This window comes from Methanohalophilus euhalobius (assembly GCF_900215215.1).
Classification (GTDB): Archaea; Halobacteriota; Methanosarcinia; order Methanosarcinales; family Methanosarcinaceae; genus Methanohalophilus; species Methanohalophilus euhalobius.
On record NZ_OBDR01000003.1, the window covers coordinates 1 to 57671 of the forward strand.

A 57671-nucleotide genomic window follows, 5' to 3' on the forward strand; every position below is an offset into this window, starting at 1 on the left:
CTTGCTTTTTTATCTCCATTTTTGTGAATTCCAAAAAACAATTTATAATTGGCATCTAATTTACGCAAAACCATCTGACATGTTTTAGAATAAAGAATATTTATATCAGGATTTCCTTCTTTAATTTGTGGTAAATCATTCTGCTGTTTTGTATATGAAATGGATTTTTTATCATTTTTCCATGTGTCTTTTCTTTCAGATAATGCAATATTATAAAGATATGTACATGCATTGGATAACTCCCAAAGCATATCTTTTTGTAATTCAGTTGGATGAACTTTGTATTTCTTTGTTAATTGCATTATTTCCCCTGATTATCAACATATCTTTTCAAAACATCCAGCGTAACCTGTCCTGTCGTAGCCAAGAAATATGATCTTGACCAGAATGCATCTTTCCCCAACTTCTCTTTTACTTCTGGAAATTTCCTTCTAATCTCTCTTGATGAAATTGTTTTGATCGCATTGATATATTTGGGTATGTCCAATGTTTGTTTTGATTTGAATATCATATGAAAATGGTCTTTATCGCACTCAATGTTAAGAACATCTACTTCAAAGTTTGCACTTATATTGTATATAGTTTTTTCAAACAATCAACTACGAGAGGATTCACCAAAGCATCTCTTCTATATTTTACACATTGCACAAAATGATATCGCAGTGAATATACAGAATGGCTACCTGTATCCAGTTTGTTGTTCATAGTTACATATATAAGCTTATAACTACAAATAACTTATACAATTATATTATTATAGCACGGCTTTCATCCCCTACCATACGGAAGGGGACTTCCCGCCTGTTGAGTCAAATTTTCGCAAAACATGACAGGGGATGAAGCCAGAAGTGACTTCATCTATAAATCTTTTCATAGGCAAGTTTTCCTGAAAAAGGCAACCTGAACTTTGCACCCCTCCATGCCATAATTACAAGAATAAGGGTCAGGAAGAGGGAAAAGAATCCTGCAAATTCAGCAAGTATCCAGCCTACATAGGGAATCCAGCCAATAAGGTAGATACCTATAGAAAGAGGTAAAAAGGTCAGTATAGACTGCAATGCATGGAATTGTACAAACCTGTTCTCCCTTTCTATGAGAAGGAAGATAAGACCTGTGATCCAGAAACCCACATAGCAAAGCACGGCTTCAACATTTTCATCCAATCCGGTAACTGTTGAATAACCAAGACGACTCATCAAATCACCTCATTTCAATACAGCCCTGTGGGCATTTTTCCACGCACTTACCACAGGATATACATTTTTCCTGATCGATCTCTGCAAGGAATTTGGTTACATGTACTGCATCCACAGGACATGCCTTCTCACAAAGTTTGCAACCAATGCAACCGTTTTCACATACCGCTTTTACAGTCTTTCCTTTGTCATGGGACATGCAAACTACATGTACCTTTTCTGATTCCTTTGCAAATACAAGGATATCGTTGGGACAGGATTCAATACAAAGACCACAGCTTGTACACAAATTCTTGTTAATTTTGGGCAAACGTTCATCACCAATATAGATAGCATCGAATGGACAAGCCCGTACACAGGTTCCACGGCCCATACATCCGTAGTTGCAACCTTTTTCACCTTCAGAAAGCATCATTACGGCTTTACAATCTTCAATACCTTCATAATTGAATCGGTCCACACAGTGCACACCGCCATTGCATCTAACATAAGGGTATTCAGCTTCACCTTCAGAAACTTCCTGACCCAGAATACCTCCTATTTCCTTTGCCACATCAAAACCACCAACCGGGCATCCGGTAAGTGGGGCATTGTCTTCCACCACATGTTCAGCAAAGTCAGCACATCCGGCATAACCACATGCACCACAATTTACGCCTGGCAAAATTTCAGTTACTTCTTCTACAAGAGGGTTTACATCCACTTTGAATTTCTTGGAAGCAACAATCAACATAACACCGATTGCAAGGGCAAGGCCTCCAAGAGTGGCCATGGACTGGATAAGCAGGGTTGGCATGCTCATAAGGGTATCACCTTGAAGTAATTAACAAAAGCCATTGAAAGCATTGCAGCAATCAGGAATGCCTGGGGAAGGCCCCTCATTGCAGAAGGAACTGGCAGGATGGTGGTTTTTTCCCTGATACTTGACATCATCACCATAACGATTGTATAACCCATGCCTGCCGATATACCAAATACAAGACTCTGCAGGAATGAATATTCATTCATAACGTTCAGCAAAACCACACCTAGCACGGCACAGTTAGTGGTAATAAGGGGAAGGTAGATACCAAGCGACCTGTAAAGGGAAGGAATATTTTTCCGCACTACGAATTCTACAAGCTGCACAAGAGCAGCAATTACCACAATGAAACTGATAAGTCTCAAAAACTGAAGATCCAGTGGAATGAGGACGAAGGTATAAATTACATATGAAACAATCGAAGCCATTGTCATTACAAAAATAACAGCGCCGGACATACCTGCTGCACTCTTGGTATCTTTGGTTACACCAAGGAATGAACACAGTCCAAGAAACTGTATTATAAGGAAGTTCTTTATGAAAAGACCTTCCATGAAAATGGCAAATAAAGCTTTTTCTACCATTTTATTCACCTCTTGCAAGTTTTTTTGCACGCCTGTGATTGATAATAGCCATAAGGATACCTATTGTAAGGAAAGCTCCCGGAGGCAATATCATATAAGAAGCTGGAGACATCATTGGAATGCTCACTATCATCTGGCCAAACACTACAATCTGACCTGTACCCAGAAGTTCACGGATACCACCTATTGTAACCAGAGCCAGCAGGAATCCTGCAGAAATTCCCAATGCATCTATCAGGGAATAAAACATGTTATTCTTATTAGCATAAGCCTCTGCACGTCCAATAATTATACAATTTACTACAATCAAGGGAATAAAAACACCCAGTGCTGCGTATAAAGGAGGTGTATAGGCCTCCATAACCATATCCACGATGGACACAAATGTAGCAATAATGAGGATAAATATTGGAAGTCTTACAGTGGATGGAATATAATTTCTCAAAGCAGAAACCATTAGGTTTGCTCCAACCAATACAAAAGCTGTACCAGCAGACATTCCTATCGCATTATCAACCGATGTAGTTACCGCCAGAGCAGGACATAAACCCAGTACAAGGGCAAATATGGGATTGTCTTTTGTAATTCCACGAATGAATTCGTTGAATGCTTTACTCATAAAATCACCTGTTTTACGTTTCTTGCTCCTCTATTTCATCGATCTTTGCGTTTAATCCGTCCACTACAGCCTGGGAGGATATCGTAGCACCGGTTATGGCGTCAATTGAACCGCCGGCACTAGAGATCTGAAGGTCACCTATGGGGAGTTGACGGAACTGGCCCTTAAAATCCTCTTCCGTAATTTTAGAACCAAGACCCGGGGTTTCAGAATGCTTCATTACTTCCATTCCTGTAACTTTATTGAAAGAAGCATCTACCCCACCGGCCAATTGAATCACATCCTGAGCACCGGATTGAGTCGTGAAGAAAGCATAACCTACCACATTACCCGATGAATCCAGTGCTTTGTAATAAAGAATCTTGCGATCTCCGTCTTCATTTACCTCATTACCATACACTGGCTCAAAATCAGAAGCAGAAGGGACTACCTGGGACAGGGCTTCTTTTTTGGCTTCTTTTTCATTTTTCTCAAGCTGCTCCTGCGTAGGTACATAAGTCAGGCCTAGCAGTAGAGCTGCAACCAAACTAACAAGAACCAGCTTTCCTATGATTACTGCAATGTCTTTACGGGACTCAGTCATCAATTTTCACCCCCAGTTTTTCAAGGGGTATTTTATTCATCATTAAGCGGTATTTACGCTGAAGAAAGGATTCTTCCCCGAATGAGCGAGGCAAAGTGTTATTATCAATAAATGATGCTACACAGTTTGCCAGGAATATACCATAGAAAACCGCAAATACATAGTTTGCAAAGTGACCATATATCACAGTCAACAGACCACAGAGAATACCATAAATTATTCTTCCGTTCTTTGTCACGGGAGATGAAGGAGAATCAGTTGCAAGGAATAACACACCAAATATAAATGCACCAGTTACCACATGACCGATCTTATCCCCAATCAACAGGGCAAGCACAAGGGTTGTCAACGCATAAAAAAGCGGGATCTTCCATTCTACATATCTTTTAAAAATCAAATATAATCCGCCAACTAAAGCAATCGGGGATACACCGACAAGCATACCTGCTCCATTTTCCAGAAACAGATCGGATATGCCACCCAATTCGGGGAAAGATACAGGATACATAGCAGACCAGTAAGCCAGTTGCAGGAAAACCCAGGCAGCAAGCACAGGATTGAAAATGTATGAACCTATATCGCCAAAGGCGTGTTTTCCGATAGCCACTGCAAAAAAGGCGCCTACTATCGGAATCCATATAGGAGCTTCACCTGGCACCAGCAGGGCAACCATTAGCCCGATCAATGGGGCATGGCCATTAGCTACTGTAACTTCCTTTTTGAAGGCTTTCTGTATTACCACTTCCGTAACTACCGCCATACCAATTCCTGCAAGAATAAGGGCAAGGGCATATAGTCCGAAAAAGTAAACTGATACAAGACTTACCGGCAGAAGGGTCAAAAATTTAATCCAGGTTATTTTTCTGAATGTAGTGTCTTGCTTGATATGAGGGGGAGCTGATATTGTAAGAGTCATGTTATTCACTTCCGCATGCACATCCTAATTTAAGATTCGATGATTCCTTTTCAAACATATCTTCATATGCTTTTGCAATCGCTTCCTTGGAATATTGCAGCAACTGCATTATGTGTATTTTGCTGGGACAGACCGAGGAACATCTACCACATTCTATACAATTTTCCACATGCATCTGCTTGCATTCATCAAAACGACCCTGATTTGCAAGAGCTGCTATCCTGTTTGGGATCAGGTCGACGGGGCATACATCGACACAACGGGCACAATGGATACATTCCTTTGAAATATCCTTTAGTACTTCATCTTTACCCTGAACTATAATAGAGGTAGTCATTTTGGTAACCGGGACCTCTTCCTCATACTGTGCCACTCCTGTGATTACGCCATTTGAAATCAGTTTCGCAGGTTCACCACTATAACCACCACAGGCTTCGATGACATCTCTGAAAGTAGTACCTATTTTTACCAGTAGATGTTGAGGATTATTCACCTGACCGGATACAGTAACCACCGTTTCTATATATGGCATTCCGGTATTGACCAGGTCATGAATGGCTTTTGTGGATTTCACTCCACATATAGCAACCCCTGCGCTGGCCGGTGTGCAACGGAAAGGTACTTTCCTGCCTGTCACATTATAAGTGAAATATTCAAAAATATTTTTGCCGTATATCTTGTCCTGTGAAACTACGATAATATCAGTATTCTGGTCATTGAAATAATAATCAACCCTTCTTTTACCGATAAGAGGGGACACCATTATAGTTTTACCTTCATAATCCAGCCCATCAAAGGCATCGATTGAATCCTTATCATCATTTCTCAAAACAATGACCCCCCGGCTGGCACCGGCAGCTTTCATCAACAATCGGAGCGAATCAAGCATCTGTGATGCGTATTCCAGAGGAGTTTCATAATTATGACCAACCCATTCCGATGCGGTGGCATTGATCAAGACTGTATCTATATCACAATCCGGAGGATTCAATACCAGGTGAGTGGGAGTACCGTAATTTTCCACGATACCTGCCTCTTTGATAGCCGAGATTAATTGTTCCTTACCGGAATCTTTGAAGGGAGTGAAATCTTCACATTCTGTTTCTTCTATGGGCTGTATAACTACGCTGTTTATCCTGTTGCCGGATGGATGTGAACTTTCCTCAACTGAAACCACTTCCCCGCAGACGCTGGAATGGATTGCAGCACATTTATCAGAAGGACACTCACCGATCTTCTGGCCAACCTTAACAACTTCCCCTTTACTTACAAGAGGTTCACAAATGTCTCCTTTGTGCTGCTTGAGAGGAATAATCATTTTTTCAGGGATTGTTTCCATTACATTAATTTCTGCCATTTGGTACCAGCTCCTTAGAATGCAGGCTCCCTTTCTACCTCAGGTGGCTTTGCCCCGGGTATTGTAATATCTATGGTCTTTGCAGAGAAATTGGTAGGAGGATCTGTTTCTGCGGGATCACTGTCATATCCAAGAGCCGCCCAGTCAATTACAGGCTGCACTTCATGACAGGTCAGGCAATCCGGCCTTTCCTCAAAGTGGACTTGCTGAAGGGTTTCCGAAGCAGAGACCCCATGACAGTCGTCACACATAAGGGGCTCTGCCATTCCGGTTTCAGACCCTGCAATGTTGTGTCCCAGCTTATAGTGAAGATCAACCTGCCTCAGGACAGCATTCGGATAATCCGGTGTACCGTCACTGTCACCATCATAAGCCTGCATTTCTTCAGAAGTTACCGTCCCATCACCATTTGAATCAGCTGCCTTTACCTCAGGTGTCGGTATCGGATCTCCTTTAGAAGCACTAGTATTAGGATTGTTAATGACCTCAGGATCCTGGCCTGCGTCCCACCAGCTGCCTGTCACTACATTGAAAGGAGCAAGTTTTACATCACTGTCATTCTTGCTGTCAGGTACCTTGACCTCACTTTCCTGCACACCATCGGACCAGGCAAGTTGTGGAGTAAAGTTTTCCATTCTGTAAGAATCCACACGTTCGCCCGAAGACCAGTTAAAAGACTTAAGGGGAGTTGTCCCGGGCAATTCACCCCCGGGCAGGGCCGGGATATGACACGACTGGCATTCCAGGAATTCCAGGTGTGCATCTGCAATTGGGCCGTGGGAGATTCCCTCATGACAATCTGCATCCTCACAGCTCTTCATGGTCACCGATTCACCATGCACCGACTCCTCTTGTCCACTGCTAATCTGATTATCTTCGGTTTCCGATTCAGGTATTTCACTACCGGCAATGATGTGCTCCTTTGCAGTGTGACATTCCACACAATTGACTTCAGCGTGAACATCATATTCTTCATAATCCTCTGAAGCCCACATCACAGCAGTTGTCGGTACATCCTTTGCATGGCAACTGTCTATACAGGAGGTTTTGGCAGGAGCTGCGTTCACAGCATCATGGAAAGCTACAAGCATTGGCAGAGGTGTTACCACATCCAGAGTATAAGTGGCCACATGTATGGGATCCTGCTGGACCACAGGAATGGCGTCTTCCATAGCAGCATCGTTAGCAGCGGAGAAATTACCTGATTCAAAAGCCATTGCTCTCTTTTCAGCATCATATAAGCCATATTGTTCATGGCAGCTCATACAATCGATATCAACACCATATTCTTCCAGTTCACCCCCGCCCGGATGATAGCGACCATATTCTTTGACCCACTGTGTTTCTCCCTGTACATCAACATTATAATTGGTTAGGGGTTCCCACTGGGCGATGTCCCTCTGTACATGAGAGGATTCGGCAACTTCTTCATACACACCCATATGACAGCCACCACAACTTGAGTTTGTCCATTCACCATCTGTCATATAGTGCTGTGCAAGAAGATCGTTTCCACTGTATCCCAAATACAGGTTTATCCCTGCTAATACAAGGATGATAAATGAAATCGCAACGAGACTTGCTTTTAAATTTGCCATAAAGATCACACATTATAATTTTGCAACTTCTTCAGATACTGGTCATAATACCAATCGAGCCATTCAGGCAACAATATATTCCTTCTATATAACCTGCTTTCATATTAGGCATCCGCCATTGTGGCGAGTATATAGCCATAAAGCAGGAATGATGACATAATCATGATTCGTTATTATTAAGGCAGAACTGACCAATTGAATATATTTATAGATTTCGAATTAAGCTTAAGATAAAACACCTCATTTCCCTTCGCATGAACCCGAAATACCTGTTAATTCTTACATTAATAATCATTATAACTGCTGGGTTTGCATACGTGCAATCCACCTCAGAAGATAATTCTGAAGAATACCGTACATATAGCCAGACAAGAATGCTGATGGACACAGATGTCACAATAACTGTTGTGGATAACAGTGAAGTACATGCATACAAGAGCATTGAAGATGCTTTCATGAAAATGGAAAGAGCATCCAATTTGCTTGATTCCTATAACAGCAGCAGTGAGATTTACAGACTCAACGAGCACAAGGAAATCCAAAATGCCAGTGATGATTTAATATACGTAATTGAACGCGGAATTTATTATTCACAGATCAGCGACGGGGCATTTGACATAACTGTAAAGCCTGTACTGGACCTGTGGGCAAGCAAATTCGGACCCAATAAACCTAATATTCCCCCTACAGAAAAAGAGATAAACAACACCCTTTCCCTCGTAAATTCCTCGAATATTACCATAAATGACAACACAATAATTATTGGAAAGAATATGGGAATCGTTCTTGGAGGAATTGCCAAGGGATATGCTGTAGACAGAGCAATAGTGAGCCTGCAGGAAAACGGAATTGACAACGGATTTGTCAATGCCGGCGGAGACGGACGATATATAGGAGAAAAACCCGATGGACAGGAGTGGTCTATCGGGCTTCAGGACCCCGATAAGAAAGGAAAACCAATAACAATAATCAATGCCCGCAATGTAGCTGTTGCGACCAGCGGCAACTACGAACGCTACTACAACAAATCCGCCAGCGTATCACACATCGCAGATCCCCGCACAGGCTACCCGGCTTCACACCTGATCAGTGCAACTATTATAGCTCCTACAGCCATGGAGGCAGATGCACTTGCAACTACTGTTTTTGTGATGAAAGAAGAAAAGGGGCTTGAAATGATAGAAAAACTGGAAGGTGTGGAATGCCTCCTTATAAATAGTGAAAAAGAGATTAGCAGGTCAAGCGGATTTGCTAAATACGAACAACTTAAAGATTGAACTGCCGGAGGGTTTCATATACAGGCCCTTCTGGAGTCAATATACTTTTTTTTAGCCTGAAATTGTCAACCGTAAATTTCCCGAATTCGACATCCTCCATTTCCTTAACTGTACTGGTAAACTGGTTCATATTGGAGCGAGGAATGTGTCTTATTCGTGCAATGGTTGCATGAGCGGTAAATTCACGCGAATCGGGTTCAAAACCTTCTTTTTCAAGGTAGTATTCAACCTGCTTATGCAAAGGGTCAAAATTACCTTCGGTACCAAGCCATAATACACGCGGTTTTCTGACATTGGGGAACACCCCTGCCCCTTTTATAAGGCATTGGAAAGGCTCACAAGAAATATTTTCAAGTGATTGTTCTATATCTGCAATTTTGCCTTCATCAACTTCGCCCAGGAATTTCAAGGTAACATGGACAAGTTCCGCAGGGACAATTTTCATTTTTCCCAGTTCCCTGAAATTTTCCTGCACCTCTTTTACTATGTGCGTAAAATCCACCGGGAACTCCACAGCAACAAATGTTCTTACCAAACCAAATCACCATAGTCAAATTAATGGTATTCTTTAATAGAATAACGACACAGGATACTAAACCTTATTTTATTATATAGACAAAAATTAATAGTAGCAAAAATATAATCTAAATAAAAGAAAACGGGGATGAAATGGACACCGCTGACATACTTGTAAAATCCGCACTTGAAACTGCAACACAAATTAAAGCCTCTGCAATAATAGTATCAGGAGAAGTTGACAGGAATTTATTTTGTTGTGACATACCCGTCTACTTTGCTGCAAACCCATCGAGAAGTGCCGTTGAAAGCCTGATACCTCTTGACGAAGAAGAAGGAAGGTTAAAACAAATTGTCAACCAGATCCAGAGAGATGCCGCGGTTTCCATAGAAGATGTAGAAAATGCAGCAGCTATTGAAGAGGCAATCGGGAATATCAAAAAAGGAAAGGTTGTAGGACTGGTAATTACAGATGATTCAGGTGCTGTAATTGTCCACAATATTTCAGGGAATCCACTCTTAAAAACCCTGGAAAAATTTGAACAGAGAGTCTCCCCTGAAGTAATAAGAGCAGTTCTTAAAATTGCCCTGGAAATTGCTTCCACAGGCAGGGAAGGCAGCCCAGTAGGTACAGCTTTTATAATCGGTGATCTTGAAGAAGTGATGCAGCGCTCCCACCAGATGATCCTTAACCCTTATTCAGGCCATCCTGAAGATGAAAGGAATATCTTAAAGAAAAACAACCGGGAATCCATTAAAGAATTTGCTCTGCTTGATGGGGTATTTATAGTATCTAAAGAAGGAATAGTGCATGCCGCAGGTCGTTATCTGGATGTTGATGCAAAGGACATAGGGATAAATAAGGGATTGGGAGGCAGGCATGTATCAGCAGCTGCTATAACCAGGGACACCGTGGCAGTTGCAATAACTGTCTCAGAAAGTGGTGGCACAATCCGGATGTTCATGGACGGCAAGGAAATGGCTTTTATAGAATGCAGCGACAGGGCCATTCGCAAACACTGATCAAACCTTAAATCTCAGGAGTGCGGCAATTCCACCAAGCGCTTCCAGTTTTTGACCTGGTTCAAACTCTGTACTGAAAACCACAAGCTTACCCTGGGAATATTCTACATTCCTTATGAAAGAATCAATTCCTCCACCTTCGCCTTTTTCCCGTTCATGCAGCAGGAATTCATCGGAAATGAGAAGCGTTTCAATTGCACCGTAATTGTTGGCCCGTTTAACTTCCTCCACTCCATAAACAACCTTGCCGTCCATAGCTATTTCCTTTAGCAGGGAATCCATGAGGGATGCTTCCCGTGCTATACGGGATTGTTCCATAATCCTGTCAACCGCCCCTCTGCGCAGCACTTCCTGAAAACCAGATGTGCCTATCGAGGAAGTATCCTCCACGATAATCCCTGCTGCAAGCTCAGGCTCATTTGCTTCAACATATTTGAGAAAATCATCCTTGGTAAAGCCGGGTCCTGCAACCACGACAGACTGAGAATCTGAAACTACATATTTGAGCTTGTTAAGAATCTCATTGAAAAAGACTTCTCTTAAAGTGCCTTCCCCTTTACCCGAAGACTGGCAGATGTGGGCATAGGATTCCACACCATAATGGCGCACAAGCCCGATGTCGGCATCCCCCTCCTCGACTGCAACAATTATTACTCCCGGTTTTTTTGAGGATGCCTCTGCCTCATTGATCCTTTCAATCTGGTCTTTTTTCCAGCGCTTTATTATGGAAATATCAACGCCGTCCTCGACATTCAGGGTATGATAAGAACCGGCATCCATTCCGTGCTCAATGGGACCATGGATCCTGAGACGGTTGGAAAATTTATGGAATTCCAGGTTTTCGACCCTGATCCCAAGTCGCACAGTCTTCTTCTCAGTCTTTTCAGGGCGGATCTTATCATTTGCAGAATCAGATTTGCGTTTGGTCAAGGCGAATACAAGGTCTCCTTTCTCGATTATGTACTTAAGGTGCCAGAGGTCATCCAGTGTCTCCGGTACGACGGTGATCTCCCCTTCATTTCCTTTCAGGTTTTTTTTGGTAACTCTCATACAATCACGATTCACTCTTTGATATCTGATTCACCCGGAGGCAGTACGTTGGCGATCTTGTCAGGGGATGCTATCTGTTTTACAAAATGCACATCCTTTATACGGTCCACATATATACGATAGATCTTCTTTGCTATATCGTTCTGGTTGAATTTGCCGGGTGTCAGTTCAACAACATGTTCACCCCTGGACCTCACAGAAGCCACGGGACCTCCGATTACCCGGGTCTCAGGTTTGAGTTCCAGACCCACCGCAGCCCTGACTGGTACATCCCTGTAATAATTTCGCTCACCCCGGATAATAAAGGAGCCTTTCTTAAGGTACTCCCCGGCTTCCGGTGTCTTTGTGACCTGTTCGGGATAGATCCAGTAGCAATCCCCGCTAAACTGTCCTCCCTTCCAGATACTTGAGAATGAAACCACGAATTCGGATGCTTCCTGCAAAGTTGTGTCGGGAATGTCCTTTCCCCCTGTCTTGACAACCGTAATCGGGGCTCCTGGTGCCTGAGTATGGAATACGATATCCCGTTTTTCCATGTACTTCTTTACAAGTTCCTCATTGGTTGTGGCATCCCTGCCACCTACCACAAGGAAACCATCTGAAGAATAGAACCAGCGGAAACGTTCATACCAGTGTTTCTTATGCACTACCTTGAAATGCTTTTTAGGTGCAGCTTTTTTCTTTTGCATTGCCTTTTTCGTATCTTCGATTGCAGCAAGGGCCCCTTTACGCTTCTTTTCCAGTTTCTTGGCTTTCTCATAATAGCGCATGGCATTCTGGGGAACTGTCAGCCGTACATCAATATTCACCTTCTTGCCGTCAAGGTCCAGCAGTACAAGACCCTGTGAACCATCGATATTTATTATCTTTTTAGCCGCAGGCAGTCCATCCTTTGCATCCGAGATAATTGACTGGATTTCCTTCCAGGAATAATCTTTTTCACGGGCATCAAGCAGGGTTTGCAGTAATAGCTCTATGTCCTGATAGTGTTCATATATCTTCTCAGCAATGGAGGTATTTTTCTCTATATCCGTCTCAAATTTCTTGATGGCACTCTCTTGTTGTTTGAGCCTGCGCTGGAATACGTCTTCTGTTTTTTCTTTCACAGAGGCTTCCTTTTTTTGTTCCAGGGATTTTGCAGCTCTTTTGCCAAAGAAATCATCCAGTGCCTTATTGAATGAATCATAGTAATTCTTTTCAAAGGCTGTGTATTTTTCAAGATCAAAGGGTACTACATCAAAGGTTTCTTTTGAACCCGGTTTGCTGACAGTACAGGGTTTTAACTGCCCTTTTTCCAGAGGGGAGAAAAGGACACCCATTGCTTCAATCAATTTAGAGGCGACCTGCGGATTAACTTCCGAAGCAGGAAGGGTTTTGTCGATACCACTTCGCAGACAGACTTCTTCTGAGAGGATGCCTCCCAGATTAAAACGCGTTGCCAGGGTTCGTACTACATCAGAATCGGAATGTGAAAACACTTCACACAATTGGTCCTCATTCACATCAAGAGGTGTCAACTGCGCTTCAGGGTACTGATAGATCTCACCACTCCTGATACGCCTGCCCTTAAAAGTAACAGGGTTCATAGGCAGAATGATTTTTCTATCGCAGTCAAGCAATATTATATTGCCCTGTCCAAATATCTCTATGACAAGAACGGTCTCATCGTCCCCTCTTTTTATACCAATCTCAATAATACGGTCAAAATCATATTGCCTGAAATAAGTTATACGCCCTCCCATTATATGTTTACGTAAAAGCATAGGAAAAGATTGCGGATTTTTAGGGCTGGGAGGAATATATTCACTAAGGTGCAATCTGCTTCCGGCCTCAATTAAAAGATTGGCCTTACCTTTCTTAAAAATATAGAGGTGGATACGCAGCAGGTTCTCACCGGGCTGATAAATCTTGCCGATCTTGGAATCGACCAGGGAATCCTCCCCTGTACCAAGTTCCGTTGCCAGTGCTGCCACATCCGCACTTGTCATCTCTTCTTTCATAAACTGTACTAATTGAGGAAGGGGCTATAAAGTTTTGTGCAATAGATTAATATCCCCGATAAAAATTAGAGATGGAGAAAGATGAACACATCAACAAAACGCTATCTCAAATCAAGGTTCCATGATTATTACAGGGAAGCAAAGATACATGTTCCCCATTCCCTGACCAAACGTGAATGGGGATTCATATCGTATGATTCCATGCCTGAAACCATGATGTACAGGCATAAGGCATTCGGTACGGGAGGAGAACTCAGAGACTATCTTGTATCAATGCAACCGGCCCATGTGTATCACTCGGTTGCCTTTTATGATTATCCCGATGCACCCACAATGAAAGAGAAAAAATGGAAGGGCGCAGACCTTATTTTTGATCTGGATGCTGATCACTTGCAGGATGCACCTACTTCCTATGCAGCAATGCTGGAAATGGTAAAGAAAGAATCATTGAGACTGCTGGATTTTCTGGTAGATGATTTTGGTTTTGACGAAGATTATATAAAAGCCGTCTTTTCCGGTGGAAGGGGGTACCACTTCCATATAACTGACCCTCATATATGGAATCTGGAAAGTTCCCAGAGAAGGGAAATTGTGGATTACGTGGGAGGAAAGGGGATTAAATCTGAATATTTCTACCAGAAAGAATTCATGATCGGAGACCATGGAACCGGCACACGAACCTTCAACGATCGAACGGAGATACTTTCCAAGTATGTCATCAAAAATCCCGATACAGGATGGGGAAAAAGACTTGCTGAGTATATTGCCTCATATCTTGAAGAAGAAGGACAAAAGGAAGAAAAAGAACGTTTTGCGGATATAAAGCACATAAAAGGATTCGGCAAAAAAACACAGCAACAGATGAACCGGATATCCAAAGACAGTAAAGCCCTGGAAGACATACGCAGAGGAAGACTGGATTTTGGGAAAATCAGGGATTTCAAAGCCATAATGGCCCAATTTTTTGATAATACAATCGACCAGCATCGTGTCACGCTGGCGGGATCGGCACAGGTGGACGAACCGGTCACCGCAGATATAAAGAGATTGATACGATTACCGGGTTCCCTGCATGGCGGCTCCGGAATGAAGGTAATTCCATTAAGTCTGGAAGACATAGAGGATTTCAAACCACTTCAGGATGCTGTTGCTTTTTCGGACAGGCCGGTAACGTTAAAAGTCATAAAACCTTTTGAAGTACAAATGATGGATCTGGATATCCGGGTTGAAGAAGGAGTACAGGAACTTCCCGAATATGCAGCAGTGTATTTAATGTGCAGAGGGGTTGCCGAATATGGATCGTACTGAACTAAAGAGTATTCTCCGTCAGGAAAACAGCTCGTCTTTAAATTCCCTTCCCTACAATTTTTATGAAAAGGTTGATGAATATATAAAGGAATTGGAAGAGGAAATCAAAAAGATCAACAATCCGCGATCAGTTGAATCAAAGATTTTAGAAGACGAAATGCAAAGTGCCCTCAATGATGTGGAAACGATCTTTATCAGGAGAATCCGAAAAATAACATCCAGAGCAACTTCAAATGCATTTTCCAATATCTCATCCAGACAGGATCTCGACAAACTCCTGGAATCCGAACGCAAAGTTTTTGAGGCCACCCTTTCAGCAATCCAGATTGCAAGATCCGAATTGCTCGAACCTATCATGAACCCCCAGGATAGACAGGACAAGGGATTTGCGAAAGAAAGTATAATATCTGATGAAGCAGATGAAGAAGAGGAAATCGGGACCATCTCGCAGGAACTCCCTGCAGAGGAAGAAACGGGCAAAAACAATATAAGTAAGGAATACTTTGTTGTCCGAATATTGAAAGACCTTCCTACCATAAAAGCGATGGATAATCTCAATTATACACTTGCAGCAGAAGACGTTGTGGTTTTGCCTTCCATGAATGCTCAGGGACTGGTAAAACGCGGTGCTGCATATCCAATAAATCAGGAATGAAAATCAACATTAAAGGTGTGAAGATAATGAAGATCCCAAAAAGGTTCAGAACATACTGCCCTTACTGCAAAACCCATACAGAACATGTTGCTGAAAAGGTTAAAAAAGGCAGGGAATCAATGACCACACGTATCAGAAGGCAGAAGAAAAGGCATACTGGTATAGGAAACAGTGGGAAGTTCTCCAAGGTCCCAAGTGGTGACAAACCAACAAAAAGAATTGCCCTGCGATACCGTTGCAGCAAGTGCAACAAGGCACATCAGAGACCCTGCTTCCGTGCAAAGAAATTCGATTTCAAGGAGTGAGCATAAATGGCCGAACCAAACAGCAGATTTTTGAAAGTAAAATGCAATGATTGCTCCAATGAGCAGGTTATTTTTGGCAGTGCAAGCCAGAAAGTAAACTGTCTTGTATGCGGCAGGACCCTTGCAGAACCAACTGGTGGAAAATCTACAATTACAACACATATACTGGAAGTACTCGAATAAGGGATATTAATGGACAACAACAAATGGCCTGAAGTCGGTGATTTCGTAGTCTGTGCGGTAAAAAATGTCACTGACTTTGGCGCCTACACGACTCTTGAGGAATACGACGGAAAAGAAGGATTCATCCATATATCTGAGATTAAGGCAGGATGGGTCAAATATGTCAGGGATCACGTCAGGGAAGGACAGAAAATTGTCTGCAAGGTCCTGAGAGTAGATACCTCACGTCGCCATATTGATCTTTCCCTCAAGGATGTAAATGAGCATCAGAAAAGGGCAAAGATCCAGGAATGGAAGAACGAACAGAAGGCTGAAAAATGGCTACAGTTCGTCGCAGAAGACGCAAGACTCGACAAACAGCAACTTCAGGAAGTAGAAGATGCTTTTGACACAGAATTCGGAAGCAAATATTCTGCCTTTGAAGAAGCTGCCATGCGCGGGGAAGCTGCCTTCAGCAACCTCAAGATCGATAAAAAAGTTGTTGAAATCATTATCAAACTCGCACAGGATAATATCAAACTGCCGTTTGTGGAGATTGCCGGACATATAGACCTTACAAGTTCTGCACCGAACGGGATCGAGATCATCAAGGAGGCCTTACGGGCCGCCAATGAAGTGAAGATGGAAGATGTCCGTCTGGATATAACATATACCGGTGCACCCAGATATCGTATCAGGGTGATAGCTCCCGATTATAAGATTGCAGAATCTGTCCTGAAAGAATCTGCAGAAAAAGCCATCGAAAAAATAGAATATCTTGGCGGAGAAGGTGCCTTCCACAGGCATGCGGAAACTGCCAAGGCGTGATAACGATTGGGTAAAAAGATTTTAAAATGCATTTCCTGCGGGGAATACACCCTGCAGGAAACGTGCCCCAAATGCGGGGGAAGGACCATCAAACCTTCACCTGCACGCTATTCTCCCCGTGACCCATACGGGAAATATCGCAGATTGAGCAAAAGGAATTGATTCCCATGCAGAATACAAAAATCGTGCGTCAAAATACTGAGATTGAAATTCAGGATTCTACCCTGCTTGTCGGCCTGCCGGGTGTGGGACATGTAGGCAAACTTGTTGTTGATCATCTCATCGAACAATTCGAAGCAGAAAAACTTCTGGAAATATACTCCACCTCTTTCCCGCCCCAGGTACTTGTGGATGAAAATAGTACTGTGAGGCTTGTAAGTAATGCATTCTATACATTTCAGGTAAATGGCAAGGATATTCTGCTGCTTGCAGGAGACCAGCAGAGTACAAGTTCAGAAGGGCATTACGAACTGTGTGACCTGTACCTGGATATTGCCGAAGAGTATGGAGTTTCCAGAATATTTACCCTCGGAGGATTCCCAACGGGACAGCTGGATCATGTTGATGAAGTCCTGGGTGCCGTTAATCAGGAAGACCTTACAGAAAGTCTTAAAGAGCATGGAGTCACCTTCAAGGAAAAAGAGCCCAACGGCGGAATTGTTGGAGCTTCGGGACTCCTCCTTGGCCTGAGCAAATTCAGGGATATTAATGCTGCATGCCTTATGGGATACACATCCGGATATCTCGTTGACCCGAAAAGTGCCCAGTCACTGCTTGCTGTGCTGAGCAGTATACTTGATATCGAGGTTGATATCAGTGAACTTGAGGAACGTGCTAAAGAGATGGAGAAAATCGTGGCCAACCTTGTAGAAGCAAAACAGCAGCAACAACAGCAACAGATGCTTCCTGAAACACCAACGGACGAGGATCTGGGCTATATCGGATAAACATGTTGATCAATGCCGACCTGCACCTGCATTCCAAATATTCCATGGCCTGTTCCCAAAAGATGGAACTGCCTGTAATGGCCCGGGAAGCCGCTAAAAAAGGAATCAATCTTGTGGCAACAGGAGATTGCATACATCCCAGATGGCTTTGTGAGATCAAGGAATATGCACAGGATGACGAGACGGTCGCCATTGATGATACTTCTTTTATTCTTACAACTGAGATAGAGGACAAAAACAGGGTACACCATCTGCTGCTGGTTCCCTCCATATCCAAAGCAGAAGAACTGGCGGAAAAGGTGGCCGGATACGGGGATCTCGCCGTTGACGGCAGGCCAACGCTGAAACTGGACGGAGGCCAGATTGCAGAGATTGCAACCGATGTCGGAGCCCTCATCGGCCCTTGTCATGCGTTTACCCCCTGGACTGCCATGTATGCCTACCATGACAGCCTGGAAAGTTGCTACGGGGATATGACTGATAATATTGCCTTCCTGGAGTTGGGGTTGAGTGCTGACAGTGATTATGCAGACAGGATAGAAGAACTGCAGGACCTGACATTCCTTTCAAATTCGGATGCCCATTCCCCCTGGTCCAACAAACTGGCCCGGGAATTCAACCGCCTGGAGGTGCCGGATGTCTCCTTTGAAGGTGTGGAAAAGGCAATCCTGAGGAAAGAGGGGTATGGCTGTGCGCTCAATGTGGGTTTCTTCCCGCAGGAAGGCAAGTACAATGAATCAGCCTGTATCAAGTGTTACCGGCATTACCCAATGGAAGAAGCAATGAACCTGGACTGGAATTGCCGGGTTTGTGGTGGCCAGATAAAGAAAGGCGTGGCCGACCGGGTAAACGAACTGGCCAACTATGACACCCCGAAACACCCTTCCCACCGTCCGGATTACCTGCACCTGATACCCCTAGCAGAGATCATAATGATGGCCCTGGGACATGCAAGCATCAATACAAAGGGTGTGAACGGGGCCTGGAAGGCTCTTGTGGAGCGTTTCGGCAGTGAGACCGCAGTGCTGCTGGAGGCCGACATCCCACAGCTGGATTTCGTGGACCCCCGGATTGTGAGAAGTATCGAAGCCTTCAGGAATGAGGACGTAATCCTGCACCCCGGCGGAGGGGGCAAATACGGCTGGATCGAGCTGCCCGACAATTTGAAAACAAGCAAAAAATCCGGTTCCCAAAAAACCGACCCCGATGACCCGACACCAGAGGCAAAGAACCAGAAAAGCCTCTTTGATTTCTAATAATTGCGCCCTTCGATACCTTTTTAAGCCATAAACTCCTTCAAAACAAGCACATTGTGCCGGGGTGGCAGAGCGGACTAATCCAACGGCTTACAAAGTTGCCGCGGAGTCCAAACGCGGCAGGCTCGAGACCTGTTTCCCCTAACGGGGTGCTTGGGTTCGAATCCCAACCCCGGCGCTGAAATTACAGTAAAACGTCCTAGTACTTTCACCCAGCTAACTTGGGTATCGATTATGTGCTTTATTAGTCCCAATCTGCATATCCATATGTAGGAGACTTCATTATCATTGAGGGGTTCAACGCAGACGGATCTTATTTTGATGAAGGTTTCACATCAGGTCTTGATGAATATACTTGAATAATTGAGGATTCCATCGACACAACCACAAAGAGCACGGATTACACCTATGACCAGATTGTCCTGACAGATTCCGCTGATTGTACCGGGGAAGCCGGAGTGTTCAAGTATGATCTAGAATCTGGTTTGGATGAGGAATTGACCACTGATGTTTCGGATTACTATCAGGTTTATGCGGAGTTTAGAATTAATGGAGATGTGGAATGATAAGAATGGTTATCTCTTAAAAGAGATATCAATTTGAAGTTTTTATAATTGTATTGATTCTTTAAGAATTAGACTTAATAAAAGCTTCATCAATTGAGTTTCGGGCAGTAAAGTGCAATATCAAGTTTTTGTATGGATTTTTTATACATATTATATTCTTGATTGGTTCTTATTTTAGTTAAATAAAATAAAAAACTATCTTTATCTTTAATATATGAAAGAGCTTCTAATATATTTTTTCTTATAGTTTCATCGCCATTGTTATAATATTGCTCCAATGCTTCTAAAAAATTGTTCTCTTTTATAATTGAAAAAAAATGGATTTCTTCTTCAGATTCAATGTTTTTGATATTTTCAGAAAAAGGTCTTGGTAAACTGACTTCATGTGGATTTATTTTCTTATAATGCTCAAGTGTCCTCAACGGAGTTATCTGAAAATGATCTTTTATTTCCATTACATTTTTTTTCATTTGTAAATAATCAGATGCTTTTTTTACTATACTTATTCTGCGGTCATTAGATAATTTCCTTAAGATATCATCACTTTCCTGGTTTGAAAGTAACAGCAATACATCTAAAGAATAATATACAGTATTGTACGGCCATGTATCCAGGTTTCTCTTTATGATTTTTGAAATTTCATCATCTGTTAAATTCTTTGCCCAATACCAAAAAGGAAGTTTATGGTATATGGAGCTTTGAGTTAAAAATTCATAGCCAGATTGTTCATCAATTGTTAATTGGTGTCGGGATTTATAGAGAGAAAATATCTCTTCAAAATTTGAGCAATATTTATTGCTAGAGTTGTAAAGTTTTAATGTGGTATAATACAATTCTTGTATATCATCTACAGGAGAAGTATCATCAATAATTCTTACAGGTTCAGCATCTTCATCGCTTGATATCCTTTTTGAACTTATTTTTTCAGCCGTTTTCACAGGAACAATTACTATATTTGTATTAGCAATATCTATAATTTTGTCATGAATGCCGATTGCTGTTTCTTGATCTACTTCTTCGTTACTGAAAATAATATTATCTTTTAAAGTTTTTATTTCCTCTAAATATTTAAAGGGTTTGCCATCATCGATTTGCTTTTTTTCTTTTATTGATTTTATAATTTCATCTATTGACTTTCCAGTGTCTCTGTCTGAATATCCTCTTATTAAAAATTCAATTGCATTCCATGAAGAAATTATTGAATCCTTATATCTTCCCTCTTCGATAAGTTCATTTATATATTGGAGTTGATCCTCGTGAATTTTAGTTGGCTCCACTATTATATTATCAAGATAGGTTTTTATATTGTCTGGAAGATAGGCCTCTAATTCATCATCAAAATGTTCTTTTAGAAAGAATTTGAAAAAAGAATGCGTAAATTTAATATAATATCCAATAGTATAATCGTCAAAAGAAGCTCCGAGATGTTGAGATGAATTTCGTTTGTCATGGATTTCTTCCAACAAACTTTTTTCTGGAATTTTAATATCTTTCTGTTCTAGTCTATTGAAACATTCATGGTAATCAATTGTTTTTCCCTTTTTAGTATAAATGCTCAATCCGTTCATATTTTGAATTTTTGCTTTCAGCAATAATTCGATTGATTGGTCAATGTGAAGCAGTGGGAATTTGTTAGAGTGACCATAGACTAAAAAGTAGTGCTCTATTCCATGCACAAATGATTCAATTGATGAGGCCAACAACGGCGTTTTTGTCATATTCCCTACTATGTAACATATTAGATTGTAATAAAGTTTTTGTTTTCAATCTGATATTAAAATTTTCGATAAAATTCACTTGCAGGAATATTTGCGTATTAGTGTGATTTATAATTTGAATTTATGCAATACTTTCACTTCACTTGATACATATTTAATACTTATTATATGAAATCGAACTACTAAATTTAGATTGATGGGAAAATGTTTACTCTGACAAATTGCCCTCATTACAGGAAGGCCACTTATCATGATGTAGTAGTTTAATCCATGGAATTCAAACTCACATTTAATGATGGCATCCAAATGTTGAGTTATATGATAAACAATATGGAAGTAGATGGTACAGTAACTGAAGAAAGAATAGCCAGTTTGGTTTTGCAGGAATTAAGAGGTCATGCATATGATGGGGTTACTGTAAATGAACTTTGTAGGATCCTCAAGGAATGCTTTGGTGTGGTGGCTGTTTATTGTTGTGACTTGATCCAGAGATTAAAGTTGGAAATGGATATGTATTGCCTTGATGGACAGCATTTGTATTTTGTTCAATGCTGAGCAGATTTAAATTCAGCTAGATTATATGAATTTTATAAGGGACTATCGTGTTTTGAAGAAGGATAATACCTCAAAAATATTTTTTTATCAGAATCTTCATAATAGTGAATACGTGCAGCCTGTGAAATTCTTATTCTATAAACTTCTTTTATTTTCTCTTCTCTTATGCTTGTATCATTAGCAGCTTCAAAATGATTCAAAGTCAATAATTTAGCAATTTTAATTAATATTCTCTCTTTCTCCTTTTCCTGGTTCACATCGATAAAATCTTTTTTAAATTTACTATCAAATTCTATTTTATTAAGCGGATGTTTTATCTCCTTTGAACCAAAGCGTTGGCTCTTACATATAAAAAGTGCTAATTTAAATTTATAATCCCAATTATCTAATTTAGTCGGACATATATCCATGTAATTAATTTTAAGGTGCCATTGGGAAGGGTCCTTTATTAAATGATATTCTTTATTAAAATTCTCAGGGGTACAATTGCATTCAATTGAAATTGAGTTTTTGTCTGTCGCTAAATTAATACCGATTACAATGAATGCTTCTCTATCATTGTGTAATATACGATGCAGTAATACAAACCATGATTCATTTATTTGGTCTGATAATTCATAATCCAAATGACTTGTATCGCATTGGCATCTATTTTCGGGAGGTGATTCATAAAAATACGAAGCATTGTATAAAACATCGTAGATTGACTCCAGAAGATAGTTTTTATAGTAAACATCTTTAAACCAAGGTACTTCATTCCAAAAGCAGTTAAAAAATTCCCATGACCACGCTACTTTAATTCCCAATTTATTGATGGTTTCAATATGTTTAAGCAAAGCATGCATAAATAAATCTTGAAACTCTTGGTCATTCCATTCATTATTACTACAAAACAATGAACTTGGATGAAATATAGATACCAAAAGTTTACCTCAATCTTTTTTCGATTGCTTTTTGAACAATAACCCTTTTCTCTTCCGCAGACTGGTCAAAAAATCCTTGAGGCCAATCAACTATACCTCGTTTTTCATCAATATCTACACTTCGGGTTTGAGTGTGCCCATTAATTGAATCAAAGAACAAAATATTTGTATTTGAGTTTATGGATTCATCTTCATATTCAATAATTCTTCTAACAATTCTATTTATCAAATGGTCGCTATGTGTTTCAACTATAATTCTCTTTTTCGAAAGAATCATTGAAATAAAAAAATCGGCCAATTTCATTTGTAATTTGGGGTGTAAGTGTATTTCTGGTTGTTCTAAAATTAAAGTTTGTCTTGGTTTTATTCTTAGGCCTTCTACTAATATAGGCAGTATTTGACTAACTCCAAATCCTACATCTGCTAAAGTTATTTTTGAATCACCATATTGTCCAGATTGTATATACAATCTAATAATTTCTTCTTTTGATTCCAAATTATAACTATCAGAAATATCCATGTACTTTAACCAGCGGTTCACAGCTTTTTCTAGATTATCATTTTCTATTAATTCCCATTCTTCTCTTTGTTCATCAAAATAATAATAAGGGTCTATTTTTCTTTTCCCTTCAAGGGCCAAAATAAATGGGGCATTTTCACCTTTATTTCCAATATTCAAATATTCTTCTTCATAGATATATCTTCTAGAAGGTTCTTTTCTCAGAGGTCCAATATAGACAAAATCACCAAATTCAATTTCCATAATATGTCTCAATGAATAAAGAGGACGATTTAAATGTTGCAAATTTTGTCCTTCTTCTATTTTGACTTCAGGTATCAAATTTGTGTATTCTGGATGTCCGTTTGCATGAAAGTTTTCATAATAAATATATTTGACAAAATGCTTAGAACCAACGTCTGAATTTATTCTATGATTGCGATTGCAATTAGGACAAAAATATTTGTCTATGTGTTCAAAAGAAGATGTTTTTAAATCAATATTAGCGAAAGGTTGCGGACGAGTTTTTTTCCATTTTAATTCATATTCATTATTTTTTTTGTGATTTATGTGTATAGACGTTCCTATTGAAGATTCATTTTTTGAAGAATTTTGAGTGCAAAAATAAAAATTATTAATAATAGGCTCTCTTCTGTTTGTCTTATCATCTAATTTTAGGCCATAACTAACCATCAATGATTTTTTAACATCTTCTCCTTTATTATTTATAAATCTAAAAGCACGTAAAAATCGATGTTGAAGATTTTTTTTGTATCGCTTCGTAATAGAATTATTTAGGGGCTCAATTTCAAAACTTATTTTTACTTCATTTTTTTTATTTTGATTGTATACTATATTTTTAAATGAACCCATGTGAACATACTGTCCATTTAAGACTATTTTTCCATATCTCGATTGGTTTTCAAAAGTTTGTTTTAGGAGCAAAAGACTTTGGATTATTGTTGATTTTCCGCTACTATTTGTACCACATAGTACAGTTAGGGGTTTTAAGTCTATTTTTTGAGAGTTTTGTAAGCCTTTGAAGTTTTCGAGATGAATATTTTTTATCATAAAAATACCCCCTTATCTATTATTTCATACATTTTGAAATGAAAATATACCATTTTGGTTTTAGTGTATATTCCTTCTATAAATTTCTATCTACATTATAAAAATCAGGCACAAAACATTTGCTTTTTGTTGGTTTCTATAGATGTCTCCTTAACTTTTGACTCAATTGGACGCAACCTAAAAGCCTCTTCAAAAGACCTGGCCTCATCGAACTTATTGATTAAACCTTCATAAGGAGGGAACACACCTCCAAAACCAATGACTCTTCTGGATTTAGCTACCATCTCTAGTTTTGTCTCATCCCAAAAAGGGGACACATATTCATTCTTCTTTAATGATGTCAATGGTTCAAATCGCATTGGATATGAGACACAACCTAATTCCAATACATACTTGACCCGGTCCAAAAAAGATTCTGGAGTATCACCTTTGGAGGTATTTTCATCATAGAAATTATACAAATTATAAAACAGAATTTTTCTTTTATTGATTCCATTGGCATGTAGTAGATTGACAGCTTTAGTAATTGCTTCTTTTTCTTCTGGTACATCATAGGCCATTCTAATAGTATCCATTTTTAATTCTGCAATCATGGAAGCTTTTTCTTCATCGACCAATCTTGCATCAAGCCCTTGATTGAAATCGACCTTTAGGCCCATATCTTTAAGATTTGTAATAATCTCTTTCCAATGGGGGGTAGCAAAAAAATTATTATCCCAAAATATCACTTTTTTATGCTCTGGATGAATATATCTTTCAACATCTTTTACTACAGGTCTGAATTTACCTTCCATTTTTGGAACTGCACAAAAAGGACATTTTCTAATGCAGCCTCTTGATGAAAATAGAATGGAACTATTCCAATCTTGCCATTTCGGGACATCTTTTAGGATATCATATGAAGGCATGTAATCTTCTGCTTCTTCATGAAGGCCCAACTGTATATTCACAAAGGGAAATACTTCTTTTATATGGTCTGGTAGTAAAGATGCGTAAATACCTCCAACGTTTATTTTGGCGCCAGGGTACTGATTGTGGTAGTGCTTAATCACTTTGTGCACCGGTTTCCAGGCATATGTAAAAAGAGATGTTACTTCTATTATATCGGGATGAAAATCAAGGTCCTTGTCAATACCTCTAACTAGCTTAACAGAATTCCCATAAGACTTATAGTAAGATGCTAATTTCATTAAACCTAATGGAGGATATTTTGTATAATAATCAGGTTCAACTAATAATATATTCATAGCTACTAGTTAGTACATCCTTGTCATAAAGATTACGGTGAAATGAGAAAAAGGATCTCAATATGATTATTTCTTATGATCCTTTTTAGACTTGAATTCCTTTGAATTTTTTATTAAACGATGCATTAATCCAAGCGTAGAATATATTTCATTCATCACATCCAATTTCTCTTCTTCTGAACAAGAATTAAACCATTCAAAACCTTTTTTTTCATGTTTGGTTGGATTTACTATAATGTCATGAAAAGTATATATTAGAAGACCTAAACGTGCATCTCTAGCGTCATTGCCTTTATCTCCAAGAGTTAAAATACGATTCCCTTTATTTATTCGTACATCTTTCCAACCATATGCTTCTTGGGTCAACTCTTTTATCTCGTCATCATGCCCAACCCGCTCTGCAAGCATTTCTCTTATAGGGTCAGTTATACTAATTTCTGGTATCAATCTTCCCTTTGAATTTGCGCGTTTGATACTCTTCTTTATATCATCTGGAAGACTATCAATTGTTGCATTTAATCGGTCCTTTTTAATTTTGTTTTTTGAGGGACTAGCCTTGGACTTTTGAATTTGTTCTTTTAGTTGTTTCAATGTGTCTGTGTCAGTTTGTATCTTTTTTTCTATATTCTTCTTGAGAGGCCCTAAATCAGGGTCTTTTGGATAATTCTTCACTCTAGTAACTTTTTCATGTGCTTTATTGATTTCATGTTCGGCACTTTTAATATTGCCCTCATTCAGATACTTTTGAGCATTAGAAATATTAGAGGAAGGTACTTTAGATGATTGATAACGATTAAGACTATCAAGTGAACCTATGAATTCAGAAACCTGTTCATATAATTTATCGACAAGTCCACTATTTAGCTCAAACTGGTTTCTTGCAGCGTTTTCAACGATTTCATTTGAAATAACATGAATTTCGCCGAATTGCCATTCATTGTATGACCCTTCATACAAATTTTTCACTAGATTTTCGTTTCCAATTGTGAAACCTTTCTTTTTGAAAAAAATACCCTTATTCGGAGATTTAAGTCCTTTATTTGCTTGTGATGACAATATCCAACCTACGGCAACAAGCTTGTCACCTACAATAAAATCTTTAGTAATGACTTTTTCAAAAAAAGGTTCTGTAGTATAAGGTGGTCTATAAATTGTTTCATCTTCTAATTTGATATTTACTTTTGGAAACGCGACTCCTTTTTGCTGGAGATAATTCTCGATTTTTGAACCTAGTGTAAATTCATTTGGGTTAAATGAAGCAGGAGTAACTTTTTGTAAGTACTCTTTTATATTTTCGGATTCAAATATATCTTTTTGAGGTCTTAAAATCCTTTCTAAACGTATTATTGTAAATTGACCATCTAGATATGAATCATCTCTTCCTAAAGACAATTTTGAAATGTCTGTAGTTGAATTTTCTAGTATTTTTAAAATAGAATTTGTATTGTTTATTTCTTTTCTGATTTTATTGTTATCAATTTCTATTCGATATTTCCCACTGTTTTTTTTCTTTGTAATTATCACTATCTTTTCACAAACTGAAACTCCACTCCAAATTCCGATTCCTCTCCATCCAACATTAAATTCATTTTTGTTAGATATGCCTACATTTAAAGCATTTTCTAATTCGTTTAAGTCCATTCCTGTTCCATCATCTTCTATTACTAAATTCATACCATTTTCAAATGAAACATTAATGTTTTTTGCTTTTGCATCAACGGAATTTTGTACATATTCCCTTACGCAATTTAAATTTCCATCATATAATCCAGAAGTAATTATATTTATTAAATGTGGACCAATTTTGTTTTCATCAAATTTCATTGCATCACCAAATTGTTAAAAAATACTTTAAAGGGCGCTCATTCTTTATTGTTAATGTCTAACTGTCTGTACAGTTCGGCAATCTCTGATTCCAAATGTTTTTCAAGTGTACCAAGTTGAACAGAATTTACTTTGTCATATAGTATTTGAATTCCAGCATTCGCATATTCTTCTGCAATTGCATAAACTTTTTCTTTATCTGCAATAACTTCTACAGAATCAGTTTCACTAATTGCTATCGAATTAAGTATAGTTTCATCTTCTGGTTGTAAGTTTTTTAATAAAAACATACCGTCTTTTTTGATTAATTTTCTTCTTACACCATTTTTGAAACCGACTGACATTGCCATAAAAAATTGTTCTTTTCTCGATTTCTCTTCTAATATATCTATTTCAGAATATAGTTTTTCTTTTTGGTCCTTCTCGACAAATATTCTATCAATTATTCTTCTAGTCATTATATCCCTCTCACTAGTGTCTCTTTTTCGTCAGAGGACATTTTCAAAGAAACATGTGTATTTGCATAATTATTCAATATCTGGCTAATGTTTTCAGAATATTCATCTGGGGTAAATAGCAATATTGTTTGTTTATTTTCGCTAATATTAGCAAGAGCAATTCCAAAATTTTCTCGATGCTTGCTGGAGATCCTTGCAACAGGAGTATCTATTAAAATTGGTGAATCAAAACCAGAGACTTTATGTAAAGCCAAAGTGAAAGCAAGTGCCAAAAGTTCTCTTTCTCCTGCACTTATACTGCCTAAACATTCGTAATCCATGAAATGAATGAGACTTATGCTATAATCATCATTTATTTTCACATCTTTAAAGGTGGTCTTTTTCCATAGTAACTCGAAAAAGATTGCTTTTGTTTCTGCTTCTATTTGTTCTCTAGTATTATTCATTATTTTTTGCTTTGTACTCTTTACAACATCGTATGATTTTTTACAAAAATCAATCTGTGTTTTCAGCTCTTTTGCTTTCTGACCTTTTTCAATTTCTTTATCCAATTCTTCATTTAATCTTTTTTGTTCATCAATGAATCCTTCATAACGTTTTTGCAAGACACCCTTTCGCATAGTTTCGTTTTCTAAAATACCTTTGAACTTAGTTTGCTCTTGATGCCATTCTTTAATTTTTGGTAGATTGTAACCTCCAATTTTTTTGTTAATGTCTTCTAGCTCATTCTCAATCTTTGTAAGATCTCCATCATAAGATTTAATCTGTTCAGAAATAGTAACAAACTTATTCTGGAATCTTTTTAGCTTTTGTTCTATTTGAAATAAGGGAGCTTCCATTATTTGGAGGCCATGAGCTACTTGAGTAGATAATGTTATTTCATTTAATAACTTATTTACACGTGTTTTTGTGTTTTCATTTAGTGGATTTCCACATATTTTGCATATAGAATCTTCAATCGTCCTTAACAGAAGGTCCTTGTCATAAGTTGGTGGCAATTCACCTTTATTCTTTTTCTCTTCAATAACTGCAATCGTTTTTTTAATTGCAGGCCATGTCCTTATAAGGATACCAACTTCAAAAAGCAACTCTTGCTTTTCTTTATAAGCAACTTTGTATAAACTCTTTTTATCAATTTTTTGCTTATCAAGTTCCTTCACTCTTTCCTGTAACTCACTTACATCAGGAACTCCTCTTAGATTCTCGTCACATTTTTGGAGTTGATTTTGTGCTATTTCTATTTGTTGCTTGCATGTATCAATTTCCTTAATTGTATCTTTTATTTTATCAGTAACTTCTTCGTAACTCTTTCGTGTTTCTTCGATTTTTGGACTTTTTTTACCTGCCTCTCTTCTTAATTCACTTAAACAATCATCAAGTTTTGATTCAAGGCGATTTTCCAATAAATCGATCTGAGAAATTTCAAAAATAGCATGACGAATGTTTTGACCAGTAGCTTCCTTGAAATATTGGTCGAGTCTTTCACCATCGAAGAAGAAAAATTCCCTTATATCTTTTGGAACAAAACGGCCAACATAACTAGCAGCTTTTTCATTGAAATGTATCTGTGTATTTCCATCGGAACCAACAATTTTGACATCAAAATTTATATTCGAAGGATCAACATTTTTTCCTAACTCAGGTTTTTTATAAATAGCATTCCGGCTGAAAATTATTGTAATTTCCTCATCAGTTTCAACCCAAACTTCAACTGCTACTTTTAGGTCTTCATCACCATACAATTCTTCAACTGCTTTAAGGTTAAATAGAGGTAACTTTTTGGAATCATTGGAAATATGGGGTTCCTCTCCATATAAACACCAGTTAATAGCATTCAATATATTTGTTTTTCCAGTTCCATTTTCACCAACTATTATATGTAAGTCGTTACTTGAAAATTTTTTAAATAAAATTTCTGTATTAATATGCTGGCGATAGTTTTGAATGGCAACTTTTTCAATTCTCATGCTTTTCCCTCATTTTTGTATACTCACGTATTTTAGATCTGTAAGTATTTTTCCAGTGCCAATGGCCAGGATGTTCAACTTCTTCATACATTAATTCAATCAAAAAATCCGCCACTAATTTGTCATTTGCTTCTTCTCTGATAGTGCCTAATATGTTTTCATTCACTTTGATGTTCGCCATAATGTATCCCCCATGCATTTCACTTTGATAGCATAAATCATTTTCAATGCTTCAGCACTGTTTGTTGCAATGGTTGCAATTTCTTCACATCGTCTTAATTCTTTTTCAAATATTTTCATTTCTATCTCTTTGATGTTGGGTGGCAGATAATCAAAAGTTGGTCTTATGATAATATCATATATTGTAGCTTCTTTTTTACTTGGATATCTTCTAATAACACGTCCAATTCTTTGAATATATTCTCTAGGATTTCCACTACTTGCCATTAAAATAGCTCTCTTTGCTGGAGGTACATCTACTCCTTCATCTAGACATTTCATTGCAATTAATACTTGGTAACTACCATCAGCAAATTTCTCTAAAATATATTCTCTTTCAGATTTTCCGTTATATTCTTTTACTGGACCTGGGTTTTCGTTCATCGTGAATTGATGTGCTATAATTTTTCTCTTTTTGATGATAGATAAAACTGGTATCATTTGTTCTGAAGTACAATATATTATTGTGTGAATTAGATCATCTTGGATTTCGTCCAAAACTTTCTCAAGAACGCTATATTTATTTTTGGCATTTTTTATTATATCGGCCCTTCTAAAAAGCAATGCTTCTAATATTTTATCTTTTTCTGCTTGTTTTTTTTGATTTGCATACTTTACTGCAATAGATTTGCTTTTTTGTATATATTCTTCCAATTCATCATCTTGTAGGGGCACGAACTTTGGTATATATCTATATCTTGTCAAATAAGGTTCGCTCGTTGCTGGATTTATAGTATTTATTGCATCTTCTAAATCTAATTTATAAACGATTTTGTCAAAAAATTCATAGATTTCTTTAGTACCGATTTCATCAAACCATCTTTCAGGTGTAGCACTTAATCCTAACCGCCAATTGTATGCAGGGAGCATTCCCTTTTTGTTGAATGCCGCTCCAATACCATGGACTTCATCAGCGATTAAGAAAAATTCAAGGTTATTTTTATAATCCTCAACAATGGACTTGAAATCTTTTGAAGAAAAGGTGGTATGAGTAGTAATAACGATATTATTGCTATTTTCTGATGTTTTCATAATGGAATCAATATGCATATTCTGCAAAGTATCGACTAATTCACTTTTCCATTTATGATTAGAACTATCAGCTATAATCAATTTGTCATATTCAATACCAAAATTATCTAATTCTCTCTTCCATTGTTGAACTAGATGTTGATATGGGCAAGTTATAATAGTCAAAAAATTAGATTCAATGTTTGTAAGTTTATCCAAGCAGCCTAATGAAGTAAATGTTTTCCCTGTTCCAGTGGCCATTTCAAATATCCCTTTACGACCATTGTTAAACCAGGCGTCAATAGCTTTTTCTTGAGTTTCAAAAAGTTGCACCTTATTTTTCTTTTTACTCCACTTTTCAAGATTTATTTTGTCAAAATCATTGGGTGCAATATCTATCAATTTTGATTTTACTGCTGATGGTAGGTCTACTACATTTAGATTTTTGGATTTATTGTTCCAATACCGTTCAAATTTGCTGACATCTGCATCAACATACTCTTTTTGGTCTTCGTAAATATTCTGGAATACTTTGAATTCTTCAATATTGCCCGTCCATCCCATCGCAGTTTCATTTACTGAACCACTAAATGTAACAATGTTCCCTTCAGAATCTTTAAAGATTCCTACTTTTTGATGAAAAAGACCAACTTGTTGTATTTGATTTGCAATTAAAAGGGAACCATAATCATCTCTAGCAATTGCAACTTTTATATCGATTTTATGATTTGCTAACATCCATCCTAAAGCAAAAACATGATCTTTTACAAATTCATTTTCTAAATCTTCGAGTTCCAATAGCATTTTTTCTTGAATTACTTGTTCGGGAGATTTTATTGCTTGCTCAATTATATATATGTCCGCTTGATTAATTTTTGGCGAAACGATTATTCTCATCTTACCATCGTTTCTTATTAAACCTGTAACACCTCTGGCAGATATGGCCAAGCTAGTTGAAGAAAAAAATCCAGCAAGTCTATTGTATTCAATAGATTTTTCTAATACAGGAATATAAAAATCATTTAGTAGATCATCATCATCTGATGAATAAGCTCGTTTTAAATTTAGAGACCTTAACCCCAGTTTAACACCCATTATACCCAATCATTTAGTTTTTAATAATAAATAATTTTAAAGTTTTTATATGTTTCGAAATTATCGAGATGAGATTAATTTAAAATAATTTTGACGGCACTTCTTTTTTCGGATATGATTTGTAACTCAAAATTTGTCTCTTTATTGAAATCTTCGAATATATTTAATAATTGTTTGATATCAACCTATGGAGCAATAGTTAAATATAATTCATGTTATCTTTTTTAGCATAAGTTTAAGTTAAGCAAAGTGAAAAATAGATGTTAGGCACCGAAGTGTGAGTTTGTGGCTCGCTACGGGCACTTGTTATGAACTAAATTTTATGGGTTTACACGACTAAACAATAAATATATTGTAGGCAGGGCTTAATTACTAATAAAAGGTTTGTGCTTTTTTACTAAAATCCGGCCCCCAACCCGGCGCTCAGACTATTTTTCAATAATTTTATTGACTTTTACCATTTTAACTTCTTAAATTACTAATATAGTGATATCAAGATAAATATTATTAATAAGTTTTTTATTGTAAACTAATACATTCTAGTTGATAAATATGCTTAGAGAAGGAGAGACATACAAAAGAAGCAAGCTCCATGATGAATATGGTGGGAATAGACAAGGCGGAATTGCGAGCTGTAGGAAAAGTGATATGATTTTGCTTTTTACAGGAAATTCTGGTAAAGAACATGGTTATGAAGATGGATGGAAAAGCAATGAAATATTTCACTACACTGGTGAAGGACAAGTTGGAGATATGGAATTTAAACGCGGAAATAAATCTATAAGAGACCATCTAAAAGACGGCAAAGAGATCTATTTATTTGAACAATCAGGAGATGGTTTTGTCAAATGTTTAGGTGAAATGGAATATAATTGTCACCAAATACGAGAAGGAATTGATCGAAATAATCATAAAAGAAATATAATTGTTTTTGAACTCCACAAAAAACCTACTAAAAAATAATGCCAAACTCCACAACAGGAGTACGGCATCCAAATCATCCATCTTCACTCAAGCACATTATCCGTCTGCAATTCAAAGGAATCCTGCACACCATTCACATCCACGGTGTAATTACCCTTCTCCAGACCGTAGACATCAAGGGGTACGTTGATCTCGAAGGGCACAAGGGCCTGGGTGCATATGGCATCCTTAGGGCGCTTTGTAGGAATATGGACATTGAATGTGTTGCCTGTTTTTGCAGTTGTGATATTGGCCTCATCGATCACGGTGCAACCATCCTTAAAGTTACCGGTGGCATGGACACTGACCTGGACCGGGAAGGATTCCATCACCATTATGTCTATGTTATCCACATCGGCGGTGCCGTAGATATACTCGGTGTCATCGCCATCTGCAGGGACAACCGGTTCTCCTTCAACTTCCAGTGTCAGGCTGAAAGTGTCTTCCTCACCCGTGACGTTTTCCCGGGGACGCTTGTAGATGGCATCAATCTGCTGTTTTCCGTTATCCATAATCCTGAAGGTCCATACACGGAAACCCGGTGCACCCACGACATCCTCATTTTCAGGCGATTCAAACTTATCTTCTACGATTTTGATGCCATCGGAAGTTGTCAGGTTCCACTGGTACCCTGTGGAGGGATTTTCTTCCAGGCGTACTGAGAAATAATCCCCGGTGGAAGCATTCACTGTGCTACTGTCCCACTGGCCGGACAGTTCCGTACCGTTGTTCAACGTGTGGGCATCCACACTTTCATTCACACCTGTACCACCATCGTCCGCACACCCCGGGGAAAGGACAACTGCGGCCACCACAACGATAAAAGCAATCAAAAGCAAACCTGCTCCTGCATGAGTGTTAATCTTCAAGTAACCATCTCCATGTGAATACATGGCATTCACATTATATATTTATTTTTTAAGCTGCAAACCCATTCGAACCTTTATCACTGGGTCCGCAGGGCTTCCACGGGATCGAGTTTCGAGGCTTTGTTGGCAGGATAGAGACCAGCAACCAATCCTATGGCCAGGGCAACCAGGAAACCCACAACAATGAGATAGAATGGGAAAATATAAGGTAAATCCAAAAAGTAACCTACACCATAGGAAGCAGCAATACCCAAAACTGTACCCAGTATGCCACCAATAGCACTCAGAACCACCGATTCTATAAGGAACAGGGTCAGTATATTCGCACGGGCAAAAAACCCAGGGACTTGAGCAAGCCCACTTCCTTTGTCCTTTCAGTCACGCTTACAAGCATAATATTCATAATACCTATCGAGCCCACCACCAGGGCAATCAGTGCTACAGAGGTCAGCAGGGTTGTCAGGGCACTGGAAAGCTGATTCAGGTTATCCAGGATATCCGTCTGGTTGAAGATCGAATAGGGTTTGGCATCCTCGTTATCAATATCCCTGCTGGGTACTCCCACCGAACGGGCAAGGTTTTCATCCACATCATCGGTAACCCTATCCAGGATTTCGAGAGAATCCGCTTTAATGAAAAATCCCCCTATATCATCCCTGTGCTGCATCTGTTGCATGACAGCAAGAGGAATAAAAACACGTCCTGCAGGATCCACTTCAGGAGATACGAAGGAGGCATCCGGGTCCTGTATGATACCCTTTACACGAAACGTCCCTGTACTCATCCCTCCATCCACATTTCTTATACTGATATTTATAAAATTCTTGACAGATAGATTCCGGTCAAACTTATCATAGGCCACATCCGAACCGATTACAGCCACGTTCCTGTCCTGACTGGTCAGAAACTGGCCGTGTTCCATATTTATGTTCCCCACTTTCTCATAATCGGGAAGGACCCCACTGACAGTTGCGGTACGCTCCGCTGATTGGTACTTCAGGGTCGCTGATTGCTGGTTAAGTGGGGAGACAGCAGCAACACCATTGGTATTTTCAACCACATTGAACTGGGAATCTCCGAATACATTGTTTTTCTGGGTGAATATAACGATAAAATTAGTACCCGATGCTCCTATTTCTTCTTCGAAGTACTGCCCGAAACTGGTCCCCATGGATATGTTGGCAATTACAGCGGCCACCCCTATGATAATACCCAGGGTAGTCAGGGCAGAGCGCAATTTCGCACTACCTATGCTGGCAAAAGCTAACTTTACCGCCTCTGAAAGCCTGACCATAAGAGATTACCTGATCATTCCTTAGGATTCCATTTTCTGCGATACATATAGACAGCAACGACCAGCAGGACAAGCCCCAACAGTTACTAACCATCCTTGCTGTATTCGTACTCAACCTCATTGCAGGGGTGTATCCTGCAAGCAGAGCTGCAAAAATGGACCCTGTAGAAAAGCAATAGCAACACATTAAGCATAAGAACAGGGGAAAAGTGTATATACGAGACTTACATAAGGGTGTATAGATGAGCGGGTTTTAATCCCTTTTTTAGTACCCCCACTCCCCAGCCCGCTCATACCACCCCCATTAAGGTAAGCAAGCATTTTAGTATAGTAAATGATAGGGAATGTTAACATATATACTCTTTGCTTCTGAATTTTAAGCATGTTTAAAATTTTCAAGCACAATTATTCCAGGGACTCAAACAGATTCCTTACATAACCTGCCAATTGTATACTTATATCTACAGAAGACATCATAGTATCAGCCTTTACTATACTGCAATCCATATTTTCAAAAGAATTACAAACCTGTGGATCACGGATATCTGTTACAAACACATCCAGAAAGTCATGATAGCACCTTGCAACTTCATTTGAAGAAATACCGTAACCACATGCTTTCATAAGTTTACCAGCAGGACCGCTAACAGGTTCATTCCCGATAATAGGACTGATTGCAACCACATTTTTACTTTTAAGGATTTCAGGCATTCCAGCAAGGGATATGATGGGCCCTATGCTTGTAATCGGATTGCTGGGTCCAATCAGGACATTGCTATCTTCCCGTAGTTTTTCCAGCACAGCAGGGGATATAGAAGCTTCACCGATCCCAACCATCTTAACTTCAAGTACATCGGGTTTGCCCTGATGCTTAATCCAGAAATCCTGGTAATGCATCCAGCCCTGGGGTGTGCGGATGATGGTGGATACCGGATCATCTGACATCGGCAGGATGTTGGCCTTGATACCAAAACTTGAACAAAGGTTTACAATTGCTTCAGTCAGGGTAGCTCCGTTGCGAATCATTTCAGATCTCATGATATGCGTGGCCCGATCCCGGTCCCCAAGCATCATCTTTTCATCATAACCACAATCCTTCATAGCATTGAAAGTGCGGAATGTATCACCTGCAATACCCCACCATTTATCGCGATCTATCATACCGGCAAAAAGGTAGAGTACTGTATCAATATCCGGTGTTACAAGATTACCCGATACCCACAGGTCTTCCGCGGTATTCACGACAACTGTAATTTCTTCTTCGTCCATTGTCCGCATCAGGCCATCAAGGAACTTGGGGGTGCCGGTTCCACCGGAAAATATTATCACGATATTACCTCAATTTACTACCAAAATCACAACAAATCACAACATCATTATAATATGAACGGTTATTTAAAAACATGAAGGTCATGAGGGACCCCGTACACGGTCATGTCGAACTTGACGAACTTGCAGTATCCCTTATGGATACACCCCGCATGCAGCGTCTCAGGAGGATACGCCAGCTAGGACTTTCCAACCTGGTATATCCGGGTGCCAACCATACTCGTTTTGAACATTCACTGGGTGCACATCACCTGGCTACAACCCTTGCGGGAGAAATAGATTCAGTACAACAATCTGAAATCGATGAACTCAGGGTTGCTGCAATGTTGCATGATATAGGACACGGACCCCTTTCCCATGTGACAGAAGGCATCATCAAAAAATACACCCGCAGGGAGCATGAAGATGTAAAACACCTGCTGCGCAAAGGAGATATAGCAGAAGTTTGCAGTGATGCCGGCCTCAACATATCCAGGATCGCAGACCACATCCTGGGCAAAACCTCCCTCGGACAGATTATAAACAGTGAGATTGATGTTGACCGCATGGATTACCTCATTCGTGATGCACATTACACTGGCGTTGCATACGGTCTTGTAGATCATAGCCGCCTGATCCATAAAATGCAATTCTATGAAGATAAACTGGTTGTAACAGAAGGTGGACTCAATGCAGCCGAATCCCTGCTTGTATCACGTTTTTTAATGCATCCTTCGGTATATTTCCATCATGTGACACGCATCTCAGAAACAATGATAACAAGAGGCATCGAATATTTGATAGAGCAGGAGAAACTCGATCCCTCCAGCCTTCAGGATATGGATGATTACCGCCTGTTTGAAACCATGCGCCAGGATGGTGGTTACGCCGGGGAGATGATCAACAGGATTGATGAGAGAAAACTGTACAAACGTGCCCTTTATGTAGGGTTTGATGACGTTGATGAGAAGGTTTTGGGCTATCGCAAATCCATCCAGAGGGTGGAAAAAGAAATAGCAGAAGAGGTGGGAATTGATGAAGAAGAAGTCCTCATAGATATTCCGAAATTGCCCCGTATAGAGGAAATGAAAGCATTGATCAAGGTCAACGGAAAGAAAATGACCCTTGATAAAGCCTCCCATCTTGTAGCAACTCTTGAAAAAGCACACCGTGATAACTGGAAGCTTGGGGTTTATACCCCCAGGGAACACAGGGAGAGTGTGAAGAAAATAGCAACCGATTTTTTCGAGGTTAAAAAACAGACCCGACAATACAAGTTAACGGATATATAAGGCGATATAAGTGGAAGTAATTGAAAAAAAAACTGGGAAAAGGAAACTTTTTCTTAGATGGCGCATTATTGGAGACAGTTTGCTTGTAACACTTACGGGCGGCGATGAGCATATAGGAGCAGTTGCTGTGGGTAATTCTGGTGCGTCCTCGGTCATTACCCTGCCCGGACACAGGGATGATGAAATTGCACACAGACAGGCAGGCCGCATTAACAGGAAAACCGGCAAGGATACTGTTTTCCTTGTGGGGATACATTTCAACAACATACAACCTGATGAGGTCAGGAAAATATGCGATACCGCAGAACTCATGGTTGACGAACTTATAGATATAATTGAGGAATAATATGGAAGTTGTAGTGGGAATCAGTGGGGCCTCCGGGGCACAGTACGGAATCAGGCTACTTGAAATATTTGCAGAAAAGGGAATTTATACACACCTTGTAATAACCTCTGCAGCCAGGCAAATAATAAATATAGAAACAAACTGGAATATCGAAGAGGTGGAAAAACTTGCCTGTGAGGTACACGAGGAAAAAGATTTTACTGCTTCTGTAGCAAGCGGATCGCATCCTTACAATGCTTTGATAATAGCCCCCTGCAGCATGAAAACTGCTGCTTCCATTGCACACGGAATCTCAGATAATCTCCTTACAAGGGCTGCTGATGTCTGCCTCAAGGAAGGCAGGAATGTTATCCTGATGGTGCGGGAGACTCCTTTCAGCCGAATCCATCTGGAAAACCTGCTCAAACTCAAGGAATCCGGCACCCAGGTTTTGCCTGCATGTCCTGCATTCTACAACAAACCGCAATCAATAGACGACTTAATTGATTTCATGGCCGGGCGGGTGCTGGATCTTCTGAATATTGATAATGACGTATATCCCAGGTGGGAAGGAGACAGCAACTGAACTAATTTTCACCCTCTTCTGCGCCCTTCAATAGTTAGATATATCTAGGAGAAGTGCATTTAGGGGGGATGCCCTTATATCATGTGGGATAGTAGGGTAGCCTGGCCGATCCTCGAGCGTTTGGGACGCTTGGACTGCGGTTCAAATCCGCGCTATCCCACCATTATTCTTCATCTAACTACTAATTTTAACGAATATTTTATAAACCAGCCTGACGTGGGAAAAACTATGGCTGCCAAGAAGGTTAGATTGTTTGCCAATGTCAGGGAAAAGGCCGGAACTTCTGAAGTAGAGGTCAACGGCGATACCGTTTCTGAGATATTGGATGAAATAATTGCAAAATACCCGAATCTTGAGGAACTTATATTTGAAGATGGCAAAAAACTCAGAGGATATATAAACATCCTGATCAACGGGGAAAATATCCAGCATCTTGAAGGTACAGACACAGCGATTACAGAAAAAGATGAAGTCGCCATATTCCCCCCGGTTTCCGGTGGATAAATAAAAATGGTGGGACAATCCCATGGAATACCGGGATGTTACCAATCTCTTTTTAATAGGAACCGGTGGATTCCTGGGAGCGGTATGCAGATATGGCACGTTCACCATAATACCCGGTACCCGGGGAACACTGGTTGTGAACGTGGTGGGAAGTTTCCTGCTGGGATTGTTACTGTTCTACTCTGACTATATCGGTTACCTGACCCCACGCATCCGAATGTTTGCAGGCATCGGGTTTTTAGGCGCATTCACCACATTCTCCACATTCATTGTACAGACCGTGCAAATGCAGCCTGTATACGGGTTTGCAAACATGATGATAAATCTGCTACCCGGCTTATTTGCAATCTTTCTTGCAAGAAGCCTGATAATATACATCGGAGGCAGGTGAAATGGATCCGACAGGCTATTTACTTGTTGGCATCGGTGGGTTTATCGGTGCAACACTCAGGTATATAGTCGCGGGAATGACCCCTAAAAGGGGAAATGTACCTACAGGTACACTCACAGTAAACATAATTGGTACAACAATACTCTCATATCTTACATATTCCCATTCCCTGCAGCATCTTTACCTGTTGAATATAGGTATTCTGGGTTCATTCACCACTTTTTCCACTTTTGCTTATGAATCATTTGCACTCCTGGAACAACAGACAAACCGGAGTTTTCTTACAAATATAATGCTTAACTGCATGTTCTGCATTGTCGGTGCCGGACTCGGGCAGTTAATGGCAAACCTAATTTAAAAATAGAATTGAACAAAGAAAGGGGACCATATGCAATCCAAAATACTGACAATTTATCTTAGTGAAAATGATACATACAAAGGTAAAAGTGCCCATCAAGCCATCATCGAGTTCTTGCTTGAAAATGATGTTGCCGGTGCCACCGCAATCAAGGGAATCGAGGGATATGGAGTACACAGTGTAATCCATAAAGCAAGTATCCTCAGGCTTGGAATGGACCTCCCAATCATAGTACAGGCCGTGGATGAAGAAGAAAAGTTGCGTAACACCCTGCCCGAACTCAAGAAAATGGTTCCTGATGAACTCATTGTGATGCAGGATGTGGAAATCCTGGCAGGGCATAAAATGGATTAATTACCTGTAGAGGACTATCGCCCTTCCACGCACATCTATCAGGGTAGTGGATGTAAGAGAGGCCAGTTCCTCTGCAATTGAATCCATACTTTCACCGGGAAAACTTTTGAGGATTTTTACCTTGACAAGATGATTGGCTTTAATTTGTTTTTTCAATTCAGTTACAACCGCATCATCAATTCCCTTTTTACCCAGAGTAAGAATGGGTTTCAGGTGAGTTGCTTCTGACCTAAATTTCCTTATTTTATCCTTATCCATCAAATAACACCTGCCTATAGGGACCTGCATGAAGTATATATAACTAACTTAAAGAAAAGCATTCAGTCTTCCTTTATGCCCTGAATGGATATAGAACCATCTTCCACCAAATACTCAAACCAGGGAGTGGGTTTGGAAGATATGCCTACTGCACGTAGGTAATGACTGCCGTTTTCTTCCTGCACCTCAATCATACCATCATAAAGTTGTTTTAAGGTAGCAATTGTACGGGAGTCATGCATCTGGTCTTCAACTACGAATAAACCAAGCCCCTTTATGGCTTTGATTCTGCCTGTGAACACGTGCATGAAACGAAATACCGTCTGGATATTAGAGTACATGAGAATGGTGGAGACAGAATTAATACAGAGAATATTATGGGATATTTGACGTTTCATCCAGAATTGTTCAAAAAACTGACTTATTCGAACACCTATACCTGTAAGATCCACAGGACTAGAAGCACGTTTTATGTTATCAGTATCATCAGCTGCCATCCCCAGCGTCTTTGTTACACAATCCACAATCCCTATGTTGGAGACAGGTAGGGTTTTGTCAAAGGAGGTGAACCATTCCAGGACATGTTCACCCGGTTCTCTTGTAGAGACTATGACCGAAGATTCTTGCCTTTTGAGACCATTTTTAAGAATGTGGTATGCAACATCTTCCTTTCCACTCATAGGAGGACCTATTACCATCAGATTGCTTCCTCCACGGATTTCCCCGATAATATTATCCAGCTCTTCAATGCCCAGTGAATAGGATGTCATATACTCCAGTTGAACTCTCTATTTTAATTTATTATATAAGGATAGCCCTTAATAACATTATTCCTGATAATACCCTCAGTTATTACGATCTTGCATGTTTTACTATATGTCCGGCTTCAGGAATTACGATTTCCTCAACTGCAAGTTCCACTGCCTTTGGAGAACCAGGAAGGCAGAAAACTGCACAACCCTGTATGATACCTGCAGTTGCCCTGCTCAATATTGTGGCAGACCCTATCTGATCCAGACTTTTAAGACGGAAAAGTTCTCCGAATCCTTCAAGTTCTTTTTCAAATAATGGACAAAGGGCTTCTATGGTCACATCGCAAGCAGATAAGCCTGTGCCGCCGGTAGTGATCACAACATCGGCTCCATTAAAGATCGCTGACAGGACTTCTTTTCTTATATCTGCGATATTATCTGCCACAAGCCTGTAGCACAATACATTGTGATGGGCAGCCCCTATAAGATCTGACATTCGTTGCCCCGAGACATCATCCGCAGCAGAGGGTGATTCTGTAGATCCATATGTATTAAAACGAGAAGTTGAGATGGTTACAAGACTAAAGGCATATACTTTATCAGTTCCTTTTTTATGCTCTTTGGTGCTGGAGCTCATAAAAGAACATATAGAAAACTGCATATATTATAATTTCTGCTGCATACCCTTTACAAATACAACAAATGACCGATAAGACTTATTAACTACCAGACAATATGGAGGGGCAATATAAGATAGTACACCATCCCATCAATACATTAAAATATGTAAATCTCAATAAGAAACCAAAACTTTCGAGAATGGGATAATTCTACATCATTATCATTCCAAGGAGGCTTTTAGTCCATGACAAGAAAACCAGCAAGTATGTACAGGAACATTAAACAGCGCTCATATACACGCAGAAAGTACATGGGTGGTGTTCCGGGAAGTCAGGTAATACACTACGACATGGGAAATAAGACCGCAGATTTTCAGGTCAAGATGTCACTTATATCTGAAGAGAAATGTCAGATGAGACATACAGCTCTTGAAGCAGCAAGGATATCAGCTAACAGACATATGCTTTCCAAAGTGGGCCGTATCAGTTACCATTTCAAATTAAGAGTTTACCCCCACGAGGTTCTGAGAGAAAACAAACAGGCAACCGGTGCAGGTGCAGACCGTGTATCCAGTGGTATGAGAAAAGCATTCGGAAAAGCTGTAGGTACTGCAGCAAGAGTCTCTGCCGGGCAGAAGATATTCACTGTTTCTGTCAATAAGAAGAACTTCAAGCATGCAAAAGCTGCACTTAAAAGAGCAGGACAGAAGCTTCCAACACCAATAAGAATTGTTGTTGATGAAGGCGCAGAGCTGGTACAATAAAACCAGCTTTTGAGGAGGGGACACTTATGGAAGATTATGAATCCTTGCTTGACCAGGCAATGGAAAATCTACCGGAAACCGAAACAAGAGATGAAGAACGTTTTGTAATTCCGGAACCCAAGGTTTATTTTGAGGGAAAAACAACGGTACTGGACAATTTTGCACAAATTAGAAGTGTCCTTAACCGTGATGCTGATCATCTGATGAAGTACCTCACAAGGGAACTGGGTACCGCCGGTAAGGTCGAAGGTGGCAAGGCCATATTTCAGGGGAAGTTCCCTGTCCAGGCTATCAAGTCCAACATAACTGCATATGCTGATGAATATGTCATATGTTCGGAATGCAACAGGCCAGATACGAAACTTGTGAAGGTTGACAGAGTCCTAATGATGAGATGTGCCGCATGTGGTGCGCACAGGCCTGTCAAGAAAAGGAAAGCCACTGCACCTACCCCTGAATCAGCCCTTGAAGAGGGGAAAGAATATGAAGTCAAGATTGATGCTGTTGGTTCCAAGGGAGACGGAATCGCCAAGATGGCAAAATTCACGATTTTCGTTCCTGGTACTGCCAAGGGCGATGTCTTAAAGATCAGGATCAAAAAAATCAGTGGAAACCTGGCTTTTGCAGAGAAGGCTAATTAAGGAGCAATACCCAATGGCAGTCGATGAAAAGGGCCAGGGAATCAATATTTTTTCGATTCCCGGCCTAAACATTGACCTCGAAGATTCAAACGGCTCTTTACAGTTAAATTCCCGGGGCCAGCTTAGATATGCCTGCTCACCTATCCTGAAAAAAATTAATGAAAGATTAAGGGAAGAAAAGCCCGTACATATTGGCAAGGACAGGGTAATTGCTTCTACCTGGCTGCCTCCAATTCCGAGCGGCCCTTTTAAAAGACTCCTTAATGCTGAAGTACAGCATGCTTTGGGGAGACGAGTACCTGAAACTGTTTCTTTTGAGATCACACGACAATGCAAATGTAATTGTGACCATTGCGTTATAAGTGGTGGAGAGGAAGATCTTGACACAGAAACTGTCAAGAAAACCATAGATGATGCTCTTGATATGGGTGCATTCATAATTATTTTTACCGAAGGAGATCCTCTTCTCAGGGAAGATATTTTTGAATTAATAGAGTATGTCGACAAGGAACGTGCAATTGTCAATATGTACACACCTGGAACAGACATGAATCCTCAAACGGCAAGAAAGCTAAAGGAAGCGGGATTGCATAATCTTTTAGTCAGTATATATTCCACCAATCCCGAAAAGCATAATGCGGTAAGAAGACTTGAGGGTGCATTTGATATGGCTACAGCTGCCATTAAATATGGACTTGATGCCGATTTATTAGTCACTATGTGCACCCATGCCTCCCCGAAAAATATGGATGAACTCCCACAACTCTATGCTCTTGCAACAGAGATGGGAGTGAGCGAATTTTCAATCTGGGAAAGCGCTCCGAAAAAAAAGGGTGATGCTATTATCTCATCTGAGGACAGGGAAAAAGTCCTTGAAATGCACCATAAGGCCAATTCCACAGAAACGGGCCCCAGAATATTTACCAATAGTTATTTTGAAGGTGAGATGCTGGGTTGCATGGCGGCTCAGCGCTGGATGCATATCTGCGTGGACGGATCGGTCAAGCCCTGCCCATATATCCCATTCAGTTTTGGCAACATACAGGACCAACAGTTAAGAGACATCTGGAAGAACATGAAAAAAGCCCCCCGATTTGAATCCGGGGATGTATTCTGCCAGATGCAGATGCCACAATATCTTGAACTTGTGGAAAAGATTCCAGATGGAACTGTCCCTCCCTATCCATTTGACAAAATCTAATAAATCATACCAATGACAAAATAAACCAGATTAATCTTGAGGATATGCATGAATGTGAAACTAGATCCCTGGGGCTCGTCAAATATCGACGACTATTCAAAATTGTTCGATGAATTTGGAATACAGCGTTTTGATGAACTTCTGTTCGGGATTGAGCAACCCAGCTCTTACATGAGAAGGAAGATTATCTTTGGCCACAGAGATTATGACATGATAACCCGGGCCATGAACGACAATGACCCGTTTGCGGTAATGAGCGGGTTCATGCCTTCCGGAAAAGTCCATCTTGGTGGAAAAATGGTCATGGACCAGATCGTCTGGCACCAGCAGATGGGCGGTGAGGCTTTTGTGGGTATTGCCGACAGGGAAGCATATTCAGTTAGGGGATATTCCTGGGAAAAATGTAAAAAAATTGGAATTGAAGAATATATCCTTAGCCTGATTGCCCTGGGATTTGAACCAGAGGGACATATTTATTTCCAGTCCCAATCCAAAAATGTAAAGGATCTGGCCTTTGAAATGGGTGTCAAGGCAAATTTCTCGGAACTCAGCGCCATATATGGTTTCAATGGACAGACCAATATAGCACATATGGTCAGTGCCCTCTCACAGAGTGCGGATATCCTCCAGCCCGAACTTGAAGAATTCGGCGGACCCAAGCCGACAGTTGTTCCTGCGGGGGCCGATCAGGACCCGCACATGAGACTCACCCGGGGACTTGCCAACAAAATGAACATGTTCCTTATCGAAAAAAGGACGGATAAGAATAACGTGCCCTTTGTCAGTGTCCGAAGCAAGACCGCACCTGTTGATGCACTTGAAGAGGTTTCAGAGGCATTGCCCTGGGATACGAAACTGTTCGAGGGGCATGTAGATATCTTTGGCGTGGACGACCTGACCAAACTTAAGGAAATCACAATGGAAGTCGAAATGAATAACGGAGGATATGGATTCCTTCCACCGGCTTCGACCTATCATCGCTTTATGTCCGGTTTGCAGGGGGGTAAGATGTCAAGCAGTGTACCTGACAGCCTGATTGCCCTTACCGATGATCCGGATGATGCCGCCCGCAAGGTTAAGAAGGCAAAGACGGGCGGGCGTATGACCCTGAAGGAACAAAAGGAACTCGGGGGACAGCCCGACGAATGTTCGGTCTATGAGTTACTCGTATTCCATCTTAGTGACGACGACGGGGAACTGGCACAAATTCATTCCGAATGTTTGGATGGCAGTCGCATGTGCGGAAGTTGCAAGGGACTGGCAGCAGAACGTATGGCAGAATTCCTCAAAGACCATCAGGAAAAAAGGGAACTGGCACGCGAGAGACTTGAAGAATACGGACTCTGATACTTAAAGGGAGATACTATGGAAAACCTCAATCTTACACTGAATGAAAAGGAAGTACTTCTCTTCCTCGAAAAAAAAGGTACTGCAAGTCCCGCAGATATAGCCGATGGAACATCCCTGAAAATAGAGAATGCTACACAGGCCTCTTTTTTGCTTGAAGAAAAGGGTCTTGCAGAAGTTAAGGATGAAGTATCGGAAAAATATCGCCTCAGTGCAGAGGGTGTGCAATATGCACAAAAGGGCCTCCCCGAGAGACAGGTGCTCAACAGGATTGACGGCCCCACTTCCATAAAGGACCTGCAGGAAATGCTTTCCCCCCAGATGGTGGGAATTGCAACCGGATGGCTCAAGAGAAAAGGCTGGGCATCTGTTGAGAAAGGGAATATCATACCCGCAGCAGATGTATGCGAAACCGATGACGAGATCGCCCTGGCAAAACTCGGTGAGACGGCAGTTCCCCTTGAAGAAACCGGAATTGACCAGAAGGTTATGAAAGACCTGGTCAAACGCAAACTGGTAGAAAAAGAAGAAACCAAAAGCCGTACTATCACAATTTCAGCCGAGGGCCAAAAAATCGCTGCATCCGGTCTAGAACTTACCGAAGATATCACCCAGCTGACCTCCCGGATGCTCAAGAGCGGGGAATGGAAAAACAAGACATTTCGCTCCTACAATATCGATAAACCGCCAAAGAAAGTTTTTGCAGCAAAGGTCCATCCCTACCAGCGCCTGATAGACCAGATGCGCCAGATATTCCTGGAAATGGGATTCACTGAAATCAAGGGAGATATTATACAGAGCTCCTTCTGGAACTTTGATGCCCTTTTCCAGCCACAGGACCATCCTGCCCGGGAAATGCAGGATACATTCCATCTGGAATCCCGTTCACAGTTGCCGGATGAATACGTGGAAACGGTATGTTCCATGCATGAAAAGGGCGGTGACATTGAATCCAGGGGATGGGGCGGCAAATGGGATAGTGATGTCGCAAAACGCAACGTATTGCGCACGCATACCACCTCGGTCAGTATCAAACACCTGGCAGATAATCCCGAACCACCGGTCAAAGCTTTCTGTATAGACAGGGCCTATCGCCGGGAAACAATTGACCCCACACATACCCCGGAATTCGAGCAGCTGGAAGGCGTGGTAATGGACAGGAACATGTCCTTTGCCAACCTGCTGGGATGCCTGAAGGAATTCTATCACAGGATGGGATTCGAGAACGTCAGGTTCAGGCCCGGGTACTTCCCCTATACCGAACCCAGTGTCGAACCCGAGGTATATATTGAGGAGCTTGGATGGGTTGAACTCGGCGGTGCCGGAATATTCAGAAAAGAGGTCACTGAACCTCTCGGCATCAAAGAACCGGTTTTGGCATGGGGTCTGGGTGTCAGCCGCCTGGCAATGCTGAGATTGGGTTTGAAGGACCTGCGTGAATTATACCAGTCCGACATTGAGTGGTTGCGCAAAAGCCCTGTCTGCAAACTCTGATTCAAAGCAGTCGGGCCAGCAGTGACTTCCTGTGAAGAGAGATAAAGCAAAAGTCAATTATCTCAGATATTTCATTGATCTTATTTAAAAAATAGATTTTAAAAATAAGTTTCTTTGCTTGGACAGAGAGTTCTATTTAGTAGATGTCTTTGAGTTTTTGCAAGATAAAGAAAATCCTCATATTACTCCAGTCGTAAGAAGAGGAAACAATATCAAGCAGATGTTTATCGGGAGAAAAGCAAGGTCTGCTGAATATGTAATGAAGAATGCTCAAAGACAAGAAGTTCAGCTGGATATTGTAATTGATGTGAAGTATCTGAAAGGTAAAAGAGGAAAATATGAATGTGAAAACCTTGGGTTTGTTGTTTATGGAGTTAAGTGGTCTCCAAGGAAGGTTAGTAACGTCTACAAAAGACGGTTTGCTATCGAATCATCTTACAGGATGAGAAATATTGTTAAACCAAGGACATCAACAAAAGATGTAACTTTCAGATATTTCTTTACAATAATATGATTCCTGCTCAGAAATGTATGGCTATATCTCCAGAAAAAGCATTTTACCAGAGTGAAACAAGGTCCTCCTACTATCAATGAGGATATGTTCAGGTTCGATAAATTCTTTCTCTTGATAGAGGATTGGCTTAGGAGAAAGTTGAGGATTCGAGTAGTAGTGGAGTGTTTGAGGTGATATAATCGATTAAATACAAAAAAAGGAAAAATTAGTGAACTACTGAATTTTTATGGCCATTTCATTTGTCTGTCCTTTGCAAGATTCATGGCATTGGCAGAAAGTATTTATTATGTGACATAGTTAGAACATAATGCAACATCATAACGATGTTAGTGGGGTTCAGCCAGTCTTGACGGAATAACTGAACCCCATGCCCGGAGGCATGATTATGTTGGCTTTGAGGATACTTAAAGTTTGGCTTATCTTGCCTCTGGAGAATGAAATTGAGGTAAGAAGAAATGAAGAATGGTAAAGGTATAAGAATAGGCTCACTTTTCATGGCGATGCTTATTTTGAGTATGGCTTTTGTTCCTGGTGTGATGGCACAAGCTGAAATGTCAGAAAAAGATGAATATGTTAATACAATAGACATTACAGATGAAGTATCATTGTCTAAAGAAGAAATTGTACAAAAATCAAAAAATATTAAAGTACTAAAAGAAACTGAATACGAAAAAATTGTATCAATCAATGCAGATGATGGGTCAGTTGCATATGCGATTTCTTGGGCAGATGACAAGAATCCTAAAAGAACTAATTTTGCATTTGTAAACAAGAGCGAGCTGAAATCTGTTAAAAAATTATCCTCGGAGCAATTCAACGATGATTTATTAGTTGCCTCCACAATCTCAGCAGCAAGATCTGAATTTGGAATGGAAGTTATGTGGAATCATATGGAGATGAATTGACAGGCGGTGTTCATATATATTTCTCCCCTCGTGATGCATCATATGTTGCGAATGTGGGTTCCGTTTGTGCAGGAGCTTTGGCATCTTCACTAGATGGAGTACTTCCATTTGCTGATATAATAGCTGCAGTGCTGGTTATTGCAATACAGACGGTATATTGGTCAGAACAAAATTCAGATGAGAGCCTGGATGTTAAAATACCTTATGCAGACGCACTTAGTTATCCCACATTAGGATTCGGTTATGTTAAAATAGGTTCTAATTGGTATAAGATTTAAATAAAGTAACTTGGCTGATTTTCAAATCAGCCTATTTAATTTTGGTGATACATATGAAGAACACTAAATTATGGGGTATTCTACTTCAATCTTTTGTATTAATTGCAATGATTTTTTTCAGTATTTTTTTGCCACGATATGAAAATGTAACTTTTCTTGCTGTTTGGATCGGTTTTTTTTGTGGAAGTCTCTTTAGATATGCTAGTTACTATCGAAAAACAGGCAAATATTATTAACCTTTTGACTTTAAAATTTTTATAATTGGTAATAAGTTTGCCTCTGGAGGGACCATCCCCCTCCATTCCCACAACCGCATCAATAAGTGATAGTTGTGGAGTTGCCACATTGTAAATATCCAGGAGAATTTCACTAAATATCAGAGGGTCAGCCATCATATGTGCTTCCTTCCTGATGCGCAGCGGAACAGCACCGAACATATTTTTCACTGCACCTGTCATCGTTGTGAGTTCATGGGTCTTGAGTTTGGGCAGGTTAATGATATAATCAGCATCCAATACGCTGTCACTCACATAGATCTCATCCAAACGCAGGGGGTTTTCAGGTTTTACTTTACTAAAACCTGCAGTCTGGAAATTTACAACTTCACCCCCACCCTCCAGAGCAGCCTGCTTTATACCGGATTTCTCGAGTGCTTGTGCGGTTGCTCCGGCAGATGTAATACCGGCACAATCCCCTACAACAGGATGAGCACCCGCTTCCTTTACAATTTCACATACGGCACGGACAAGAGAGGGATGGGTCGTAGCTGCATCTTCTGGTTCCCGGGCAGTAAGCACATTGGGTTTAATCAAGATGCGCATACCTGCTTTGATTTCATCAAAACAACCAAGCAGGTCGATTGCTTCCCTGACTGCCTGTTTGGAGGTGGAATAATCCATACAGCGAACTAATGCTACCCGGTTATGACTCATTGTAGGAATTATCAGGAAAAGTGCTTAAAAGATTTATGGGACTTGTGCTTATTACTTTTTATTCCCTCGACTATGCCCATGATATAGGCAGGGATTGCTCCCATAGCCGTACATGTTTCACAGGAAGTACCCCCACTACTTATATCAAGATGATTGGGGGCCTGTTTTATAATTGATTTTGGCAATCCTTTCCTGCCAAGTCCAACGAGGAAGAGGTAGGAATCATGATGCAATATTCCCTGTGCAGCATCCATAGCTGTCATTCGTTTTGATTCGTCTGCTCTGGAAGTGGTTGCAACAGGTTTGCCAAAATGTGCCGGAAAACCTTTTTTTGGAAGGTCCTGTACAAAAAAATGATGGTCTTCATTGAGCTGTTGCAGATAGGCGCCTGATTCCCCTATTGTTGTCTTTTCCACAACATACTTCACAAGTTCATCTTTTTCCATATCAAAAGGAAAATCAAAAAGGGCAAGGCTAAAACCAAATATCTTGCAAATCGGGGCTGCCCGTGCAATAGCCCTATAATGGGCATCAAGGACCTTTATACGATCATAAGTATTGACAATTCCAAGGGTCTGCATATTATTCTCTCCTCCACACCATCACGTGCTATATATCATTATGCTAAAATGTGCGGGTCCTGGGGTCTGCATATTATTCTCTCCTCCACACCATCACGTGCTGGCTGCAATTTTCCAGATATTCACAACATGCACAATCATCCCACAATTCTTCTCTGGAGGGAATGATTACTTCAATAAAACCTGATTTCCTGAAAAAGGATGGTGCTGTGGTTCTTGCATATACTGCATTTCCCGATGAGAAATTCAGGGCATTGGAGACCAGCAAAGCACCTATTCCCTTTTTCCTGAATGAAGGGTGTACTGCAACACTATGCACCTCCTCAACGTTATCCCTTACAAATGCTACTGTGCCCACTATCTTATCATCAACTCTTGCCAGCAGAAAATTCCCTGTATCCAGATCTTCCCCATCGAGAAAATAGGTAGATAGCAACGAGTCTATAGCTGTCCTATCATCCGCAGCTGCCTGACATATTGTAATGTCCTCTGTAAGATGCATGATCTCTGAATCCTGTCCCTGAGGAGAGGGGTTTTATATAAATAGGTGTTGCAGATACCAGCCGCCAGTTATAAATATAAATCCATTTATTCCTGCCTTCAATCTTTCTTCCATCCAGGAAGACGATTCTTCTCATTATCGGGGTGAAATATGTTAGAAATACTCAAGAAATCCCTGAAAAAAGCCCCTATTGTAAAACGAGGTAAATATTCCTATTTCATACATCCGATTACAGATGGTGTACCTGCAATAGATCCCAGACTGCTTGATGAGATCAGTGACTACATCATAGAGTACTGCGATATGAACGTCGACAGGATCCTGTCTATTGAAGCGATGGGAATTCCCCTTGCAACAGCAATATCCCTGAAAACAGGCATCCCATTTTCTATCGTGCGCAAAAGGCAATACCAATTGCCCGGTGAAATAAGGATATCCCAGAGCACAGGATATTCTAAAGGTGAACTTTATATAAACGGCGTTGAAAAAGGTGAACGTATACTGCTTGTTGATGACGTAATCAGCACAGGAGGTACCCTGCGCTTTCTGGTAAAGGCCCTGGAAGAAAAAGGAGTTACTATAAGCGATATAGTAGTTATTATAGGTAGGGGAGATGGTGTACAGCAACTTGCAGGACAAGGAATAAGGGTCAAAACACTTGTAGATATAGCTGTGAATGAGGACGGGGTTTCAATACTGGAGGACACCGGTGAAACTAATTGAGAATTTTGACATTGACCTGGAATCCATTGTTAATATGATTGTTCAGGAAAAAGCCACAAAGGTCGGCCTCCAGCTGCCTGAAGGCTTCAAACGCCAGGCAATGAAGATCGCGGGATATATAGAGGATAATACCGATGCAGAAACTCTCATTTCAGGCAACCCCTGTTATGGGGCATGTGATCTTGATATACAACTTGTCAAAGATACCGATCTTGTATTCCACTTCGGCCATTCCAGGCTTGAACCTTTTGAAAATGTAGTTTATATTGAAGCACCCTCACACCTCGATATAAGTAATGTGGTTTTTCAGGCTGCAGACAAACTTAAAGGAAAAAGGATAGGCCTCCTTACGACTGTACAGCACGTGCATAAACTGGAAGAAGTCAGGAAAATCCTTGAAAAAAAAGGATTCGAAACCATTATCGGAAAAGGAGATGGAAGGATCGTGCATCCGGGACAGGTACTTGGCTGCAATTTTTCAGCTGCATATGACATAACCTGTGAAGAATACCTGTATATTGGCGGCGGGAAGTTTCATCCGCTGGGTATAGCCCTTTCAACAGGCAAACCCATACTCTGTGCGAATCCGTTTACTTCATCCGTAGAGTACATCGACCTCAAGCAAATCATGAAACAGAGATATGCAGCAATTGCAAAAACCATGGAAGGAAAGAGGTTCTGTATACTGGTGTCCACTAAACCCGGTCAGGAAAGAATGGAACTTGCCAGGAATATAAGGGACATTGCCAGGGAAAAAGGAAAAGAGGCATCAATTGTAACAATGGATCTCATAACACCCGACCAGCTCCTGCAATTCCAGGCGGATGCATATGTCAATACTGCATGTCCCAGGATTGCAATCGACGAGGCAGGGAGATTCCCGGCCCCCATGTTAACTCCCCCTGAATTTGAGATCGTACTGGGGATACGTGAATGGGAAGAACTGGTTTTTGATGAGATAAGGGAATGATAGGTCAACTACCCCTCCCTGCCGGAAGGGGCTTGTAAGTAAATCATTGTGCTGTATCCTGTACAGTACTCATCCCTACATTCGGCTGGTTGACAGACAGCCTACTCAGGCAAGTTATACCTGCATGAGCAATGTTTCGTGCAGCGTTGAGGTCAGCATGTATTTGAAATCCACAATTGCGACAACGGTAAGAACTACCATCCCTGTTTCCCCTATAAGTATGTCCACATTTGGAACACTTCTGACTGGAATACCGGGGGTCAACAGAAATAACCCGTTTTCCAAGGGCTTCTGCCTTATAGCGAATAAACTGTTCCAGTTGATAAAAACTCCAATTGCTGAGTTTCCTGTTAAAATTCTTACCCTTTCGATTCTGGACACGAATACTTGTCAAATCTTCAAGAGCAATCACATCATAAGGCATATTGACAATTTCTTTGGCAATACAATGATTAACATCAGTCACAAACCGTCTTTCCTTTCTGCGAATCTTCTTCAAGAGACGTTTAGCAGATTTGGTGCCTTTGGACTGAAGTTCCTGCCTGAGATGTGCATATTTGGCCCTTGTGTTTTTGACCTCTTTACTGTTAAAAAAGACATTATTAGAACATACAGCAACATTAACAATCCCTCTGTCTACACCCATAACAGTATTACCAGTTGGTTCAGGAGATTCTTTTCGAAGAGTTACATGCAGATAGAACACATCGTTTGCTGTGTCATACCTAAGTGTAGAACTCCTGATTTCCCAATTGATATATTGTTTGTAGTATTCAGGGAGTGTAAAGTGGACCTTCACTCTGCCATCAGCAGATGCAATAGAAGCAAATCCATGTTCAAAAATAATACGGATAACACGTTTATTGTATCTGATTGCAGAGAAAGGTTTACTCACAGGAAGGCGCATTTTCTTAACAGCCTTGAGTGCTTCACAGGCAACATCCCTTGCACCCTGAACAAGTGCAGAAGGAAGTTGTGGATACTGTTCTCTAATGTCTTTGTAAGTAGCGTGATGGATAGAGACTTTGGAATGAGTATGATTGGCAAACCCATACTCAGCAACTATGTTGAACACATTGTTAAAACAAACAACAGTGTTTTTGAGACTTGTTTTGTCTTCCTCAGACATATCAAGTTTCAATTTAATAGTCCTATCCATACTCATATATTAACCACAATAACATAAATAGTTCACGTGATAAGTATGCAAAACAAAAGTAAGAAACATTCCTCTCCTACCTTACGGAAGGAGTCTCCTGTTTCAAAAGAGATGAAACAGCGAAAACTCGAGATGTTATTGCAAAAGGTCAGGGGGTTTGAGGATCCCGATCCTGCACTGGAACAATATGCCACACCCGCACCTCTTGCTGCTGAATTATTACATTTCGCATACATGAAGGGAGATATTGAAGGTACGGTTTTTGATATGGGATGTGGCACCGGGATACTTGCAATCGGTGCCGCATTGCTGGGAGCCACAAAGGTTGTCGGATATGATAGTGACCCGGAAGCAATAAATGTTGCAAGAGAAAATGCCGTGTTGATGGATGTTGAAGTCGAATTTGTTAATTGCCCTATAGAAAAGGTAAATGGAAAAGCGAACACTGTTGTAATGAATCCCCCGTTTGGCGCCCAATGTAAGGGAAATGACAGACCTTTCCTCTCAGCTGCCCTAAATGCAGGGAATACTATCTATTCGATTCATAACAGCGGAAGTTTTAACTTTATAAGACAATACATAAAGCCATCAGTTGTTACCGAGTGGTATACTACATCTTTCCCGCTAAAAAGAACATTTAAATTCCATAAAAAAGATGTAGAACGAATTGAGGTAGAAATATACAGAATAAACTCCTTATCACATCATAATTATTGAAACCAAGAGGGATTATTATTAGGATACGCAACAAGAAGAAGGCCACCAGAAGGAAAATTAAAAGTTCTTCAAAGAAGGACGAAAAAGAAGAAAATCAAAATCCCAAAAACAATGGCCAGCAAAAAGAAAAGAGAGAGGCCAAGGGGAAGAATCCTGAGAACCTGAAAAAGGAGAAAACTCAAAAGCACCTCAAAGAAGAAGCTGAAAAACACATTGAAGAGCAGTTTGTGCTGCCCGGTGATGTTGTTGGTACTAACGAAGAGTTTGAAGCCGGTGAAGGGACCTATACATTAAGAGGAAACATATATTCGACCAGAACAGGAAATGTTGAGGTTGACAGGAAAAAGCGTAGTGTTTCCGTGCGGGCTACATCCGAACTTCCACCTGTAATAAAGAAAGATGATATTGTAGTCGGCAATGTGGTGAATGTACGTGATTCTATGGCACTTGTACAGATAGCGGCCATAAAAGGTCATGGAGAAAGGGAAGTCAACAATCCGGGAATTGCCGCCATCCACATATCAAATATCAAGGAAGATTATGTCAAAAACATAGCCAATGAGCTTGCTCTCATGGATGTTGTTAAGGCAAAGGTGATTGATACTGATAGCATGCGCCTGAGTATTGCCGCCAGGGAACTGGGTGTTATGTCCGCAATTTGTGGCAGATGTGGTGAACCCCTGGCTATTGAAGAGGGGAAACTGAAATGTCCCGCCTGTGGCAAGACTGAAAAGCGGAAACTTTCAGCTGATTATGGAACAGGAATTATCTAACACAACAGGGACAGGAGATTTATCATGGAACTGAAGATCATTGAGAAAAAGGATGATGAGATTAAAGTGGAAATAAAGGGAGAAAGCCACACCTTGCTGAACATGCTTAAGCATTTCCTGCTTGAAGATGAACATGTGGATATCGCAAGTTACGATATGCTTCACGTAAGTATCAGTGAACCTATCTTCTATGTCAGGACTGATGGCAAAGACCCTGTGCAGGCAATCAGGGATGCAGCGGTGAAACTCACTGCAGAATGCGATGAGTTCAGTGGTGTTTTCGAAAAAGCCCTTGCATAATCTGGCAGGAGACCTGAGCCAGTATGTCACTTGATGAAGATAAACTGAAAAAATTCGGGTTTATCGAAAGGGGGCCAAAGGATGCCATTAATATCGATCCCTTGCAAACCGGAGGTATCCTGACAGAGGATGCACGCAAAGCCCTGCTTGAATGGGGAGACGGTTATTCGATCTGTGATTTCTGTGGCGGAGTCCTGGACCTCATAAAGAAGCCTCCAGTGAATGAGTTTGTTCATGAAGCCCTTCCCGAGTTCATAGGTACTGATGAGGTCAGGCTCACACATGGCGCCCGGGAATCTAAGTTTGTGGTGATGCACTCAATAGGTAAACCCGGTGATACTGTTGTACTTGACGGGCTGGCTCACTATTCCTCTTATGTTGCAGCCCAGAGGGCGGATCTGGAAATAGAGAAGGTGGAAAGCTCCGGGAATCCTGAATATTCTATTGATCCTGAAGACTACGGACAGGCTATCGAAAAGGTTGCCAGCCAGGGCAAGCCTCCTGCACTGGCTCTGTTGACCTATCCTGACGGCAATTACGGTAATCTGGCAGATGCAAAGAAAGTAGCAGATATATGCCACGAGTATGATGTACCACTGCTTCTAAACTGCGCATATTCCGTGGGCAGGATGCCTATAGATGCAAAGAAACTGGGAGCCGATTTCATAGCCGCCAGTGGGCACAAGTCAATGGCATCATCCGGCCCTATTGGCCTGCTGGGTGTACAGGAAGAATATGCAGATACCGTTTTGAGGAAATCTCCCACCCATAAGAAAAAGGAAATCGAGCTATTGGGCTGTACCTCCAGGGGTGCCGGCCTGATGACAATGATTGCCTCATTCCCCCAGGTTGTGGAGCGTACCAAACACTGGGAGGAAGAAATTGCCAATGCCCGCTGGTTCTCGGAAAAAGTAGAAAAACTCGGGCTTATCCAGGTGGGACAGAAACCCCACAATCATGACCTGATGTTCTTTGAAACCCCGCCGTTCTATGAGATCTCCAAGACCGCCAAGAAAGGCAGGTATTTCCTTTATAAGGAACTCAAAAAACGAAATATCCATGGTATCAAGGGGGGGCTCACCAAGTATTTCAAACTGAGTACCTATCAGGTTGGCAGGGACAACCTTTCCTATGTGGTTGACTCCTTTGAGGAGATCATCGACAAATACACTGAAGAATGAGGGGCAGAGGGCAATGCCTTCTCCCACGAAACCTTTATTATCTACAGAATCCATTGAATCTTGATTGAGCGGCTGTGGTTTAGTGGCTATGACCTGAGCTTCCCAAGCTTAGAACCCGGGTTCGAATCCCGGCAGCCGCATTTTATTTTAGGTGTTATAGGTAGGAGTGAAAAAATGAATCATAAAATGGTTGCATATAAATAATATAGTGCAGAAAATTATTTTGAAAAGTAATGTCATAGATAGATATGATAAATAAATTCCAAAAAACACAGGAATTAGGTTGAAAAAATTAAGTGAAAGTTGTTATCTCATAATCTTGATAAGTATATTTCTATTTCAGTAATTATTCAAATGTGGTTTTCTACAGAGCCGGTTGCAGGATAATTTTTAAATAAATGCATGTGAATTTCAAATGATAATATGGTACTCTGGCCGCTTAGGAAAATTAAGAAGTCCATCCTTGGATTAGTGAAGGGAAAAGAATACCGTGAACGGGAAGTCGCAGCTGTTTTTCTTGTAAGTGCCATAGCCCAGATTCTTATTCTCTATATGATAGACGGGAAAACCTTAAATGAGGCAATATACGGCACAGTTGCAACCCTGACGACCGTGGGATTTGGAGATGTGGCTCCCTCTTCTTCTCTTGCAAGATATCTTTATATCCCTTTTATGGTTAC

At 40.4% G+C, this 57671-nt stretch carries 66 protein-coding genes, 3 tRNA genes and 1 pseudogene (1 of these 70 running past the window's edge); 37 read left to right on the forward strand and 33 right to left on the reverse strand.

Translation table 11 applies throughout. From position 1 onward, the window contains the following. From CP947_RS03815 to mmcA, 10 genes are all read right to left on the reverse strand, one after another. A partial coding sequence (locus CP947_RS03815; RefSeq protein WP_172425449.1) for a helix-turn-helix domain-containing protein occupies positions 1-302 on the reverse strand: 302 nt, incomplete at its 3' end. After that, positions 302-595, reverse strand: a complete 294-nt coding sequence (gene tnpA, locus CP947_RS03820; protein WP_243641524.1) for an IS200/IS605 family transposase — start codon at positions 593-595, stop codon at positions 302-304. The genes CP947_RS03815 and tnpA, both read right to left, overlap by 1 nt. A gap of 259 nt (positions 596-854) precedes the next feature. Beyond that, entirely contained in the window at positions 855-1196 is a 342-nt protein-coding gene (locus CP947_RS03825; protein ID WP_096711932.1) for a DUF4870 domain-containing protein, read from the reverse strand. A 4-nt stretch (positions 1197-1200) separates the two neighbouring features. After that, the gene (locus CP947_RS03830; RefSeq protein WP_096711933.1) at positions 1201-1998 is read right to left on the reverse strand and encodes a Fe-S cluster domain-containing protein; all 798 of its coding nucleotides are present in this window, start codon (positions 1996-1998) and stop codon (positions 1201-1203) included. Next, positions 1995-2582: an Rnf electron transport complex subunit RnfA gene (gene rnfA / locus CP947_RS03835; RefSeq protein WP_096711934.1), complete on the reverse strand. Its 588-nt coding sequence runs from the start codon at positions 2580-2582 to the stop codon at positions 1995-1997. Before rnfA ends, CP947_RS03830 begins: the two co-directional genes overlap by 4 nt. Position 2583: 1 nt before the next feature. Beyond that, the gene (gene rnfE, locus CP947_RS03840; RefSeq protein ID WP_096711935.1) at positions 2584-3201 is read right to left on the reverse strand and encodes an Rnf electron transport complex subunit RnfE; all 618 of its coding nucleotides are present in this window, start codon (positions 3199-3201) and stop codon (positions 2584-2586) included. Between the two features lie 13 nt (positions 3202-3214). Further along, positions 3215-3784, reverse strand: a complete 570-nt coding sequence (rnfG, locus tag CP947_RS03845; RefSeq protein WP_096711936.1) for an Rnf electron transport complex subunit RnfG — start codon at positions 3782-3784, stop codon at positions 3215-3217. After that, positions 3777-4700: an Rnf electron transport complex subunit RnfD gene (gene rnfD, locus CP947_RS03850; protein ID WP_096711937.1), complete on the reverse strand. Its 924-nt coding sequence runs from the start codon at positions 4698-4700 to the stop codon at positions 3777-3779. The genes rnfG and rnfD overlap by 8 nt, the downstream gene beginning before the upstream one ends. Position 4701: 1 nt before the next feature. Further along, positions 4702-6057: an Rnf electron transport complex subunit RnfC gene (gene rnfC, locus CP947_RS03855; protein WP_096711938.1), complete on the reverse strand. Its 1356-nt coding sequence runs from the start codon at positions 6055-6057 to the stop codon at positions 4702-4704. A gap of 14 nt (positions 6058-6071) precedes the next feature. After that, positions 6072-7655 carry a methanogenesis multiheme c-type cytochrome gene (gene mmcA, locus CP947_RS03860; protein WP_096711939.1) on the reverse strand — a complete coding sequence of 528 codons (1584 nt, stop codon included), beginning with the start codon at positions 7653-7655 and terminating at the stop codon, positions 6072-6074. 317 nt (positions 7656-7972) lie between these two features. On the opposite strand from mmcA, the gene CP947_RS03865 reads away from it, so the two are divergent. Then, positions 7973-8932, forward strand: coding sequence for an FAD:protein FMN transferase (locus tag CP947_RS03865; protein WP_241645840.1), 960 nt, complete (start codon positions 7973-7975; stop codon positions 8930-8932). Here CP947_RS03865 and thpR read toward each other — a convergent pair. Next, positions 8922-9467: an RNA 2',3'-cyclic phosphodiesterase gene (gene thpR / locus CP947_RS03870; RefSeq protein ID WP_096711941.1), complete on the reverse strand. Its 546-nt coding sequence runs from the start codon at positions 9465-9467 to the stop codon at positions 8922-8924. The two genes, CP947_RS03865 and thpR, sit on opposite strands and share 11 nt — an antisense overlap. Before the next feature lie 134 nt (positions 9468-9601). On the opposite strand from thpR, the gene CP947_RS03875 reads away from it, so the two are divergent. Beyond that, positions 9602-10471 (forward strand): DNA integrity scanning protein DisA nucleotide-binding domain protein, encoded by an 870-nt coding sequence (locus CP947_RS03875; protein WP_096711942.1) that lies wholly within the window; start codon positions 9602-9604, stop codon positions 10469-10471. Here CP947_RS03875 and CP947_RS03880 read toward each other — a convergent pair whose 3' ends face one another. After that, positions 10472-11521: an mRNA surveillance protein pelota gene (locus tag CP947_RS03880; RefSeq protein WP_096711943.1), complete on the reverse strand. Its 1050-nt coding sequence runs from the start codon at positions 11519-11521 to the stop codon at positions 10472-10474. It lies immediately after the preceding gene. Positions 11522-11532: 11 nt separating this feature from the next. Next, positions 11533-13521 (reverse strand): ribosome rescue protein RqcH, encoded by a 1989-nt coding sequence (gene rqcH / locus CP947_RS03885; RefSeq protein ID WP_096711944.1) that lies wholly within the window; start codon positions 13519-13521, stop codon positions 11533-11535. 81 nt (positions 13522-13602) lie between these two features. On the opposite strand from rqcH, the gene priS reads away from it, so the two are divergent. From priS to CP947_RS03930, 9 genes are all read left to right on the forward strand, one after another. Next, positions 13603-14829, forward strand: a complete 1227-nt coding sequence (gene priS / locus CP947_RS03890; RefSeq protein ID WP_096711945.1) for a DNA primase catalytic subunit PriS — start codon at positions 13603-13605, stop codon at positions 14827-14829. After that, positions 14816-15484 (forward strand): hypothetical protein, encoded by a 669-nt coding sequence (locus CP947_RS03895; protein ID WP_096711946.1) that lies wholly within the window; start codon positions 14816-14818, stop codon positions 15482-15484. The genes priS and CP947_RS03895 overlap by 14 nt, the downstream gene beginning before the upstream one ends. Positions 15485-15510: 26 nt before the next feature. Beyond that, positions 15511-15789: a 50S ribosomal protein L44e gene (locus CP947_RS03900; protein WP_013038141.1), complete on the forward strand. Its 279-nt coding sequence runs from the start codon at positions 15511-15513 to the stop codon at positions 15787-15789. Positions 15790-15795: 6 nt separating this feature from the next. Further along, positions 15796-15972, forward strand: a complete 177-nt coding sequence (locus CP947_RS03905; protein ID WP_096711947.1) for a 30S ribosomal protein S27e — start codon at positions 15796-15798, stop codon at positions 15970-15972. Positions 15973-15981: 9 nt separating this feature from the next. Next, entirely contained in the window at positions 15982-16779 is a 798-nt protein-coding gene (locus CP947_RS03910; RefSeq protein ID WP_096711948.1) for a translation initiation factor IF-2 subunit alpha, read from the forward strand. A 6-nt stretch (positions 16780-16785) separates the two neighbouring features. Then, entirely contained in the window at positions 16786-16941 is a 156-nt protein-coding gene (locus tag CP947_RS03915; RefSeq protein WP_096711949.1) for an RNA-protein complex protein Nop10, read from the forward strand. A 5-nt stretch (positions 16942-16946) separates the two neighbouring features. Further along, entirely contained in the window at positions 16947-17726 is a 780-nt protein-coding gene (locus CP947_RS03920) for a proteasome assembly chaperone family protein (RefSeq protein WP_096711950.1), read from the forward strand. Between the two features lie 2 nt (positions 17727-17728). Then, positions 17729-18982: a TIGR00375 family protein gene (locus CP947_RS03925; RefSeq protein WP_096711951.1), complete on the forward strand. Its 1254-nt coding sequence runs from the start codon at positions 17729-17731 to the stop codon at positions 18980-18982. Between the two features lie 58 nt (positions 18983-19040). Continuing rightward, positions 19041-19160 (forward strand) — tRNA-Ser (locus CP947_RS03930). 477 nt (positions 19161-19637) lie between these two features. Here CP947_RS03930 and CP947_RS03935 read toward each other — a convergent pair. Next, a complete protein-coding gene (locus CP947_RS03935) occupies positions 19638-21266 on the reverse strand; it encodes a hypothetical protein (RefSeq protein ID WP_128754154.1) in 1629 nt (542 codons plus the stop codon). 270 nt (positions 21267-21536) lie between these two features. Between CP947_RS03935 and CP947_RS03940 the strand changes: the two genes are divergently transcribed. Beyond that, positions 21537-21821, forward strand: a complete 285-nt coding sequence (locus CP947_RS03940; protein WP_096711953.1) for a hypothetical protein — start codon at positions 21537-21539, stop codon at positions 21819-21821. Positions 21822-21853: 32 nt separating this feature from the next. Here the strand turns inward: CP947_RS03940 and CP947_RS03945 are convergent, their stop codons facing one another. The 8 genes from CP947_RS03945 to CP947_RS03980 form a co-directional block, all read right to left on the reverse strand. Further along, complete coding sequence (locus tag CP947_RS03945) at positions 21854-22744, reverse strand: hypothetical protein (RefSeq protein WP_128754153.1); 891 nt, start codon at positions 22742-22744, stop codon at positions 21854-21856. 4 nt (positions 22745-22748) lie between these two features. Next, entirely contained in the window at positions 22749-24314 is a 1566-nt protein-coding gene (locus tag CP947_RS03950) for a DUF3696 domain-containing protein (protein WP_096711955.1), read from the reverse strand. A 104-nt stretch (positions 24315-24418) separates the two neighbouring features. Beyond that, complete coding sequence (locus CP947_RS03955) at positions 24419-25561, reverse strand: B12-binding domain-containing radical SAM protein (protein ID WP_096711956.1); 1143 nt, start codon at positions 25559-25561, stop codon at positions 24419-24421. A gap of 66 nt (positions 25562-25627) precedes the next feature. Beyond that, positions 25628-27385, reverse strand: a complete 1758-nt coding sequence (locus tag CP947_RS03960; RefSeq protein ID WP_096711957.1) for an ATP-binding protein — start codon at positions 27383-27385, stop codon at positions 25628-25630. A gap of 38 nt (positions 27386-27423) precedes the next feature. Then, positions 27424-27843, reverse strand: coding sequence for a hypothetical protein (locus CP947_RS03965; RefSeq protein ID WP_096711958.1), 420 nt, complete (start codon positions 27841-27843; stop codon positions 27424-27426). Then, on the reverse strand, positions 27843-29810 hold the full coding sequence (locus CP947_RS03970; protein WP_096711959.1) for an AAA family ATPase: 1968 nt from the start codon (positions 29808-29810) through the stop codon (positions 27843-27845). The genes CP947_RS03965 and CP947_RS03970 overlap by 1 nt, the downstream gene beginning before the upstream one ends. Then, the gene (locus CP947_RS03975; RefSeq protein WP_096711960.1) at positions 29800-29991 is read right to left on the reverse strand and encodes a hypothetical protein; all 192 of its coding nucleotides are present in this window, start codon (positions 29989-29991) and stop codon (positions 29800-29802) included. The genes CP947_RS03970 and CP947_RS03975 overlap by 11 nt, the downstream gene beginning before the upstream one ends. Continuing rightward, positions 29973-32135, reverse strand: coding sequence for a DEAD/DEAH box helicase family protein (locus CP947_RS03980; RefSeq protein WP_096711961.1), 2163 nt, complete (start codon positions 32133-32135; stop codon positions 29973-29975). Before CP947_RS03980 ends, CP947_RS03975 begins: the two co-directional genes overlap by 19 nt. 552 nt (positions 32136-32687) lie before the next feature. On the opposite strand from CP947_RS03980, the gene CP947_RS03985 reads away from it, so the two are divergent. Then, the gene (locus tag CP947_RS03985; RefSeq protein WP_096711962.1) at positions 32688-33098 is read left to right on the forward strand and encodes an HNH endonuclease; all 411 of its coding nucleotides are present in this window, start codon (positions 32688-32690) and stop codon (positions 33096-33098) included. 44 nt (positions 33099-33142) lie between these two features. Here CP947_RS03985 and CP947_RS03990 read toward each other — a convergent pair whose 3' ends face one another. The 4 genes from CP947_RS03990 to cofD form a co-directional block, all read right to left on the reverse strand. Beyond that, entirely contained in the window at positions 33143-33967 is an 825-nt protein-coding gene (locus CP947_RS03990) for a protease inhibitor I42 family protein (protein WP_164909011.1), read from the reverse strand. Positions 33968-34044: 77 nt separating this feature from the next. Next, a complete protein-coding gene (locus CP947_RS11015) occupies positions 34045-34260 on the reverse strand; it encodes an ABC transporter permease (protein ID WP_341539152.1) in 216 nt (71 codons plus the stop codon). Positions 34261-34280: 20 nt separating this feature from the next. Next, positions 34281-35261, reverse strand: coding sequence for an ABC transporter permease (locus tag CP947_RS03995; RefSeq protein ID WP_341539151.1), 981 nt, complete (start codon positions 35259-35261; stop codon positions 34281-34283). Between the two features lie 405 nt (positions 35262-35666). Continuing rightward, positions 35667-36590, reverse strand: a complete 924-nt coding sequence (gene cofD, locus CP947_RS04000) for a 2-phospho-L-lactate transferase (protein ID WP_096711964.1) — start codon at positions 36588-36590, stop codon at positions 35667-35669. A 74-nt stretch (positions 36591-36664) separates the two neighbouring features. Between cofD and CP947_RS04005 the strand changes: the two genes are divergently transcribed. From CP947_RS04005 to CP947_RS04040, 8 genes are all read left to right on the forward strand, one after another. Continuing rightward, positions 36665-37861 (forward strand): HD domain-containing protein, encoded by a 1197-nt coding sequence (locus CP947_RS04005; RefSeq protein WP_096711965.1) that lies wholly within the window; start codon positions 36665-36667, stop codon positions 37859-37861. A gap of 10 nt (positions 37862-37871) precedes the next feature. Beyond that, a complete protein-coding gene (lpdD, locus tag CP947_RS04010) occupies positions 37872-38207 on the forward strand; it encodes a prenylated flavin chaperone LpdD (RefSeq protein WP_096711966.1) in 336 nt (111 codons plus the stop codon). Position 38208: 1 nt separating this feature from the next. Then, complete coding sequence (locus CP947_RS04015) at positions 38209-38772, forward strand: UbiX family flavin prenyltransferase (RefSeq protein WP_096711967.1); 564 nt, start codon at positions 38209-38211, stop codon at positions 38770-38772. A gap of 85 nt (positions 38773-38857) precedes the next feature. After that, positions 38858-38935 (forward strand) — tRNA-Pro (locus CP947_RS04020). A gap of 65 nt (positions 38936-39000) precedes the next feature. Then, entirely contained in the window at positions 39001-39276 is a 276-nt protein-coding gene (locus tag CP947_RS04025) for a ubiquitin-like small modifier protein 1 (RefSeq protein ID WP_096711968.1), read from the forward strand. Positions 39277-39298: 22 nt separating this feature from the next. After that, on the forward strand, positions 39299-39667 hold the full coding sequence (gene crcB / locus CP947_RS04030) for a fluoride efflux transporter CrcB (protein ID WP_096711969.1): 369 nt from the start codon (positions 39299-39301) through the stop codon (positions 39665-39667). A 1-nt stretch (position 39668) separates the two neighbouring features. Continuing rightward, positions 39669-40025 (forward strand): fluoride efflux transporter FluC, encoded by a 357-nt coding sequence (locus CP947_RS04035; RefSeq protein ID WP_096711970.1) that lies wholly within the window; start codon positions 39669-39671, stop codon positions 40023-40025. A 30-nt stretch (positions 40026-40055) separates the two neighbouring features. Then, a complete protein-coding gene (locus CP947_RS04040) occupies positions 40056-40379 on the forward strand; it encodes a DUF190 domain-containing protein (protein ID WP_096711971.1) in 324 nt (107 codons plus the stop codon). Here the strand turns inward: CP947_RS04040 and CP947_RS04045 are convergent, their stop codons facing one another. From CP947_RS04045 to CP947_RS04055, 3 genes are all read right to left on the reverse strand, one after another. Beyond that, on the reverse strand, positions 40380-40637 hold the full coding sequence (locus CP947_RS04045) for a YhbY family RNA-binding protein (RefSeq protein WP_072360618.1): 258 nt from the start codon (positions 40635-40637) through the stop codon (positions 40380-40382). It lies immediately after the preceding gene. Between the two features lie 62 nt (positions 40638-40699). Then, positions 40700-41407, reverse strand: a complete 708-nt coding sequence (locus CP947_RS04050) for an RAD55 family ATPase (protein WP_096711972.1) — start codon at positions 41405-41407, stop codon at positions 40700-40702. 82 nt (positions 41408-41489) lie between these two features. Beyond that, positions 41490-42026, reverse strand: coding sequence for a MogA/MoaB family molybdenum cofactor biosynthesis protein (locus CP947_RS04055; protein WP_096712142.1), 537 nt, complete (start codon positions 42024-42026; stop codon positions 41490-41492). A 228-nt stretch (positions 42027-42254) separates the two neighbouring features. Between CP947_RS04055 and CP947_RS04060 the strand changes: the two genes are divergently transcribed. From CP947_RS04060 to CP947_RS10715, 8 genes and pseudogenes are all read left to right on the forward strand, one after another. Continuing rightward, positions 42255-42773 carry a 50S ribosomal protein L16 gene (locus CP947_RS04060; RefSeq protein WP_096711973.1) on the forward strand — a complete coding sequence of 173 codons (519 nt, stop codon included), beginning with the start codon at positions 42255-42257 and terminating at the stop codon, positions 42771-42773. A gap of 26 nt (positions 42774-42799) precedes the next feature. Continuing rightward, positions 42800-43414, forward strand: coding sequence for a translation initiation factor IF-2 subunit beta (locus CP947_RS04065; protein ID WP_096711974.1), 615 nt, complete (start codon positions 42800-42802; stop codon positions 43412-43414). A 13-nt stretch (positions 43415-43427) separates the two neighbouring features. Then, entirely contained in the window at positions 43428-44615 is a 1188-nt protein-coding gene (locus CP947_RS04070; RefSeq protein ID WP_096711975.1) for a radical SAM/SPASM domain-containing protein, read from the forward strand. A 48-nt stretch (positions 44616-44663) separates the two neighbouring features. Then, on the forward strand, positions 44664-45962 hold the full coding sequence (locus CP947_RS04075) for a tryptophan--tRNA ligase (protein WP_172425450.1): 1299 nt from the start codon (positions 44664-44666) through the stop codon (positions 45960-45962). Positions 45963-45980: 18 nt separating this feature from the next. Beyond that, positions 45981-47456 carry a phenylalanine--tRNA ligase subunit alpha gene (gene pheS, locus CP947_RS04080; protein WP_096711977.1) on the forward strand — a complete coding sequence of 492 codons (1476 nt, stop codon included), beginning with the start codon at positions 45981-45983 and terminating at the stop codon, positions 47454-47456. 25 nt (positions 47457-47481) lie between these two features. Then, positions 47482-48144 (forward strand): annotated as a pseudogene (locus CP947_RS11110) (ISH3 family transposase); the annotation flags it as partial. Between the two features lie 281 nt (positions 48145-48425). Beyond that, on the forward strand, positions 48426-48875 hold the full coding sequence (locus CP947_RS10710) for a hypothetical protein (protein WP_243641522.1): 450 nt from the start codon (positions 48426-48428) through the stop codon (positions 48873-48875). Continuing rightward, on the forward strand, positions 48872-49153 hold the full coding sequence (locus CP947_RS10715) for a hypothetical protein (protein WP_243641521.1): 282 nt from the start codon (positions 48872-48874) through the stop codon (positions 49151-49153). The genes CP947_RS10710 and CP947_RS10715 overlap by 4 nt, the downstream gene beginning before the upstream one ends. A gap of 98 nt (positions 49154-49251) precedes the next feature. Here the strand turns inward: CP947_RS10715 and CP947_RS04095 are convergent, their stop codons facing one another. The 3 genes from CP947_RS04095 to CP947_RS04105 form a co-directional block, all read right to left on the reverse strand. Next, positions 49252-50085: a DUF362 domain-containing protein gene (locus tag CP947_RS04095; RefSeq protein ID WP_243641520.1), complete on the reverse strand. Its 834-nt coding sequence runs from the start codon at positions 50083-50085 to the stop codon at positions 49252-49254. A gap of 11 nt (positions 50086-50096) precedes the next feature. Next, positions 50097-50666 (reverse strand): DUF531 domain-containing protein, encoded by a 570-nt coding sequence (locus tag CP947_RS04100; RefSeq protein WP_096711978.1) that lies wholly within the window; start codon positions 50664-50666, stop codon positions 50097-50099. Positions 50667-50739: 73 nt separating this feature from the next. Beyond that, positions 50740-51168: a GNAT family N-acetyltransferase gene (locus tag CP947_RS04105; RefSeq protein WP_096711979.1), complete on the reverse strand. Its 429-nt coding sequence runs from the start codon at positions 51166-51168 to the stop codon at positions 50740-50742. Between the two features lie 150 nt (positions 51169-51318). On the opposite strand from CP947_RS04105, the gene hpt reads away from it, so the two are divergent. Beyond that, positions 51319-51891 (forward strand): hypoxanthine/guanine phosphoribosyltransferase, encoded by a 573-nt coding sequence (gene hpt / locus CP947_RS04110; RefSeq protein ID WP_096711980.1) that lies wholly within the window; start codon positions 51319-51321, stop codon positions 51889-51891. Continuing rightward, positions 51878-52861 carry a diphthamide biosynthesis enzyme Dph2 gene (gene dph2, locus CP947_RS04115; RefSeq protein ID WP_172425451.1) on the forward strand — a complete coding sequence of 328 codons (984 nt, stop codon included), beginning with the start codon at positions 51878-51880 and terminating at the stop codon, positions 52859-52861. Before hpt ends, dph2 begins: the two co-directional genes overlap by 14 nt. A 43-nt stretch (positions 52862-52904) precedes the next feature. Here dph2 and CP947_RS04120 read toward each other — a convergent pair whose 3' ends face one another. After that, positions 52905-54026, reverse strand: a complete 1122-nt coding sequence (locus CP947_RS04120; RefSeq protein WP_096711982.1) for an RNA-guided endonuclease InsQ/TnpB family protein — start codon at positions 54024-54026, stop codon at positions 52905-52907. A gap of 105 nt (positions 54027-54131) precedes the next feature. Between CP947_RS04120 and CP947_RS04125 the strand changes: the two genes are divergently transcribed. The 6 genes from CP947_RS04125 to CP947_RS04150 all read left to right on the forward strand — a co-directional run. After that, positions 54132-54737 carry an METTL5 family protein gene (locus CP947_RS04125; RefSeq protein WP_096711983.1) on the forward strand — a complete coding sequence of 202 codons (606 nt, stop codon included), beginning with the start codon at positions 54132-54134 and terminating at the stop codon, positions 54735-54737. Next, complete coding sequence (locus tag CP947_RS04130) at positions 54734-55510, forward strand: exosome complex RNA-binding protein Csl4 (RefSeq protein ID WP_096711984.1); 777 nt, start codon at positions 54734-54736, stop codon at positions 55508-55510. The genes CP947_RS04125 and CP947_RS04130 overlap by 4 nt, the downstream gene beginning before the upstream one ends. A gap of 24 nt (positions 55511-55534) precedes the next feature. Continuing rightward, positions 55535-55810 carry a DNA-directed RNA polymerase subunit L gene (locus tag CP947_RS04135; RefSeq protein WP_096711985.1) on the forward strand — a complete coding sequence of 92 codons (276 nt, stop codon included), beginning with the start codon at positions 55535-55537 and terminating at the stop codon, positions 55808-55810. 23 nt (positions 55811-55833) lie between these two features. Further along, positions 55834-56991 (forward strand): O-phospho-L-seryl-tRNA:Cys-tRNA synthase, encoded by a 1158-nt coding sequence (pscS, locus tag CP947_RS04140; protein ID WP_096711986.1) that lies wholly within the window; start codon positions 55834-55836, stop codon positions 56989-56991. Positions 56992-57059: 68 nt separating this feature from the next. After that, positions 57060-57131 (forward strand) — tRNA-Gly (locus CP947_RS04145). A gap of 283 nt (positions 57132-57414) precedes the next feature. Then, a protein-coding gene (locus CP947_RS04150) for a potassium channel family protein (protein ID WP_096711987.1) crosses the window boundary here: on the forward strand, positions 57415-57671 show its beginning. 730 nt of this gene lie beyond the right edge of the window; 257 of the gene's 987 nt are visible here — the first part of the coding sequence; the start codon lies at positions 57415-57417; the stop codon falls past the right edge of the window.

Excerpts from the sequence above, each read along its gene's own strand:
- CP947_RS03825 (WP_096711932.1), bottom strand. The coding sequence starts at position 1,196 with ATGAGTCGTCTTGGTTATTCAACAGTTACCGGATTGGATGAAAATGTT.
- CP947_RS03830 (WP_096711933.1), bottom strand. The coding sequence starts at position 1,998 with ATGAGCATGCCAACCCTGCTTATCCAGTCCATGGCCACTCTTGGAGGC.
- rnfA (WP_096711934.1), bottom strand. The coding sequence starts at position 2,582 with ATGGTAGAAAAAGCTTTATTTGCCATTTTCATGGAAGGTCTTTTCATA.
- rnfE (WP_096711935.1), bottom strand. The coding sequence starts at position 3,201 with ATGAGTAAAGCATTCAACGAATTCATTCGTGGAATTACAAAAGACAAT.
- rnfG (WP_096711936.1), bottom strand. The coding sequence starts at position 3,784 with ATGACTGAGTCCCGTAAAGACATTGCAGTAATCATAGGAAAGCTGGTT.
- rnfD (WP_096711937.1), bottom strand. The coding sequence starts at position 4,700 with ATGACTCTTACAATATCAGCTCCCCCTCATATCAAGCAAGACACTACA.
- rnfC (WP_096711938.1), bottom strand. The coding sequence starts at position 6,057 with ATGGCAGAAATTAATGTAATGGAAACAATCCCTGAAAAAATGATTATT.
- mmcA (WP_096711939.1), bottom strand. The coding sequence starts at position 7,655 with ATGGCAAATTTAAAAGCAAGTCTCGTTGCGATTTCATTTATCATCCTT.
- CP947_RS03875 (WP_096711942.1), top strand. The coding sequence starts at position 9,602 with ATGGACACCGCTGACATACTTGTAAAATCCGCACTTGAAACTGCAACA.
- CP947_RS03880 (WP_096711943.1), bottom strand. The coding sequence starts at position 11,521 with ATGAGAGTTACCAAAAAAAACCTGAAAGGAAATGAAGGGGAGATCACC.
- rqcH (WP_096711944.1), bottom strand. The coding sequence starts at position 13,521 with ATGAAAGAAGAGATGACAAGTGCGGATGTGGCAGCACTGGCAACGGAA.
- priS (WP_096711945.1), top strand. The coding sequence starts at position 13,603 with ATGAACACATCAACAAAACGCTATCTCAAATCAAGGTTCCATGATTAT.
- CP947_RS03895 (WP_096711946.1), top strand. The coding sequence starts at position 14,816 with ATGGATCGTACTGAACTAAAGAGTATTCTCCGTCAGGAAAACAGCTCG.
- CP947_RS03900 (WP_013038141.1), top strand. The coding sequence starts at position 15,511 with ATGAAGATCCCAAAAAGGTTCAGAACATACTGCCCTTACTGCAAAACC.
- CP947_RS03905 (WP_096711947.1), top strand. The coding sequence starts at position 15,796 with ATGGCCGAACCAAACAGCAGATTTTTGAAAGTAAAATGCAATGATTGC.
- CP947_RS03910 (WP_096711948.1), top strand. The coding sequence starts at position 15,982 with ATGGACAACAACAAATGGCCTGAAGTCGGTGATTTCGTAGTCTGTGCG.
- CP947_RS03920 (WP_096711950.1), top strand. The coding sequence starts at position 16,947 with ATGCAGAATACAAAAATCGTGCGTCAAAATACTGAGATTGAAATTCAG.
- CP947_RS03925 (WP_096711951.1), top strand. The coding sequence starts at position 17,729 with ATGTTGATCAATGCCGACCTGCACCTGCATTCCAAATATTCCATGGCC.
- CP947_RS03935 (WP_128754154.1), bottom strand. The coding sequence starts at position 21,266 with ATGACAAAAACGCCGTTGTTGGCCTCATCAATTGAATCATTTGTGCAT.
- CP947_RS03940 (WP_096711953.1), top strand. The coding sequence starts at position 21,537 with ATGGAATTCAAACTCACATTTAATGATGGCATCCAAATGTTGAGTTAT.
- CP947_RS03950 (WP_096711955.1), bottom strand. The coding sequence starts at position 24,314 with ATGATAAAAAATATTCATCTCGAAAACTTCAAAGGCTTACAAAACTCT.
- CP947_RS03955 (WP_096711956.1), bottom strand. The coding sequence starts at position 25,561 with ATGAATATATTATTAGTTGAACCTGATTATTATACAAAATATCCTCCA.
- CP947_RS03960 (WP_096711957.1), bottom strand. The coding sequence starts at position 27,385 with ATGAAATTTGATGAAAACAAAATTGGTCCACATTTAATAAATATAATT.
- CP947_RS03965 (WP_096711958.1), bottom strand. The coding sequence starts at position 27,843 with ATGACTAGAAGAATAATTGATAGAATATTTGTCGAGAAGGACCAAAAA.
- CP947_RS03970 (WP_096711959.1), bottom strand. The coding sequence starts at position 29,810 with ATGAGAATTGAAAAAGTTGCCATTCAAAACTATCGCCAGCATATTAAT.
- CP947_RS03975 (WP_096711960.1), bottom strand. The coding sequence starts at position 29,991 with ATGGCGAACATCAAAGTGAATGAAAACATATTAGGCACTATCAGAGAA.
- CP947_RS03980 (WP_096711961.1), bottom strand. The coding sequence starts at position 32,135 with ATGGGTGTTAAACTGGGGTTAAGGTCTCTAAATTTAAAACGAGCTTAT.
- CP947_RS03985 (WP_096711962.1), top strand. The coding sequence starts at position 32,688 with ATGCTTAGAGAAGGAGAGACATACAAAAGAAGCAAGCTCCATGATGAA.
- CP947_RS03995 (WP_341539151.1), bottom strand. The coding sequence starts at position 35,261 with ATGGTCAGGCTTTCAGAGGCGGTAAAGTTAGCTTTTGCCAGCATAGGT.
- CP947_RS04005 (WP_096711965.1), top strand. The coding sequence starts at position 36,665 with ATGAAGGTCATGAGGGACCCCGTACACGGTCATGTCGAACTTGACGAA.
- CP947_RS04015 (WP_096711967.1), top strand. The coding sequence starts at position 38,209 with ATGGAAGTTGTAGTGGGAATCAGTGGGGCCTCCGGGGCACAGTACGGA.
- CP947_RS04025 (WP_096711968.1), top strand. The coding sequence starts at position 39,001 with ATGGCTGCCAAGAAGGTTAGATTGTTTGCCAATGTCAGGGAAAAGGCC.
- crcB (WP_096711969.1), top strand. The coding sequence starts at position 39,299 with ATGGAATACCGGGATGTTACCAATCTCTTTTTAATAGGAACCGGTGGA.
- CP947_RS04035 (WP_096711970.1), top strand. The coding sequence starts at position 39,669 with ATGGATCCGACAGGCTATTTACTTGTTGGCATCGGTGGGTTTATCGGT.
- CP947_RS04040 (WP_096711971.1), top strand. The coding sequence starts at position 40,056 with ATGCAATCCAAAATACTGACAATTTATCTTAGTGAAAATGATACATAC.
- CP947_RS04045 (WP_072360618.1), bottom strand. The coding sequence starts at position 40,637 with ATGGATAAGGATAAAATAAGGAAATTTAGGTCAGAAGCAACTCACCTG.
- CP947_RS04050 (WP_096711972.1), bottom strand. The coding sequence starts at position 41,407 with ATGACATCCTATTCACTGGGCATTGAAGAGCTGGATAATATTATCGGG.
- CP947_RS04055 (WP_096712142.1), bottom strand. The coding sequence starts at position 42,026 with ATGAGCTCCAGCACCAAAGAGCATAAAAAAGGAACTGATAAAGTATAT.
- CP947_RS04060 (WP_096711973.1), top strand. The coding sequence starts at position 42,255 with ATGACAAGAAAACCAGCAAGTATGTACAGGAACATTAAACAGCGCTCA.
- CP947_RS04065 (WP_096711974.1), top strand. The coding sequence starts at position 42,800 with ATGGAAGATTATGAATCCTTGCTTGACCAGGCAATGGAAAATCTACCG.
- CP947_RS04070 (WP_096711975.1), top strand. The coding sequence starts at position 43,428 with ATGGCAGTCGATGAAAAGGGCCAGGGAATCAATATTTTTTCGATTCCC.
- CP947_RS04075 (WP_172425450.1), top strand. The coding sequence starts at position 44,664 with ATGAATGTGAAACTAGATCCCTGGGGCTCGTCAAATATCGACGACTAT.
- pheS (WP_096711977.1), top strand. The coding sequence starts at position 45,981 with ATGGAAAACCTCAATCTTACACTGAATGAAAAGGAAGTACTTCTCTTC.
- CP947_RS10710 (WP_243641522.1), top strand. The coding sequence starts at position 48,426 with ATGAAGAATGGTAAAGGTATAAGAATAGGCTCACTTTTCATGGCGATG.
- CP947_RS04095 (WP_243641520.1), bottom strand. The coding sequence starts at position 50,085 with ATGAGTCATAACCGGGTAGCATTAGTTCGCTGTATGGATTATTCCACC.
- CP947_RS04100 (WP_096711978.1), bottom strand. The coding sequence starts at position 50,666 with ATGCAGACCCTTGGAATTGTCAATACTTATGATCGTATAAAGGTCCTT.
- CP947_RS04105 (WP_096711979.1), bottom strand. The coding sequence starts at position 51,168 with ATGCATCTTACAGAGGACATTACAATATGTCAGGCAGCTGCGGATGAT.
- hpt (WP_096711980.1), top strand. The coding sequence starts at position 51,319 with ATGTTAGAAATACTCAAGAAATCCCTGAAAAAAGCCCCTATTGTAAAA.
- CP947_RS04120 (WP_096711982.1), bottom strand. The coding sequence starts at position 54,026 with ATGAGTATGGATAGGACTATTAAATTGAAACTTGATATGTCTGAGGAA.
- CP947_RS04125 (WP_096711983.1), top strand. The coding sequence starts at position 54,132 with ATGAAACAGCGAAAACTCGAGATGTTATTGCAAAAGGTCAGGGGGTTT.
- CP947_RS04135 (WP_096711985.1), top strand. The coding sequence starts at position 55,535 with ATGGAACTGAAGATCATTGAGAAAAAGGATGATGAGATTAAAGTGGAA.
- pscS (WP_096711986.1), top strand. The coding sequence starts at position 55,834 with ATGTCACTTGATGAAGATAAACTGAAAAAATTCGGGTTTATCGAAAGG.